Raw genomic sequence first — 57,671 nt, 5'->3', positions numbered from 1 at the left:
AATCGGATCACATTATTTGTGATCCATTTGAAAAAATCATCACTCCAGAAAGTCAACATATAAACAATTCCGAGAATTGATGGGATAGACAGTAAAATTTTAGTCAGTTTTGTCATTTACTATTAATTCTTAAGGAGTTTCTTTTTTGAAGGTTTCAAGTTTTTGAGATGTTCTATATACATTTCTTGTTCCAAGTACTAAAGTTTTATCTAAAGTCTGTAAATCAAAAATTTGACGAAGTCAAAATTGTGGTGTCGGGAATACTATTTTTTCCAAATACCGAATTCAGTCCGGATTGTGTTTAAAATCTCGCACATATAGATGAGTTCGTCAATATCTGGGTAATACTTAAAATATCCATCAGGATTGGCAAATTCAAATTCGTTTGCCTTATTCGAATTTTTGACCTGAACTTTATATCCCTCTCCATCCATAATCGCAACTCTTTTATTGGTTAATTGGTATTCCTCAATTTCTTTACATCGAAACATGCTTTTTATTTTTTCAACATTCCCGCGAGTTACTAATTTCCATCGTATTTCGTTTAAACTTGGCAGGTCTAAAATATGACTCCTATTCAGGCTTTGAAAAACAAATTCCATGTCATTTATTGATTTCAGTTTTTGTTTTTTCGTTCGTACTTCATCTGTTTCATCAACTTTTGCGTAATGCTCATAAAATTCTGCGGTCCAGTGATCTGATTCATTTTGGTACATTCTAAAAAGAGAGGAATAATTACTTATTCCACCACCTTGATAAATTCTAACTTCATTTTGGTATGTTAGTGAGTCAGCTAGATAAAGATCAGAATTAATTTCAGAAAGATTTTGAGCAAATAAATTAATACTTAATAGTGGGATTAATAAAAATATTGTGTTTTTCATCGATTGCATTAGTTTACTCGAAACTATGATTATTAAGTCAATTATGTAGTGAAGAATGAGTAAGTAATTCATTTGAGTTAGTTAACTATTCTTTTTTATAGTAAAGTACAATGTACTGTTTAAAAGCTTAGAAATTATTGAGATTCGATGAAGACAAACGTTGCAGATCGAGACTTAAATTGGCAATAGTTTTTTTAATCCATAGAATTAGGGTCAAAACCATACATAAATTGACTCAGTTGTCCATTCGAACTTTCTAGTCCGACAATGGCCATTAACTCTTCAAAATATAAACAAACTCTTTCTCTGTCTTCGGTATCCAATTCCATATATACGTCCGCAAACCTTGAAAGTCCGATTTTAATTTTCTCTTGGTATTTTTTATCAGTTGGATTTTCAGATTCTGCGACACTTTTAAAGTCAGATGCAACACGGTTGATTTTCTGGGTAAAAATTGGTCGCATTTTCTCATCAGCAACTCCAGGATAATAATTTTCAGCATAGAACTTTTTCTTTGCGATAAACTCCGCAAATTTTTCATTCGCATTTTCAGGTGTTTTCATTTCAGTTGCATTTTGTCCGCAAGCAGATAATAAGAATAGAACTGATATTTTAATGTATTTCGTCATTTCTCAAATTGGTTCCGACAATCAAATAAGGGATTAATATCTTTACAGTTACCACAAATCTAAACGTTTTTAAATCAAAACAAAGTTGTACTTGTGAAACCATAGTTAAGCAAAGCTTATGGCACCAGGAAGTAAAGAAATTGAACAATCGAAGAGGTTAAAGGTTGGTGAGCAGCATAAATTTATTCTGTCTGATTTCAGTAATTATTCACATTTTCTCCTACCGTGATAAACATTAATACAGCCAAATTTATCTCGTATATCAATATAGTCAATGACCTCAAAAGATTTAATGTCAATAGTGTCCAAAATTCTTTCTCCGTCTTGGTTGTAGTAAATGTTTCGATCATAGTAATAGACATATTTGCTATCAGATGAAATCCCTGCACTACCTTTATAAATTTTTAGATTTTCATATTCTTGTGTAGGTACTTTTGCGCTCTTGATATAGTAGTTACACCCATCAGTTGTCCATCTTTCCCAAGCCTTTTCTGAATGATCATTATACACGAATTTAAAATTCTTAACAGAACAAACATTTAGCGATTCGGTTGTGTAAAAGATATTTTGAAAATCTTTTGAATAGTACGAATCAATAATTTCGAATTCTTTAGACGTTGATTTTTCAATTGGTTTGCCATAATAGTATGCTTGGATATTATCAATTGAATAACCATTCTTGAGGAGTTTGAATGAGTCTGGGTTAGCTCCTTCGATTTTTTCTCCTTTATAAAATACATAATGCTCGTCCTTACCATATAGATTATCTTTCAATTCACGGAAAGAGTTTATGTCTGCATCTTCTACTTCAAACTCACTATTACCCCTAGCTTCGTTCCAATTTAAGTAATATACCCCGTCTTCTCTTACTTCGTAGCCTCTCGAGCAACTAAATAGAGAAAAAATTAATATTAATTTTATTATAATAGTTTGGCTTTTCATCTTTTAAATTATAAATAATAAGTCTTTAATATGCTATAAGAGTTGCAAATCTTATCGTTTTTTAATGATTAGTTTACAGTCGGCAACCCTTGGATTTGCAAAGCTCTTAACACACTGAAGTTAGAAAGTTGAAGATTCTAAGAAGACAAACTTTGCGGAGCAGGGGTGACGATAGTTATTTTTTCAATTGTCTATTTTTAAAGACTGCAAAAACAAATACAATTAAAACATGGGTCAATAAGCAAATAGCTAACCTGAATAGAAATCCTAAACCATATTCATCGTGATCCCAAATTGATTTTCCACATACTAGGAGCCCAACATAAGCTATTACTAGAATACCGTTTATGATGAAAAAATTATTGAATTTATCCCAACCTAAAAGCAGATAAATACTTACAATCCAAATTATAATTGGGATAAAAATGATTATTAATATTTCCATGTTAGACAGTCTTATTTATCTTAGCAATATATGAGAAAACATTTCTTAATTCGCTTTCTTTTGTAGTTCAAAAATTTCAAGCAAAGAGCATAAACTTTCAGCTTCCCAAGTATATTTTGAAAAGTCTCGATTATATCTATGTAGTAGTTTTTCAATATTTGGTTGAGTTGTTAATCCTTTGATTTCTTTCTCCAATACAAGAATAAACTCATTCAAATCATTGACAGAATTTTTCCAATCTCCCCAATCATTTGCTGCTTCAAGAATTTTATTCGCAATCTTTTTGTCAGTTTCATTTTTAAATCGATTTTCTTCGATCAAGTCAAATAATTTATCGAAAGTAAGTAAAGGAATTTCATTCATATGTATCGGAGTAGGTTTCTGATTTTCGTTTTTTCAACTATAGTCAAAAACAAAATAATTGATATTTGCCTTTGTATTTACCACAAATCTAAACGTTTTTTAATCAATGTGGAGTTAGACTCGCAGATCCCTACTTATTTAATGCTCTTAACACACTAAAGTCACCAAATCGAAGATTCTAGGAAGACAAACTTGCTGAACAACGTTATTCTTCAAATTCAGGAGACTTTGCAGAGCGCGGGAGAGTTTTTTTTATAATCACGTTTAAGCGTTCTGTTCCGCTTGCTGTTCTTTGCCTGTTATATCCTGCAAAATCGTCTTGGCATGTACCCTGGAGTTTTCGATAAACCAAATGTGGGTATCCATACCACCACAAATTACCCCAGCCAGGTATAGGTTCTCTACATTGGTTTCCATACTTGCTTCATCGTATTGCGGATATCGCTTGGCATCATCTGAGAGCTGAACCCCAATTTTTTCTAAAAAGCTAAAGTTAGGTTTGTAGCCTGTTAAGGCCAGTACATAATCATTGTCTAATCGCATCATTTCTCCATTGGTATTGATCTCAATGTGTTTAGCGGTGATGGCGGTAACCTCGGTGTTATAGTAGGCTTTGATACTGCCTTCTTTGATGCGGTTTTCAATATCGGGTTTTACCCAGTATTTAACCCGTTTGCCGATTTCTGGGCCGCGTACCAGTAAAGTAACTTCAGCGCCTTTGCGATAGCATTCCAGCGCGGCATCTACAGCACTATTGCTAGCGCCAATAACAGCCAGTTTCTGCTTTGCATAAAAATGCGGATTATCGTAATAGTGGGATACTTTAGGTAAATCTTCTCCTGGTACGTCTATCGTATTAGGGATGTCATAAAATCCCGTGGCAATGATCACATAGCGCCCCTGATACGTATCCTTGGAGGATTGTACGGTAAAGGTATCGCCTTCTTTGTGAATGCGTTCTACCTTTTCAAACAAGTTAATGTTGAGGTCATTGCTGGTTACAATTCTGCGATAATACTCTAGCGCTTCGTCTCGTTTAGGCTTAGCTTCTTTACTGATAAAAGGGATGTCATCAATCTCTAACTTCTCAGAAGAAGAAAAGAACTGCATGTTTACCGGATAATTGAATAGCGAATTGACGATTGGTCCTTTTTCTAAAATAACATAGGATATATTATTTTTTTGTGCTTCTAATCCGCACGCAATACCAATGGGTCCTCCTCCTACAATGATCAGGTCTACTTGCATATTAGGCTACGATACTTTTGAGGTCTTTAATGGTCTCGGTAGGGTTTTCGCTTTTAAAGACAAAGCTACCGGCTACCAATACGTCAGCACCGGCGTCTACCAATTGTTTGGCGTTTTTACTGGTCACTCCTCCGTCGATTTCGATTAAGGTTTTGGCGCCTTTGCGATTGATAATTTCTTTAAGCTGTTGTACCTTGTTATACGTATTTTCGATAAACGATTGCCCTCCAAAGCCAGGGTTAACACTCATGAGGCATACCAAATCGATATCATTTATGGTGTCTTCTAACAGGCTTACATTGGTATGTGGGTTGATGGCTACTCCTGCTTGCATACCTTCGGCTTTAATGGCCTGTAGCGTTCTGTGCAGGTGTGTACAGGCTTCATAATGTACGGTAAGAATATTACTGCCTAAATCGGCAAAGGTTTTGATATAGCGATCTGGATCTACGATCATCAAATGAACATCAATGGTTTTTTTAGCGTGTTTTACAATATCTCGTAATACGGGCATACCAAACGAAATGTTGGGTACAAAAACACCATCCATGATATCTATATGAAACCAGTCGGCTTCACTAGCGTTTATCATTTCAATATCTCGTTGAAGATTGGCAAAATCAGCGGCCAGCACTGATGGGGCAATACGTTTTGGAGTCATAACTTTTGTATTTGCACAAAATTATAATCTTTATTTAATTTTCAATAATGATTAGGGTTAAAAGACCACTAATATTTTCCGATAAACTTCTGTGCGATATAGGCGATGCTACCAAAACTCTGGGGGTTGTTCAATTTTTCTTTTTCTAAAAAAGAATCGAGCTTTTCTCGATCTTTTTTGGTTGAGATAACGGTAAAGGAACATTCATAATCGTCAAAAGAGCTGTTATAAATGGGTTTATTGAGTATGGTAATAATATCGTAATGCCGGGTGTCTTGTTGGATGCGTTCAAATAGCGAATGAATGGTGGTTGTTTCGCCTTCAATGATTTGAAAAAAATTACCTTCAGCATGAATCAATACGCCGGTGATCCCTAATTTTTTGTTGGTATTGGTCACAAAGCTAAACAGCTGCTGTAACTCTTTTTGAGTCAAGAAGGGATTTACGGTACTGACGTAACAGATCACTGTTTTCATAAGGTTGGTTTTAAGAGATTACTTTCCTTAGACTACAGATTAGGGTAAGGTGTTAGGTGATAACACTTTATAAAAATACGGAATTTTGGGCAGAGATTAGGGTTTAGGTCAAAATAGTTCATGAAAAAACCTCCGGTAATCAGCCGGAGGTTATTCATCAATCAAAAAACGAACAGTTATGTTATGAAACTGTTTGTAGTCGCAATTTAGGAAATATTATCCTAAATATGTCTTTAATATTTTACTTCTAGACGTATGTTTTAATCTTCTAATTGCTTTTTCTTTAATCTGGCGTACACGCTCACGTGTTAGATCAAAGGTTTCGCCAATTTCTTCAAGCGTCATTGGGTGTTGATCTCCTAGTCCAAAATATAGACGGATTACATCAGCCTCTCTTGGTGTTAAGGTTTCTAATGCTCTTTCGATCTCCGTTCTTAACGACTCGTGTAATAGTGTTCTGTCTGGATTTGGAGATTCTCCTGAGTTCAATACATCATATAGGTTAGAATCTTCACCTTCTACTAATGGTGCATCCATACTTACGTGACGCCCAGAGTTTTTCATCGACTCTTTTACGTCATTGATGGTCATATCCAATTCATTAGCAATTTCTTCAGCACTTGGCGGACGCTCGTGTGACTGCTCTAAGAATGCAAATGTCTTATTGATCTTATTGATCGATCCAATTTTGTTCAATGGTAAACGTACAATACGCGATTGCTCAGCCAATGCTTGTAAGATCGATTGTCTAATCCACCATACGGCATAGGATATAAATTTAAAACCTCTGGTTTCATCAAAACGTTTTGCGGCTTTAATTAGACCTAAATTTCCTTCATTAATAAGATCAGGTAAAGTTAATCCCTGATTTTGATATTGTTTGGCTACAGACACCACAAATCGTAGGTTCGCTTTCGTCAATTTTTCAAGCGCACGCTCGTCTCCTGCCTTTATTCGCTGTGCTAATTCTACCTCTTCATCTGCGGTAATTAAATCTACTTTACCGATTTCTTGCAAATACTTGTCCAGCGATGCAGTTTCACGATTCGTTACCTGCTTCGTAATTTTAAGTTGTCTCATCTATTGTCTCCTCGAAATTTAATACGTGTATACTAGGGCCTTTATTCATTATACGTATGCAAACCAAAAAATGTTACAAAAACATCAAATTATTTTTATTTTTTTTCATTTTTCAGGAAAAACAGCTTTAAGCTGTTTATTTTGAAGAGGTTATATGGGATAAAAAAAGCCCTGATCAACAGGGCTTTTGTATGGATGTAGAAAAGAATTACTTTTCTCTTTTGTCATTATTTGATCTTGGTTTTCGATCTCCACGAGGTTTATCACCTTTAGCGTTATCACCTTCAGGACGCGGTGGTCTTTGCAATAAGGCTTTTCTTGATACCTTTTCTTTTCTGGTTTTAGGATCAATACCAAAGTATTTAACGTCGATAACGTCACCAATATTTACTACATCTGTAACATTATTCGTGCGTTCCCAAGCCAACTCAGAAATGTGTAACAATACTTCATTACCTGGAGCATCTACATATTCTACTACAGCACCAAAGTCTAATACTTTGATCACTTTTACTTCGTATATGCTACCTACTTGTGGTTTAAAGGTAATGGCATCAATCTTAGCTAATACCTTATCAATTCCTTCTTGACTAGTACCTAAGATTTCTACATTACCTTCTTCTGTAACCGGATCCTCATTAATAACAATGGTAGTTCCGGTTTCTTTTTGTAGTTCCTGGATCACTTTACCACCAGGTCCAATCAATGCACCAATAAACTCTCCTGGGATCGTTCTGGTCACCATTTTTGGAGCGTGTGGTTTTACATCTGGGTTTGGTGTAGCAATAGTGTCAGTAAGTTTTTCTAGGATATGTAAACGTCCATCAGCAGCTTGCTTCAAGGCATTTACTAATATTTCATAGGAAAGACCTTTTACTTTGATATCCATCTGACAAGCAGTAATACCATCTGCCGTACCGGTTACCTTAAAGTCCATATCCCCTAAGTGATCTTCGTCTCCTAAGATATCTGATAACACTGCATATTTACCAGTTTCGCCGTCAGAAATTAATCCCATAGCAATACCCGAAACTGGTTTTTTCAATTGTACACCGGCATCCATTAGGGCCATGGTACCAGAACATACTGTAGCCATAGAAGAAGAACCGTTAGATTCTAATACCTCGGATACAACACGTACGGTATATGGACAATCCGCTGGGATCATTCCTTTTAGTGCCCGCTGTGCTAAGTTACCGTGTCCAATTTCTCTACGTGATGTACCACGAATCGGTCGTGCTTCTCCAGTAGAGAAAGGAGGGAAATTATAATGTAAATAAAATGTTTCTTCACCTTCATAAGATGGCATGTCTATTTGGTTGGCCTCTCTTGAGGTTCCTAGAGTTACCGTAGCCAGGGCTTGTGTTTCCCCTCGGGTAAAGATAGACGATCCGTGGGTAGAAGGTAGGTAATCTACCTCACACCATATCGGTCTGATTTCTGTAGTTTTTCGACCATCTAAACGTAGTCCTTCATTAAGGGTTAAGTCTCGTACCGCAGCTTTTTCGGCTTTAGCATAGTACTTTCCTATTAAATCTCCGAAATCTTCTATTTCTTCTTCAGAAAAACTAGCGATTATTTCTTCTTTGATTTCAGAAAAGGCTAAACCTCTTTCTTTTTTAGAAGATCCTGCTTTAGCCACAGCATATACTTTATCATATGCCATTTCGTGAATTTTCTTAGCCAATTCTTCATCTTCTCTTTCTGGCTCATACTCACGCGTTTCTTTCTTTCCGAAAGCTTCCGCTAATTTGATTTGCGCTTCACACTGTACTTTTATCGCTTCGTGTGCAAATTTGATGGCTTCTACCATTTCTTCTTCAGAAATTTCGTCCATCTCACCTTCAACCATCATTACCGAATCCGCAGAGGCTCCGATAACCATATCGATGTCAGATTCTTCTAACTGTGCTCGGGTAGGGTTGATGATAAATTTACCATCGATTCGACCTACTCTAACTTCTGATATCGCACACTCAAAAGGAAAATCTGATAATTGTATTGCTGCAGAAGCAGCTAAACCAGCCATTGCATCAGGCATCACATCTTCGTCATGAGACATCAATTGAATCATTACCTGTGTTTCTGCGTGGTAATCTTTTGGAAATAATGGGCGAAGTACGCGGTCTACTAAACGCATTGTAAGGATTTCTCCATCACTTGGTCTTGCTTCGCGTTTAAAAAATCCACCAGGATAACGACCTGATGCTGCAAATTTTTCACGGTAATCTACCGTTAAAGGAAGAAAATCCACATCACTTTGTTTGTAGTTAGATACTACAGTACATAGCAACATACATTTTCCTGATTGTACAACCACAGACCCGTGAGCTTGTTTCGCTAACTTACCTGTTTCTAATGTAATTTCTCTTCCATCACCGAGATCGATGACTTCTTTATAAACTTTTGGAATCATAATTTTGATTGTTCCGTCTGTATTAAGACTTATTAAACATTGGTAATCGTCTTTCTCGGACGCTCGAGGTTGTGTTGTTGTGGTTTAACCAATGAAAAACTAAGGCATTATTTTAAATCAAATATAGACATTTTAAAATTGTCTATAAACAAAAAAGAGGCGCGCAGGCCTCTTTTTATTACTTTCTTAATCCTAATTCTTTTACAATCGCACGATATCTCATAATATCTTTCTTCTTTAGGTAGTCTAGTAAGTTTCTACGTTTACCTACTAAGCTTACTAATGAACGCTCTGTATTATAATCCTTACGGTTGTTTTTTAAATGCTCCGTAAGGTGCGATATTCTGTAGGTGAATAAAGCGATTTGTCCTTCAGCAGAACCGGTATCGTTTTTACCTTTACCGTGCTTTTCAAAAATTTCTTCTTTCTTCTCTTTTGTTAAATACATTCCAATATTATTTAAATGATTTTTATGTATGGATAACGCTTTGCTATCAGCCTGCAAATATAGGCTTTTTTAACTTAGAACATATAGATTTTTTAAAAAAATCAATTCCTAATTAAACCTTTTTAAAATGCTGATGTCTAAGAGGGTGTAACGTTAAAACTTTATAGTATGAATACCAACATTTTTAAAATTTTCGGATTAGTAGTATCATTTTTATTTGTCATTGCCTGTACTAATGAGGAGGCTACAGAACAGTTAGATGAAAGTACGTTTATCACAGAGGAAGCTGAATTGTCAGCCAAGGTCGATAACGCCACCGAAGTAATCAGTGATACTTTTTTGCAGGTGTTTGAAAACGAAGAAGCTCCTGTGAGAATTCCAGGGCATCGATTTTTGCCAGATTGTGCAACAGTAACAGTTTCCATGACCAACACTACTAAGAACGTAACCGTAGATTTCGGTTCAGAGGGATGTGTTCTTGATAATGGAAACGTATTGAAAGGGAAACTTATCATGGCGTATGCCATAGATACTGAAGCTCGTACCTTAGTGATCGAGTATAGTTTGGAAAATTTCTATGTTAATGAAACTCAATTCGAAGGATCACGATCTGTAACGCGTCAAAAAGAAAATGAAAATGGTAATCCACAATATGCGATGGCTATGGATTTGACAATCACCTTTGCGGATGGTACAACCGCTACCAGATCAGGTACTAAGACCAGAGAATGGATTGAAGGTTCGTTTAATGGTAACTGGGGAGATAATGTATTTTTAATCAATGGATCCTGGTCTACTACCTTCAGAAATGGAAATACCCATAGTACTACTATTGTAACTCCATTACGAAGAGAAGCAAGTTGTCGTTTTATCGTTAGTGGTGCTGTTGAATTAGTGCGATCCAGATTTACTGGGACATTGGATTATGGCGATGGTGCTTGTGATAACCTGGCTACTTTTGAGAATGGAGCAGGGGATATCAGAGAGATAAGATTGTAAATAACGAATCAGATATCAAAAAAAGCACCCATTTTTTGGGTGCTTTTTTTATTTAGTTACTAGACAGTGGTCTATTTAATATTAAATCTAAATATAAATTCACTTTTTGCTTTAAGTTTTGTCTTGGGGTTATAAAGTCTAAGAAACCGTGTTCTAGTAGAAATTCGGCGGTTTGGAAACCATCGGGTAACTCCTTACCAGTAGTATCACGTACGACTCGTGGTCCGGCGAAACCGATTAAAGCGCCAGGTTCAGCAATATTAATATCTCCAAGCATCGCAAAGGAAGCTGTTGTACCTCCGGTAGTTGGATCTGTACAAAGGGATATATAAGGGATTTTAGCATCGGCTAATCGTGCTAGCTTAGCAGAAGTTTTAGCCAATTGCATTAACGATAAAGCGGCTTCCATCATTCTTGCTCCACCAGACTTAGAAATTACCATTAAAGGTATTTTATGTTCGTAAGCGTAATCTGCAGCGCGAGCTATTTTTTCGCCTACAACACTACCCATAGAACCACCGATAAAGGCAAAATCCATACAGGCAATCACCAATTCATTGCCGTTTGATTTACCAACAGCAGTTCTTACTGCATCTTTGAGGTTGGTTTTATCCTGAGCGTCTTTTAAGCGATCCGTATATTTCTTTTTGTCTTCGAATTTAAGCGGGTCTTTTGAGGTAAGGTTTTTATCTAACTCTTTGTACTTATTGTCATCAAAAAGGATTTCAAAATACTCCTTACTTCCGATTCTTACGTGATATCCATCTTCTGGACTAACATAGAAGTTTTTTTCTAGTTGTTCTGCGTCTACAATTTTACCGGTTGGGGATTTGTACCACAGTCCTTTAGGAACATCTTTTTTATCTTCTGTAGCGGTTTGTATACCTTTTTGTGTTCTCTTAAACCAAGCCATATAGTTAATATTAAAAAGGCTAAAGCGTATTCATTGCTTTAGCCTGGTTTTTCTGTATTTATAACGTATTTACATTATTAAGGTCTTCAAAGGCCTTTTTTAGTCTTTCTTTAAAGGTAATCTCACCTTTGCGCAACCACACTCTAGGGTCGTAGTATTTTTTGTTAGGTTCTTCTGCTCCGTTAGGGTTACCAATTTGGGTTTTAAGATAGTCGATATTCTCCGTCATATAATCTCTAATTCCCTCATTAAACGCAAACTGAAGATCTGTATCGATATTCATTTTGATAACTCCATATCCAATAGCTTCTCTGATTTCTTCTAAAGAAGATCCGCTACCTCCGTGAAATACAAAATCGATATGATTTTCTTCCACACCATACTTTTTACTTACGTACTCTTGTGAGTTCTTCAGGATTTTAGGTGTCAATTTTACGTTACCCGGTTTGTATACCCCGTGTACGTTACCAAAAGCGGCTGCAACCGTGAATTTATCACTTACTTTACTCAGCTCTTCATAAGCATAAGCCACCTCTTCAGGCTGGGTGTATAATTTAGAGTCATCCACATCAGTATTATCGACACCGTCTTCTTCACCACCGGTGATTCCTAATTCTATTTCCAAGGTCATGCCCATTTTACTCATACGCTCTAAGTATTTTTTGCAGATCTCAATGTTTTCCTCAATAGGTTCTTCAGAAAGATCTATCATATGCGAGCTGTAAAGCGGTTTTCCGGTTTCTTTATAAAATGCTTCACCAGCATCTAATAAGCCATCGATCCAAGGTAATAGTTTTTTAGCACAATGATCTGTGTGCAAAATTACAGGTACTCCATAGGCTTCAGCTAAGGTATGGATATGACGTGCCCCAGCAACACCGCCTGCTATGGCTGCTTTTTGGTTTTCATTAGATAATCCTTTACCCGCATTGAATTGGGCACCTCCATTTGAAAACTGAATAATTACAGGTGAATTGACTTCTGCAGCAGTTTCAAGCACAGCATTTATAGAACTTGATCCGATTACATTTACTGCCGGAAGCGCAAAAGAATTAGCTTTGGCATATTTGAAAATTTCTTGTACTTCATCTCCTGTTGCTACCCCTGGTTTGATGTTGTGATTCATCTTTTTGGTTTTTATGGTTATATAAACATTGCTTAGTTACAATAAAGCAAATGAATTAAGATTTTCTTTATTTTAAAAATAAATAAGACTTAAAACATTATAAAGTTTTGGTTAACAAGCTTACAAAAATAGTAAATTTAAAGCGAATCAAATTTATATTCATTTGAAAATGAAGCTTGGTCTTCTATGTGATTGAAAATGAAATATTAGAAAGGATAGTTGATTCCAAAATTATACACTGCCTCTGAGAAATTATAGCCTTTAAACCATCTTTGATCCTCATCGTTTGCAGGATTAAAGGTTTTAAAAGCAACATCGAGTCGGATGACAAAGAAGTCAAAGTCATAACGCACACCAAAACCCGTACCCACTGCTATCTCTTGTAAGTCTTTGACGCCAGAAAATACGGCTTCTTCTTCTTCCACATTATCCAGTACATTCCAGATATTGCCGGCATCAATAAATAAGGCTCCTTTCAAAGCACCTAAGATATCAAATCGATACTCTGTATTAAAGGCTAATTTTAAATTTGCTTCGTTAAATTCATTTCTACCCTGGGTGCTTCCAGGTCCAAGATCATAGGCTAACCAAGCTCTGTTGTCATTGGGACCGCCGGCAAAGAAACTTCGAGCAAATGGGATACTATTAGCGTTGCCATAAGGAATCGCAATACCTCCGAAGGAGCGAAATGCAATAATATTCTTGCTGCCAATTTCCCAATGTTTGATGTAATCCAGTTCTAATTTAGCGTATTGAGAAAATTCTACGCCAAAAACTTCAAATCTATCATTGGAGTTTTTCTTTAATCCAATGGTATTGGAAATTGTACTCAGTACGTTACCCGCCAATTCTATCTTACCACGGAATCGCGAAAAATTTTCATCGTATAAATTTTCGCGGTTGTTTTTGATATAGGTATAACTTGTTGCAAATATCAAGTTGTCTTCGGTTAATCGGTTTTTACGCTCATTAATATTTCGAATATCTCTGAGCTGTAGTGGAGTCAATTCTGAATTTGGATTACTCCCTAAGGACTGTTCAATAAATCCGTTGGCTCCTCCTGGGATACTGAGGTCTCCACTTTCCTGGTCTAGCAGAGGAGAGGAAGGGTCTAATACTTCATTTGCAATACTATTTAATTGGTTGAAGGAGTTTCTATAAATTCTAAAATAGTTCCCTGTATTTAAATTACGCACATATTGTACATTTAATAGGTCAAATTGATTGGTTTTGAATTTATTAGGTTTCCATATATAGTTAAATATACCTGAAGCATTTTGTTTGTCTAATCCAATATTTTGTTGTGAGTTTATACCAAAAATAAGATTAGTAGTGGGCGTCATATATTTGGGAATGATCCTATTGGTATTAAAAGGAAATACGATTTTAGGAAAGGTAAGCCTAAGATCGGCACCGATCTCTGAGATATTAAAAAAACGTTCTTCACTCTCTGCAGCATCTTGAGAAGAACCGATACTTCCCCGACCAGAGATTTCTAATATTTCTGCTCCTCTAAATACATTTCGGATTAAAAATGAGCCACCAAATCCGATCCCTATATCTTGAATGGTAGATGTAGACACATCAAATTCGAAATTGGTGCTATATTTTTTTCTTGGGGTAAGTAGGATGTTAGCGATTAAGCTTTTACCCGAGGCATCGGTAGTGTCAATTTCGTATTCAATGTTAGGGTATTTAAAAGCCCTAAGGTTACTAATTTGGTTGTAAGTTCTTGTTCGGTCAATGTCCCTAAAGATTTGGCCAGGAGAGATCAATACCGAATTCGTTATCGCTTTTCGGGTATATCGCATTTCATCGAAGGCGTATATTTCGTACCCTCTATAAAGTAAGGTGTCTTTTGCTACTTTATCTCGATTTTGAAATGAATAATCTGTAAATATCTTTACTTTACTGATATTATGCACCTTAAAAGGGGCTGAAGTAGTTTGCCCATTTTGCTCTATTTGACGGTCATTGATAATAAGGTTCATATTCACCTTATGATCCGTATTTACTGTATCGGCGTCAAATTTGATATACTCTTTTTCGAAGTGATAAATACCTGAATTTCTAAATAGCCCAGTAAGGCGATCGCGCTCCGCTTCAATATCAAGTGTTTTGTATTGTTTTCCTTTTACTATCAAAGAGTTTTTTTGATGTATAGCGTATAGAGAATCTAAGGGAGTGGATTGAATTTTTGTTTTAAGTGAATCTATAAAATAGGGTAGCCGTGGCGTAACATAATAGTTTGTTATCGATTTTTTATGTTTTAAGGTATCGATGCTGTAGTTCGCACTTACATTAAACCAACCATTATTCCAATAATACGCATTTAAGCGATTCACTGATTTTTTAATCCTGGATTCTTGCTGAATTGCTGGTGCTTCCCCAGTTTTTTTTATCCATTCATTGATGCCGTCCAACCCGGTAGCTAATCGGTTTACTTGTTTTTTTGAGAAAAAGTTGACCATTCTTTTTTTTCGCTTTGGCTTTTTGTTTAACCAGGCGTAGAATGATGAATCTTTATCCTTTGAAGCTAAGTTATAAATATGAAGTCGTATGGGGATTCCAAGAACTCTAGCATTAGGTTGTTGGTATAGTTGATTGTATAGCTTTGGATTTTTGGTTTTAGAACTATCTACAAAGATCTGATTTTCTTTAAGTAGTAACTCATCCTCCCCAACTCTCTTTACGGTATTACAAGCGCTAAAAAAAATTGTAGATACCGCAATTAATAATATTTTTGTGCAAAGTTGTTTCAATCCCTATACATTATGGGTTCAAAAATACATTATTTGTATGGTTAGCAAAAACCAAAAGAAATTAATAAATTCTTTACATCAAAAAAAGTACCGAAAGCAACATCACTTATTTATTGCAGAAGGGATCAAAGTAATCAATGAGTTTATTGATGCGGGTTTTGTGCTTCATAGGTTATTTACCACGGAAGATCACTTATTTTCGGTAGACAACACCCAGTGTTATGAGGTGACTGAAGCCGAATTGAAACAACTGAGTCAATTAAAGACACCTCAGAAAGCTTTAGCTCTTTTTGAAATTCCTAAAGAGAAAGATGAAAATTATAATGGACTTGTCTTAGCGTTAGATGATGTGAGTGATCCGGGAAACTTAGGAACCATTATAAGATTATGTGATTGGTTTGGTGTTACAGAGCTTATTTGCTCCAAGCAAACTGTTGATTGTTATAATCCTAAAGTGGTTCAGGCTACAATGGGATCCTTGTCCAGAGTAAATATACGGTACTTAGATTTGAAGCAATTCCTAGAAGAACAGCAGCATAGTCACACCATTTATGGTACTTTTATGGACGGCGATCCAATTTATACGGCAAGCAAATCTTGTGTAAAGAGTATTATTGTTATGGGCAATGAAGCTAATGGGATTTCTCCAACAATTGAACAACTGGTAACTCACAAAATTGCGATCCCCAGATTTGGGCAATTGCAATTAACTGAAAGCCTTAATGTGGCAACGGCAACCTCGATCGTACTCAATGAATTTAGAAGGGCTGACTTTACTACTGAAACGTAAAGTTGATGAATACCCCTCTTGTCGCCATTTTATCGATTCCACCAGTCCAGGGACTATTGGGATCATTATCTCTTACTAATTCGTCAGTCATCGCAAAAATACCTCTAATAGAAGGCGTAAATTTAAAATAGTACAGATAAAAATCTACACCAAAACCAATTTCATAATAGGAAGTACTTGTGGTCATTCTAAACTCTCCAGCAAAATTGTCATCAGGATTTTCTTCGTTACTTGATAAATTGAATGAGGTGGATACTCCCCCGACAATAAAGGGTTTAAAATTATTGAGCCGTTTTGTAGATATTTTTAGCAACAGAGGTAGGTGGACATACGTTGATCGCACTTCTCTAAAAGTCTCAGATTGATCTATGAAATCGGGTCCAGAAAACGTTAAATCGCGTTGGGTAAAGGTAACCATCGGTTCAAGTCTTAGGTCTAGATAATCATTAATGCGCATATTGCCTAGCAGCCCTACGCTAAATCCTACAGATGTATTTACCTGTACATCCTGGTCGAGATAAGGTTCTTGTCCTTCAGGTTCATTATTGTAGTCAAAATTAAAATCATAACTATTGAACCCCAGGATATACCCCCAGCTGAATCGAGGTTTATCAAAATTTTGAAGGTTTTGAACACGTTCTTTAGAAAAGAGTTGTGCATTGGTCTGTTGCAGACCAAGAGTTATAAGGATTAGTAGAAAAACTTTTTTTATCACTTCTATTAATTTTATCTAGATCAGTTTGCTATATCTATTGTTTTGTAGCTTTATATATCGTGGCCACTCCAAATGTTTGAGGTTTATCCTCTACATTGATAAACCCAATTTCTTTTAAAATATTGTTGAAGGCTTCTCCATATGGAAACGCTGCAGCACTTTCACTAAGGTAAGCATATGCAGATTTATCTTTTGAAAAAAGCTTTCCGATTAGGGGTAAAATTCTTTTGGAGTATAAATTATAGCCTTGTTTATAAGGTGTTTTTGTGGGTATAGAGGTTTCTAATACCACAAAAACGCCACCTGGCTTTAATACTCGAAAAATTTCGGAAAGACCAGTTTCCAGATTTTCAAAATTTCTTACCCCAAAGGCAACCGTAATGGCATCAAAATAGTTGTCATCATAAGGGAGATTTTCACTATCCCCAGTGACCATTTTTATTCTATTTGATAAGCCCTTATCCGTTATTTTGTGTTTACCTACCTCCAACATACCGGTAGAGATGTCTAATCCAATAATCTCCGTAGCTCCCGTTTTGGCCATACTAATAGCCAAATCTCCTGTTCCGGTAGCTACATCCAAAATCTTTTCAGGATTAATGCTGTCTACAATCTTTACTACCTTTTTTCTCCATTTAATGTCTATCCCAAAAGAGATCACTCTATTAAGCCCATCATAGTTCTTAGAGATAGTGTCGAACATCTCAGTTACTTGTTCTTTTTTAGAACGCTCATTGTCTTTATAAGGGGTTATTTTCTTAGACATGCTCTTTGGAATTTTACGCAAATATACATTTTTGATCAGGATAGAAATAATTCAAATCTAGATAAGTATATAAAAAACGGATTTTACTAGTTATTGAATTTACATTATCTTTGTAGTTCTTTATGTCCAAAAGGGAAATTTATTATACATAGGATTACTTTGGATTTGATTTAGAATACATGGAAAACAATAGGAATAACAAATGAAAATCATAATAGCCGGAGCTGGTGAAGTGGGGTTTCATTTGGCTAAGTTACTTTCTTTTGAATCACAGGATATAACCTTAATAGATACGGATAAAGAATGCTTGAATTACGCAGATACACATTTGGATATTCGTGTAATTCGAGGTGATTCGACCTCTATTTCGATTTTAAAAGATGCCCGAGTAGAAAATACAGATATGGTAATCGGAGTAACCTCTAGCGAGACTACGAATATTGCGGTATGTGTGCTCGCTAAACAATTAGGAGCTAAACGAACAATCGCCAGAATTTCGAATACAGAATTTATTGAAAACAAGGAAACTGTACGATTCGATGAGTTAGGGATCGATGAGTTGATTTCACCAGAGGCCCTAGCCTCAAATGAAATTGAATTATTGCTGAACCAGGCTGCGTTTCATGACAGTTACCAGTTTGACGATGGTTTATTGACCATGGTTGGAACAACATTGTCGGATGAAGCGCTCTTTGTCGGTAAGTCCGTTATTGAAGCAGCTAAGATATTCCCCGAATTACATTTTATGCCGATCGCTATTCAGCGTGCCGGTACACAATATACCATAATACCAAGAGGTGATACCACTTTCAAAGAAGGAGATCAGGTCTATTTTGTTACCACAAAAGGTGGGGTAGAAGAGCTATTAAAATTAACCGGTAAGGTAAAAGCTCAGATTAAACGCGTAATGATTCTTGGAGGAAGCAAAATTGGTTTTAAAACTTCTTGTGATCTTTGTGACCATAAGTTTAAAGTAAAATTGATCGAAAAAGATAAGGATAAAGCATTTGATTTGGCTGATAACCTGCCTAATGCAATGATTATTAATGGAGATGGTAGAAATGTGGAGCTGTTGGAAGAAGAGGGGATCAATGATATGGACGCGTTTATTGCGGTGACAGGTAATTCTGAAACCAATATCATGTCTTGTTTGGTTGCTAAATCTAAAGGTGTTAAAAAGACGATAGCTTTAGTAGAAAATATGGATTATTTTCAGCTTTCACATTCTATTGGGATTGATACACTGATTAATAAAAAATTACTTGCTGCTAATAATATATTTAGATTTGTTAGAAAGGGAGAGGTTGTGGCGATGACCAAATTAAACAATATGAATGCCGAATTATTGGAATTTATAGTTAAACCAAACTCTGAAGTAAGTGAAAATTTAATAAAAGACCTTGATTTTCCTAGATCCGCAATCATCGCTGGTGTGATCCGGGATGGAGAGGGGATGATACCTTTAGGTAACTTTTTTATTAAAGCAGGGGACCGTGTTGTGGTTTGCTGTTTGCCCAAATCTATCAAAAAAATTGAACGATTGTTCCTGTAAATGACCAGACTTAACTACAAAATTATATCTCATATCATGGGCCTCCTTTTACTATGTAATGGAGGGTTTATGCTTATAGCCACAATAGTAAGTTTTGCGTATCAGGATGGAGTTACGCTAGATATTATGATGGCTTCACTCGCTACCATGTTTATAGGTATAATTTTGATGTATATTACCAGAGAACACCAAAAAGAAATTAATAAGCGAGAGGGGTATATCGTAGTAACCTTTGGATGGATATTTATGTCACTAAGTGGTACACTACCTTATATCTTTTCGGAATCCATACCAACTTTTACGGATGCCTTTTTTGAAACCATGTCGGGGTATACGACCACTGGCTCTTCAATTTTAACAGATATTGAGATTATCCCCAAAGGCGTGTTATTTTGGCGGAGTTTAACACATTGGATTGGTGGTATGGGTATTATTGTGCTCGCGGTGGCTATCTTACCGCTATTAGGAATAGGAGGGATGCAATTATTTGCAGCAGAAGCACCGGGTCCAAATGCGGATAAACTACACCCACGAATTACCGATACAGCTAAACGTTTATGGTTGATCTATATTGGGTATACAGCAGCAGAGACAGTTTTGTTACAATTAGCAGGAATGAGCTTTTTTGATGCGATTAATCACGCCCTAAGTACTTTATCCACAGGTGGGTTTTCAACAAAAAATGCAAGTTTGGCACATTGGAATGATAATCCAATAATCCAATACATTGTTATACTTTTTATGTTTTTAGCTGGAATGAATTTTGTTCTCAGTTATTTCGGGTTTAAAGGAAAAGTACAAAAGATCATCAAGGATGAAGAGTTTAAGCTCTATGCTACATTTACCATTTTATTTACGATAATTGCTACCCTGATCATATTTTTTCAGGCAGATGTATCAGCCTCTTCTATCGACCATCCTATGGTTTGGGGACCTTTTGAGAGTGCGTTTCGACATGCGCTTTTTCAGGTATTGGCTGTAGTAACTACTACAGGATTTGTATCTGCGGACTTTACGATGTGGACTCCATTTTTAACCGTTTTCTTTTTTGGTCTAATGTTTCTAGGAGGATCTGCGGGTTCGACCTCAGGGGGAATGAAAGTAGTACGACATTTGATTACTATTCGTAATGGAATCTTAGAATTTAAAAGGACTTTACATCCAAGAGCAGTCTTGCCTGTACGCTATAATAAGAAAGCCATACCTAAGGAAATCGTATTTAACATACTAGCATTTTTTGTGCTGTATATGTTAGCTTTTATTATTGGGTCTGTCTTTTTGGGAGTTCTAGGATTAGATTTTGAGACGGCTATTGGTGGTGCGGCATCTTCTTTAGGTAATGTAGGTCCGGCATTTGGTAGTCTGAGTCCTGTAAATAATTTTGCCCTATTGCCAGATTTAGGAAAATGGTGGTGTTGTTTTTTGATGCTTATCGGGCGATTGGAGTTATTTACCGTTTTGATATTACTAACGCCTTTCTTTTGGCGTAGTCAATAATTACTCTATAAAAATCAGTTTACTGTAAAATACAAAAAAACAAAAGAGGTTTGCTGATGAAGCAAACCTCTTTTGTAATAAGAAATAGTATCGTTATATAATTACGAAACCGCTTCTTTTATTCTTCGTAAAGCTTCTTGTATGTCCTTAGCGCTTGCTGCATACGATATACGGATGCAATTAGGGTCTCCAAAAGCGTCTCCCGTAACTGTAGCTACGTTTGCTTTTTCTAATAAATACATCGAAAAGTCGGTTGCATTTTTAATCGTTGTTCCTTGTAAGGTTTTACCGAAATAGTAAGAAATATTAGGAAAAACATAAAAGGCACCTTCGGGTTCGTTGCATTTGAATCCAGGGATGTCCGATAATAAATCAAGTATTAATTTTCTTCGTGTTTTAAATTGATCTACCATGTATCCTATTTTAGATACAGGAGCTTCTAAAGCCGTAATCACAGCGCGCTGTGCAATACAATTAGCACCACTGGTTACCTGACCTTGAATTTTGTTGCATGCTCTGGCTATGGCAACAGGAGCGCCTATGTATCCAATTCGCCATCCGGTCATCGCAAAAGCTTTTGCTACACCATTAACCGTTACCGTTCTATCGTACATATCTTCAAATTGCGCCATAGAAGCGTGTTTTCCTGCATAGTTGATGTGTTCATATATCTCATCGCTTACTACGATAATTTCTGGGTATTTTTGTAGCACATCTGCAAGAGCTCTTAGTTCTTCTTTACTATAAATGGATCCACTAGGGTTACAAGGAGAGCTATACCATATCATTTTGGTTTTTGGTGTAATAGCCGCCTCTAATTGCTCTGGTGTCATTTTAAAGTCAGTGGCTAATGAAGTTTGTACTTCTACAGGAACACCACCTGCCAATTTAACGATGTCGCTATAGCTAACCCAGTAGGGGCAGGGAAGAATTACTTCATCCCCCGGATTAATATACACCTGAGCGATATTATAAAGCGATTGTTTTGCTCCCGTTGAAACTACAATCTGTTGTCTGTCGTAGCTGAGGTTATTATCACGTTTAAATTTTGTAATTATCGCATCTTTAAGCTCCACATACCCGTCTACCGGAGTATACGAGTTATAATTGTCATTGATGGCCTGTATAGCTGCTTCTTTAATAAAGTCTGGCGTATTAAAATCAGGTTCTCCTAGACTTAATCCAATAATATCTTTTCCTTCCGCTCGTAGTTCTCTTGCTTTAGCTGCCATAGCTAAAGTCGCAGAAGCCTCGAGCTTATTAACTCTATCTGATAGCTGTGCGCTCATCTGTTGCTTTCTGTTTTTTTATTGTGATAATTAATGTGAACTGTACTACTACTGTAATGAAGGTTTCATCCCCATCTGTTTAAGATGTTTAAAGTGAGCCATGATAGCCTTTCGGGTAGTTTTGTATTCGTTGTAAGGAAGATTGAATTCCTTTGCAGTCTGTTTTACGATTTTAGAAATCTTGGTATAATGAACATGACTAATATTAGGGAAAATATGATGTTCCACTTGATGATTTAATCCGCCAGTAAACCAATTGACTATTCTATTTTTTGTAGAAAAATTAACGGTAGTGAATAATTGGTGAATTGCCCAACTGTTTTTCATGTTTCCAGTTTGATCCGGTATCGGCATATCTGCCTCTTCAACCATATGTGCCAATTGAAAAACAATGCTTAAAATAAGACCAGCTACATAATGCATAACAAAAAAGCCAATAAGGATTTTCCACCACGCGATCGACATGATCAACATCGGTATAACTATCCACATAACGACGTAAATCAATTTAGTAATTACCACAGTGCTCCATTGTTTAACTGGACTAGGAAGTTTACCGTAAGATAACTTTCGAGCTAAATAGTTTTTAGTCTGTTTAAAATCTGTAGTTAGCGCCCAATTGAATGTAAGCAAACCATATAAAAAGACCGAGTAATAATGTTGAAATTTATGAAAACGTCTCCATTTGGCGTGTTTAGTAAATCGAATTACGCGTCCGGCATCCATATCTTCATCATGTCCGTGGATATTCGTATAGGTGTGGTGTAAAACATTATGTTGTACCTGCCAATTGTATACATTACCAGCAAGGATGTACATACTGCTTCCCATTATTTTGTTGAGCCATTTTTTTGAAGAGTAAGAGCCGTGATTTGCGTCGTGCATTACATTCATACCTACACCAGCCATACCTATACCCATAACTACCGTTAGTAGCAGCATCCACCATTGAGAAATATCCAATGTAAGAATTAGGAAATAAGGGGTAAGAAATAAGGAAAACATTACAATAGTTTTCAGGTGTAATTTCCAATTACCGGTTCTTTTAATATTATTTTCTTTAAAATATTCATTAACTCTTTTGTTTAAAGTTCTAAAGAACTTTGCAGAATCACCTCTGCTAAAACGTATATTTGTATTCATAATAGTAAGCGTTTATGATCAAACGTATAGATCATACTTATATTGGGTAAAGTTAGGCATTTAAATTTTTTTTACCTTCTTAAACGGTGTCAAATTATAACCTTTATTTTTGCAGCAAAATCATAATTGATGAAATTGATTGAAAAATACTTCCCGGACCTTACGGAACTTCAACTATCCCAGTTCTCTCAGTTGGGTACTTTATACCGAGATTGGAATGCTAAAATTAATGTGGTTTCTCGCAAGGATATTGATTCTTTATATGAGCGCCATATTTTGCATTCTCTGGGCATAGCCAAGGTTCAGGGGTTTACTCCGGGGAGTAAAGTGTTGGATGTAGGGACAGGAGGTGGTTTTCCTGGTGTACCCTTGGCCATTTTATTTCCTGAAACGGATTTTTACCTGATCGATGTTATTCAAAAGAAAATTAAAGTAGTTAACGAAGTAGTTGCTGCTTTGGAACTTCAAAACGTAAAGGCTGAACAACGTAGAGCAGGTACCTTTGAGGATCGATTTGATTTTATCGTAAGTCGTGCCGTGACGAATATGCCGGATTTTGTGAAATGGGTTAAGAAAAATGTGACTAAAAAGTCAACTCATAACTTGTCCAATGGAATTTTGTATTTAAAAGGCGGAGATTTAACTGAGGAATTAGCATTGTTTCCAAAAGCAACTCAGTATGAATTGTCTGATTATTTTGAGGAAGAATTTTTTGAAACTAAAAAGGTTGTCCACTTACCGCTGAAGTATAAATTATAGGCAACATCTTTATTTGAAAATTAAGTCGACGTCTATTGGGTTTTTGTATTACGAGAGTTGTTCGAGCATGTTATTAAAACATTTATGATGTAAAGTCGGATTCTTTATATTGAAGCGGGAGAGAAATTTTTACAAAGGCTCCTTTTTTATTGTTATTTCCATTCTCCATTATGCCATCGTGTATGTTTATGATTTGATTTGCCAAATATAGTCCTAGCCCTGGATCATCGTCAATGTGGTTTTTATTATTAAAGGTTACATTGTCATTGATGGTAAAGTCTTTGGCAAAGCCCACTCCTTCGTCCTTTATTTTAATCATTAAATAAGATGTATCGTTTTCTACCAGGACTGCTATCGTGCCCTTTTCGGGTGAAAACTTTATGGCATTATGAAGAATGTGATAAAGCGATTTGCTTATATATTTAGAATCTACAGTTATGGCCTCAACAGTGGTGTCAAAGTGTGTTTTAAAATCGACTTGTTTTTCATTTTTTTCAAAGTCAATTTTACGTACTACCTCATTAATAAGCTCTTTTACTTTTACTTGTTCAAAGTTTAATATATCCTTTTGATACACATTGATGAGGCTTATGTCGAGCGCTTTCTTGGAAAAATCATCCAATCGCCTCGTGGATTGATCCAGTATATCAAGTAAGGATGCAGCCTCTTCTGACAATAGAGAATCCTTTAGGAGGCTTAAACTTCCGATAATACCATTTAGCGGTGTTCGTATTTCGTGGCTAATGATTTTCAAAAATTGAGATTTAGACTTATCGAGTTCAATTAGCTTTTTATTTGCGATTTCCAATTCTCTAGTGCGCGCTATAACTTTTTCTTCAAGCGATTTATTTGCTTCATCCAATTGCGCTTTGCTTTGCTTTAATTCATTTAGGGTATCTTGAAGTTTTGCCAATGTGTTTTCTAAATCTGTTTTAGAGGTTTCCAGCTCTTGCTGGTACGTTTTTATCTCGGATATATCTCTAAGCAGGGCAAATATTTGACGCTGTCCTTGTATCTTCATAGTACACATAGAAACCAAAACAGGCAACGTTCTATGGTTTAAAAGGATTTGGGTTTCAAAAGATGAAGTGAGTATGGTCGGTTCTTCTTTTTTATTCCTATTTTTAATTTTAAACGGGTTCTTAGTGTCATTTTCACTTTTGGTGGTATAACCAAAGTAGGATTGTCCTAAAAGTTCTTTTTTTGATTTTTTATCCAATAAGTGCACGGCTACCTCATTGCAATCTTTAATTAATCCTTTGTCGTCATCATCTATTACCAAAAGAGCATCGGGTAATGAAGCAAAAAGCGCTTTGTATTGCGTCTTACTTTGCTTCAATTCTTCCATTGCTGTAATGATATCTTCATTTTGTTGGGCAATGATTTGTTTTTGCTGTTGTGTTACTCGATAACGGTTATATACAAATCCAAGGAAAATTAATGTTAACGCTAATAGGCCATATAGCGCTATCTGTAAAATTTTAGACTTCTCTAACTGCGCATCACGTATTTGAATGGAGGTGTCTTTGATCAATTTTTCTTTTTCAAAAGCAAGGCTATCCGCTAATGCTTTTTTTTCATATGCAGACTTGTACTCTTGTCTAATGACTTCTCGTTGATTTTTATCGCTGTCAATACTGTCTTTATTAGCCTGGTAAAGCTCTAACATTTTCAGTGCTTTTTCAGGTCTTCCGATAGCTCTATAACTTTGATATAAAGCATAGGCAGCTTCCTTAGTTTCTACAATATTAGTTATTTGTTGTGCTTGGTTAAGTGCTCGTTCGCTATACATTATGGCTTTACTGTAATCACCAAGACTATTGTAATTTTCGCCAATATCTTTTAAAATCTTAGTTATTTTTCCTTTTTCACCAATCTCTTTCATTTGCGCAAGACTCTGCTCATAATACTCTTTAGCCTTTTCATAATCAGCTTGATCATGATAGACATTTCCGATATTGTTTAGTGCGGTTGCAGTTCCTTCCTTTTCTCCAATTTCTTTACTTAATGTTAAACTCCGAAACAGATAATCAAAAGCTTTTTTATAATTATTCAGCTCCTTGTAAAGAAGTCCAATATTATTCAATGAGGCGATAATACCTTTTTTATCCCCCATTTTTTCCTTGATGATTAAGCTTTGTTTGTGGTACTCAAGAGCATTTTTATAATCTCCCTGATTTACATAAATAAGAGCGATATTATTCAATGTACTGGACATTGCTCTATAATCTCCTATTTCTTCAACCAAAGAGAGACCGCGTCTGTAATAGTCAATAGCATTAACATAATTACCTTGCTCAAAATAATTAACGCCCATATTGATAAAGCTATAGGCCATTCCTTTTTTATTACCAACTTCTTTTTTAAGTGCCAAACTACGGTTATGGTAATCTAGTGCCTTATCATATTCACCACGTTTATAATAGATAACGCCTATGTTATTTAATGAAGCAGAAATTCCTTTTTTATCATTAAGTTGTTCTCTTATGGATAGACTTTTATTGTAATACCTTAATGCTTTGTCAAAGTCTCCCTGGTCTTTAAAATTATTTCCAATTCCATTAAGTGTGTTCGCTATCCCTGTTTGGTTTTCTATTTTCTCATGAAGTTGTAAGGATCGTAAATAGTATTCGTTGGCTAAATCATATTTACCTTGATACATCAAAGATATGCCTTGAGTATTACTAGCTTCTGCCATTTGACCCAAGAGACCTTTACTTTTTGCAAAATCATATTGTTGTTGGGCAAAATAAAAAGCACTATCGGGTTGAGAATAGAGATAGCTCTCTTTGATCATGTAGTCTATAGCATTAAGGCGAATTGTGTCTTGACGGGATGGATTGTACCAAATACGTTTTAGGGAATCAATATTGACCTGACCATAGCTAAGCAGACAATTACAAAAATAAATTACAAGATATGTAATTATGTTTTTCATTAACCAATTAGGATTTACACGAAAATTATCTCCCTTTTTTACTACAAGATGGGTAAAACAGCTTATCCAGTACAGTTTTAAACAATCCGGCTTAATTTATTCTTAGCTATGAGGTTCGCTTATATTTTAGCTGAGATTATTTAAAAAATAAAAAACTCTAATCCTTAATGTGCTAAATAAACTTCATCTCCATAGCATTGCAGAATATCTACCATTAACTATCAGTAAATAAATTAGAAGGTAATTTTTTTCTCACTTTATCAAATATAGTCATTTTAAGAGACTTTGTGTTGATAAAGATAGTAGACCGCTGAGTCGTATAAAAGGATGTATATATTTTTGGAAGGTTTACTGTTCTTAAACGTTATCAATTGATTATTTGATTTTTATAATATCTTAATGATAATTTTTAGAGTGAAGTTAGCCAATGAACATTGAATTGGTATTGATGAAATTAAAGCACTAGTAGTATTGAAGCATAAAAAAAGCCCTTTTAAAAAGGGCTTTTTTACTTGGATTGTTTTAGATCTACTCTCCTAAAAAAGGGTAGCGGTAGTCAACCGGGGAAACAAAGGTTTCTTTGATTAATCTTGGTGATACCCATCTTAAAAGGTTTAAATAGGACCCTGCTTTATCATTAGTACCGGATGCTCTAGCCCCTCCAAAAGGTTGCTGACCTACAACTGCACCGGTAGGTTTATCATTGATATAGAAGTTACCCGCACTATTTTGCAAAGCTTGAGTCGCTTCTTCTGCGGCATAGCGATCACCAGAAAAAACAGCCCCTGTTAATCCATACTCGCTAGTAGTGTCAACCAACTCCAGTGTTTCTTTCCACTTTGCGTCATCATAAAGGTAAATTGTAATTACCGGACCAAAAAGTTCAGTACACATAGTAGTGTATTTTGGGTTGTCTGTAAGGATAACAGTTGGTTCTATAAAATACCCTTTAGATTTATCATAGCCTCCACCTGCTACAATTTCTGCATCCTTATCTGCTTTTGCCTGATCAATATATTTGGCTAATTTATCAAAAGATCCTTCGTGGATGACTGCCGTAATAAAATTACTCATATCCTCTGGAGAACCCATTTTGAAGGATTTTAAATCTTCTTTCACAAACTTTTCGATTTCTTTCCAAAGACTTTTAGGGATGTAAGCTCTAGATGCAGCACTACATTTTTGTCCCTGGAACTCAAAAGCACCTCTTGATATGGCCGTAGCTACTTGTTTAGGGTTAGAGGTAGGATGTGCAATGATAAAATCTTTTCCACCGGTCTCTCCCACAATTCTTGGGTAGGTCTTATAGGTATGGATATTAGCACCAATTTTTGCCCAAATGTCTTTGAAAACGTTTGTGCTTCCTGTAAAATGTATTCCGGCAAAATCAGGACTTGCCAAAATGGTGTCCGTAATCATTACAGGATCTCCGTAGACTACATTTATTACTCCATCAGGTACACCTGCTTCTTTAAAAACATCTACGATTACTTTAGCCGAATAAATTTGGCTATCACTAGGTTTCCAAACAGCTACGTTACCCATTAATGCTGCGCTGGCAGGTAAATTTCCTGCAATGGCAGTAAAATTAAAAGGAGTAATAGCATATACGAATCCTTCCAATGGTCTGTACTCTACACGATTCCAAGCATCAGAAGTAGAATAAGGTTGGTCTTCGTAGATCTGTGCCATATACTCTACATTGAAACGTAAGAAATCTACTAATTCACATGCAGAGTCAATTTCTGCTTGATAGATATTTTTAGATTGCGCTAGCATCGTAGCAGCATTGATTTTTGATCGGTATGGCCCGGCAATAAGCTCCGCAGCTTTCAAAAATACTGCTGCTCTATGCTCCCAGGATAAGTTTGCCCATTTTTTTCGGGCTTCTAGCGCTGTATCAATTGCTTGTTGCACATGTTTTTGTTCTGCTTTATGGTATGTTCCTAGAATATGTTGGTGTTCGTGTGGTGGTGACATCGTAGCGGTATCACCGGTCTTAATTTCTTCACCATTAATATATAGAGGGATGTCTACTGTAGAATTATAAAGTTCTTTATAAGCTGCTAACACCTCTTCGCGTTCAGGAGTACCTGGCGCATATGTTTTTACAGGTTCGTTAATTGCTGTAGGAACTTGAAAAAAACCTTTTCCCATAATCTGTTTAAAATTTTAAAAATTAATATGTTATGTATGTAAACCTTTGCAGGTGAACAAATATAGAAAATTAATAAGGGAACCAATAGGGATTAACAATTCGATTTAAAGTGAATATTTTTTTGTAAGTTCCATCCCTTTTGAACGACCGATATGCGATGTGTACAGTTACGTTAATACCAACGAATCATCAGGATTTTATTTTAACATCTAATAGGGATGAAGCTCCTGTTAGACAAACTATTCCTCCTCGGATTTATGACGAAGATGGAGTGAAAATGCTTTATCCCAAAGACGCTCTTGCAGGAGGGACATGGATTGGTATAAGTGAGCACGATTCTTTAATTTGTTTACTTAACGGAGGTTTTGTAAATCATAGGAGAAAGCCTGGCTACAAAAAAAGTAGAGGTATTGTAGTAAAAGATCTTTTAAAGAAGCCAGATTTACATTTAGGTCTACAATCTTATGATTTTACGGGCATTGAACCATTTACTATTATTGCAGTAAGTTGGAAGAGTGCACTTTCTTTCTATGAACTGGTATGGGATGGGAGTAAAGCTCATTTTAAAAAACTAGATGCATCGACAACTCATATCTGGTCTTCATCAAGTTTGTATGACCAACAGATGAAAGCTCAAAGAAAAACCTGGTTTGAACAGTTTTTAAATAAGAATCAAGTCTCTAATACTTCGCTTTTGCAATTTCATAAAACTGCTGGAGTAGGGGATAAGCACATTGATCTGATCATGAATAGAGGGTTTGTAGCGACCACAAGTATAACTCAAATTAAAAAATCTGGAGAGCAAGTGTCAATGAATTATGAAGATTTACAAACAAATACGAGTTCTACGAGCTTATTTACTTCTGTTGTTTCATAAATGATGATATGGATGCTATGAACTATACAGGAAAGATAATACCCTTGGCTTTTCCGGATACCTTTGTACGTCATTCTACAGAGAAATCATTAAAAATACTCCCTTATCTGGGTATTGGAACTAAAGACTATGTAAAAGCAGGCCACGCAGCATTAGTATTGATTGCCAATAAAACGGGTAAAGCGGAGTATTACGATTTTGGAAGGTATATAACTCCCTACGGATACGGCAGGCTAAGGAGTGAATTGACAGATGCCGAATTGCAAATTCCTATTAAGGCCGAAATAGATAGAACAGGTGATTTAGTGAATACAGAAGAATTATTGGTATGGTTACAACAGAACCCGGATAAAACTCACGGAACTGGCAGGATGCTAGCTTCGGTTTGTAATTGTATAGACTATGAATCTGCTAAAAAGTATTTGAATGACCTACAGCAACAAGGAAGTATTCCTTACAAGGCTTTTGGCTTGTCAGGTAGTAATTGCTCTAGGATGGTAACTGAAACGCTTTTGAATAGTACTGACCATCAAAAAATTGTAAAAGGGCTAAGGAAGATAAAAAAGTTTACGCCTAGCACCCTAGGAAATGTTGAAAAAGCCGCGATTGATTCTCCAATTTATGAGATAGATAAGGGTCAGCTTAGAGTTTACGAAGGTTCTGTATTGCGGGAGAATTTAACGAACTATTTTTATCGATACCGTGATAATAATTCAGTAACAAGCACATTTAATTTTCCTACACATTGGCATTATTTAGAGGGAATTGGGAGTGGTGCTTATTTTGAACTTCAAAAAACGGATCAACCTGATCAATATGTTATGTGCAGATATAATGATTATGGTAGGTTGGATTTCAAAGGTATTTTTGTCAACTTAACGCAATTTGATATTTCAAATCCATATAGTTTTGTTTATGACTCCAATTGCCATTATTTTCATATAATGCAGAAGGGTGAAAAGATAAGGTTTAACCGTGTTAAAACCTTAATTTAGTGCAAAAGGAGCATTGAGTTTAAAAGATGGGATGAGAACTTTGAATTTCCTTGTGGAAGTAAAGTTGATCATATAATAATATCCTTTCATTGCACCAAATGGAGACGTTAAGAGGCATCCACTATTGTAAGTGTGAGTTTCTCCAGGCTTAAGTACGGGTTTTTTACCAATGACACCATCACCTTCTACTGTTTCAAGCTCATTTAATGCATCTTGTATTTCCCAAAACCTAGACGTTAGTTGTACCGCATCTTTACTTTGGTTTTCAATAGTTACACGATATCCAAATGCAAAATGCACCCTATAATTTTTGTAGAACGTACCCTCAAAGGTGGTGTCCACCGAAATTTTAATGCCTTTTGTAATTTGTTCAACCATGACTAAAACAATAATATAGAGCTGACTAGTGTAACAACAACCCCGATACCAGCTAATATAAAAAATAATAGGTTTAGAATCAGAAATTTAACAATAGTTTTAAATCGCCCTTGCCCATAAAATTTGCGCAATGCTTTATAAAGATAAAACAAAAATAAGAGTGCTGTAATTCCCGTAACTGCTTCAATATGTAATATTTCGTCAACCAACAGGGCAATGCCAAAGAGAATAAAAAATATAGTTTGAGTATGGAATGTAAATACCAGGTGCTCCATATAAGTGAAAGACCTTCTTATATACAACAACCAAATAGCCAAAGCTAGGAGCGGTAAGAAAAAGAAGATGATAAACGGGAGTTTGTTGAAAATGAATTCAACTAAATCTGTGGGATCGTCGGATAGTTTTTCTGCTTTAACACCTCGCTTATAAAGATACTTGGTAAACCAAGTTTTCTTATGATTTAGACTATCTAACGCTTCATCGGGCAATCTGATGCCAGTATCTTCATGAAAATTTTGATACATCGTAAATCTATTGATAAACGAAGAAAATGATGACATCGTATCGAGTTCGGCTTCTGTATATAAGGTGCGTTCGTCTTGCTGAATACTATCGTTTTGAGTTAGTAGGGAATCAATATTTATATTTCGTTCGGACTCAATTCTTTCTAATCGTTCTGGGTCAATTTCTTTAATTTTTTTAAGTGTTTCTTCAGCGACCTTATCATTATTTCTTGAGCCAACTCGGCTAGACATCCCTTCAAAATCTAAAAAGAAGCCATACAAAATGAAAAATATAATCGAAACACTTAAATAAAATCTGAAAGGATTAGCATATTTGGCCCGCTGTCCCTGGATATAATCTTTTGATATTTTACCTGGCTTAAACAGTAAAGCAACTATAGTGTGTCTAAGTCGAGAATCGTATGAAAAAATACTGGCAAAAAATTCATTAAATAGATCTTTTAAAGTAAGGCGTTTTGTAGTATTCGCTTGACCACAATTATGACAATACTTATCGAGTAAATCTAATGGTACTCCACAGTTTAAACACTCATTTCCTCTATACTTCTTAAGAAAACGTCCTTTTTCGTTCATTGTTAATTGCTCCTTGTTTGGTTAGGGTTGTTTTAAGATAAAAATAATAAAGTTAAATGGTATTTAAGCGGTTAATCTTTAATTAGTAATATTTGCCGAATTTGCGATTCCTATCCCGATTACCCTGTCGTAGCGTGTCGCTGGGGCGCGATAGTACGTTATAATGGTGTACTCGTTTTCTGTTTCATCAAAATTACCACTGATAAACCCTTGGTCTATTGACCCATCTGGCCTTTGAAGTACATATCTATAATTATAAAATCCTTGTTTAAAAAGACGAGTTAAAAAATATTTGCCAGACTTTTTGTCGTAGGTCAATTTGGTAGAGTCATCTAAGGTATAATTGTTAAAGTTACCGTAGATGTGTATTGTGCCATCACCAATATTCTCATAACACTCTAGTGCAAAATGCATCCAAACGTAATCAGCTTCTACATTACTATTGTCAGCTCTTAGATTACGGACTACAAAATTACCATTGATGTCTGGGTTATAGGTATATCTCCGATTTGCCCTTACGATATCAGTAAGTAAGTAATGATGGTAAATTTCTTGTAAATCTACACTCTGTATTCCTGCTGTAGCCGATCGTATTTCTTTATTGTCAAAAAACAGAAATTCATTTCCGCCATAAAAGCTCGACTCTTGATCGTATTTGTAAATTAAAGTGTTGGTTATTGTATACTGCGGTTTCAATCCGGTGATGGCAGTATTTATATCATTGTTTTGAATGATCATTGTTTCTACTGTTCTTTCAGGATCTCTGAGGATTAAATTAGGCGAGGATACTTCAAATTGAACAGACTGTTTTGTATTGATAAAGTTGAGGTCCCTGCTTCTTTTTACTACTGCTCTTGTGGTAGTGATGTTTTCATAAACAATAAATTTACGCGAAAAAACAGCTTCATTATAACTGTCATAGACAGTGATCATATAATTACCACTTACCTTTAATGCTCTCGAATCTTGATTAGGGATGGTTAGGGTGTAATGGCTATACATTTGTAAGGTGTTGAATGAATTTTCATATTGATAGATGCGTACATCATCAAAACCATCTAGAAATTCATTTTTATATAACATCGATGGTGTCCAATCAAAATTGTAGTGTGATATTTTGTAATAATAATCTTTTTCGTTACCATGTATGTCATCAAAGGTAAGGGTTAAAGGTTTTCCTAATGCAATAATCGGCGTGCCCGAAAATTCGCTATCGCCAACAAACTGTATGGTTTTGATGTAATCCGGTGGCGGAATCTCTTCGGCTACCTCTTTAGCAAATAGAAGGGTAGTACAGCATAGTGCTAGTAAGAATAGCCCAGGGAATTTTGTGTTCATAGTATTAAAATATGGGTAAATATACACAAAATACGTGCCTTATCTAAGTCAGAATGATTTAAGCAAGTTATTTATTTAGAATGATTATAAATAAAATTCTTCACTAAAAAGCTGCTTTCACATCGAATTTTTAATTAGTAAATTTGCACGATTTTTTTAGTTAATTAATTAGACAATCAATATGTCAAAAGACATTCGAATTAAAAGAGGCTTAGACATTAAGCTGGTGGGTGAAGCTGAGAAAAAGACTTCTACTGCTACAAAAAGTAATGTTTACGCAATTAGGCCTGATGACTTTCACGGTATCATACCTAGAGTTATTGCAAAAGAAGGCGCAGAGGTAAAAGCCGGACAACCACTCTTTCATTCCAAAGCTAATGAGAAATTAGTAGTTCCTTCACCAGTTAGTGGTGAGGTTGTGGAAATAGTTAGAGGAGCCAAACGAAAAATTTTGTTGATTAAGATCCTAGCGGATAAAGAACAACAATATCACGACTTTGGCACTAAGGAAGTTGCTTCGTTAGAGCGAGATGAATTAAAGAATCATCTTTTGGCATCAGGATGCTGGCCTTTTATCAAACAACGGCCATACGATATTGTAGCGCAACCAGATACTACGCCAAAAGCTATTTTTATTTCTGGTTATGCAACTGCTCCACTGGCGGCAGATTTGGATTATGTATTGGCAGGCAAGGAAAAGGAGTTGCAAACAGCTATTGATGCGTTGGCAAAGCTTACAGATGGAGCTGTACATGTTTCTGTTGGTAAAAAGAGCAATTCGCCATTAGCATCATTAAATAACATTACCTTACATACGGTGTCAGGACCACATCCTGCGGGTAATGTAAGTGCACAGATTGCTAAAATCGATCCAATCAATAAAGGAGAGACGGTATGGGTTGTAAACCCACAAGAACTTATCATTATTGGAGAGTTATTATTAACGGGTAAATTCAATGCTGAGCGTACCGTGGCTTTAGCGGGTTCTTGTGTAAAAAATCCACAATATTACACTTCCAAAATCGGAGCGCAAGTATCATCCATCGTTTATGATTCAGGATTAAAAGATAATGATGTAAGGGTTATAAGCGGAGATGTTCTAACTGGTTTAGATGTTAAACCTGATGGTCATTTAGGATACTACCATAATACGATTTCTGTTATTCCTGAAGGAGATGATTATGAATTCTTTGGTTGGAATAAACCTGTGTTTAATAAGATATCTTCTTCCAGGGCTTTAACCTTCTCTTGGTTATTTCCTAATAAGAAATATGATCTGGATACCAATACGAATGGGGAGCATAGAGCCTTTGTAGTAACTGGTAATTATGAAGAAGTATTTCCTTTTGAGATTTATCCATTGCAATTATTAAAAGCTTGCCTGGTACAAGACCTCGATGCTATGGAACAATTAGGAATGTATGAAATTGCCCCAGAGGACTTTGCGCTTACGGAATTTGTATGTGTTTCTAAACAACCTCATCAAAAGATTATTAGAGACGGATTAGACTTAATGATTAAAGAAATTGGTTAATGCTATGGGAATAAAGAAAAAATTACATGAATTAAAGCTGAAGTATAAAGACAAAAAGATGGCCCCTGCATTTAATGCATTCCATACGTTTTTATATACGCCAAATGAAGTTACCCATTCTGGAGCTCATATTAGAGCGGTGGATGATTTGAAAAGAACAATGAATACGGTGATTATATCTTTAATACCGTGTTTAATTTTCGGGATATTTAATGCAGGGTATCAGCATTATGCTGCAATCAATGGTTTTCCTGAGGATTTTTCATTGTTTAGAGACTTTATCAACTGGCAAAATTTTCAGTTAGGAGCTATTACGGTTTTACCACTAGTAATTGTGTCTTACGTAGTAGGTTTAACGGTTGAGTTTATTTTTGCAGTGATCAAAGGACACGAAGTTGAGGAAGGTTATCTGGTAACCGGAATGTTAGTACCTTTAATCGTCCCTATTGATATTCCATTATGGATGTTATCTGTGGCGGTTGTTTTTGGTGTTGTTATTGGTAAAGAGGTTTTTGGAGGTACAGGAATGAATATTCTTAATCCAGCATTGACAATTAGAGCCTTTTTATTCTTTGCCTATCCTACTTGGATGTCTGGAGATAAAGTATGGGTGCACGAAGCAGTGGAAAGAGCTGGGACACCTGATGCGATTTCTGGGGAAACCATTTTAGGAGGTTTAGCGCAAAACAAAGATATTTTAGTACAGACTGCAGCTAAGGGTCAAGAGGTAGCTTACACATTCTCAGAAGCGTTTTATGGTTTTATTCCTGGTTCTGTAGGAGAAACCTCTAAGCTGCTCATTCTTATTGGAGCTGCATTTTTGATTTTTACAAAGATTGCTAGTTGGAGAATTATTTTGAGTGGTTTTGCTGGAGCAGCTGTAATGGGATTGATCTTTAATGGAATTGTAGATGCAGGATGGATTGAAGAAACCAGCAAGTTTTATGGATTGATGAGTACTCCGTTTTGGCAGCATTTAATTATTGGTAGTATAGCCTTTGGTGTAGTGTTTATGGCTACGGATCCCGTATCTGGCTCACAAACTAATAAAGGAAAATGGATCTACGGATTTTTAATTGGATTTATCTCTATTATGATTAGAGTTTTCAATCCTGCTTATCCAGAGGGTGTTTTCTTAGCGATTCTGTTAATGAACGTGTTTGCACCAACCATAGATCATTACGTTGTTCAAGCCAATGTAAAGAAAAGAATGAAACGTTTAAAGGTTAAAACTGCTTAAGAGATGGCTTTAAATACAGATAAAAATAGTTATACAATAATATTCTCCGTTTTGATGGTAGCAGTGGTAGGTTCTTTATTAGCCTTTACTGCTAAAACTTTAGAAAAGAATATTAAAGCGAATAAAAGAACAGAAAAGCAACAAAATATTTTGTTTGCTATGGGAGTAACCGATCAGGATGACCCTAATGAGTTCGTTCCTGCTGAGAAGGCGGATGAATTATTCAATCAATATGTAGGCGAGAATCAGTATATTGTTATGGGCAGTACAGCTGAGAAAACCACTAAAGCATTTGAGATTGACGTAAAGAAAGAGAACGATAAAATAAAGAATGATCCTACGTATGAGCGAAAAATGCCATTATTTGTAGGTGAAAAGGAAGGAAAAAAATATTACATCGTTCCGATGCGAGGAAATGGATTATGGGATGCCATCTGGGGATATATTTCACTTGGATCTGATTTTAAATACATTTCAGGAGCATTTTTTGACCATAAAGGTGAAACACCAGGTTTAGGAGCTAATATTACCGAAGCTTACTTTGAACAAGACTTTATAGGAGAAAGCATTTTAGATGAAAATGGTAACTATGTTGGTGTTGAGGTAAAAAAAGGTAATGCTGACCCAAAAAACGAACGTAAAGAAGATAATGCCGTAGATGCTTTAGCTGGGGCAACCATTACAGGTAATGGTGTTACAGCGATGGTGAAGAAAGGTATTAAAATGTATATGCCCTATTTTGAATCTATAAAATAATACGCTATGGCAGAAGTACAAGAAAAAGTAGAAGAAAAAGTAAAAGAGCCTAGAGAGCCTTTATTTTCTAAGAAAAACAGAAAACTGATCACGGATCCGTTAACGGATAATAACCCAATTACCATTCAGGTTTTAGGAATTTGCTCAGCACTTGCAATTACAGCACAATTAAAGCCTTCTATTGTGATGGCAATATCGGTTGTATTTGTATTAGGAGTAGGTAACGTGGTTATCTCTTTAATGCGAAATATAATTCCTTCTAAGATTAGAATTATCGTACAATTGGTAGTGGTAGCAGCCTTAGTGATTATTGTAGATCAGGTGTTAAAAGCATTCGCATACGAACTAAGTAAGCAGCTGTCGGTATTCATTGGTTTGATTATTACCAACTGTATTATTATGGGACGTTTTGAGGCGTTCGCTTTAGGAAACGGTCCTTGGAAATCATTTTTGGACGGTATAGGTAATGCTGCAGGATATGGTGTTATTTTGATCATCGTAGCATTCTTTAGAGAACTTTTAGGTTCAGGAACGTTATTTGGAGCAAAGGTGTTAGGAGATCCAATTGAAAAAACGGGATTATACGCCTATGGATATGAAAATAATGGTTTTATGGTATTAGCCCCAATGGCGTTAATTACTGTAGGTATTATTATCTGGATCCAAAGAAGTAGAAACAAAGAATTAATTGAAGATAACTAATCGGTTAAATCCAAATTGATCTTTAACGTGAGTTAAGGATGATCAAATAAAGAAATTATGGGATATATTGAATTATTATTAAAATCGATCTTCATAGATAATATGGTATTTGCATTCTTCTTAGGAATGTGCTCTTATCTAGCTGTATCGAAGAAGGTATCTACCGCGGTTGGTTTAGGAGCTGCCGTGATATTCGTATTAGCGATTACGGTGCCAATTAACTTTTTGTTGGATAAGTATGTGTTACAAGAAGGCGCATTATACTGGTTAGGAGAAGGATATGAAGATTACAACTTAAGTTTCCTAACCTTTATTCTTTTTATCGCCACTATCGCTACCATGGTACAATTGGTAGAGATTGTTGTAGAAAAATTCTCTCCATCGTTATATAACTCTTTAGGTATTTTCCTTCCATTAATCGCTGTAAACTGTGCAATTCTTGGAGGTTCGTTATTTATGCAACAAAAAGAGTTTGCTAACATAGCTGAAGCGGGTGTGTATGGAATCGGTTCTGGAATAGGATGGTTTTTAGCTATTCTTGCCATTGCAGCTATTCGCGAAAAAATTAGATATTCTGCCGTGCCAGCACCACTACGTGGACTTGGTATTACTTTTATCCTTACCGGTCTTATGGCTATAGGATTTATGAGTTTTGGAGGTATGCTAACAGGAGGTGATGAAGAAGAGAAAAAAGAACAGCAAAGCGTACAGGTAGAAGTTAAAGAAAAAGCTACTAAAGAAGTAGCAGAAAATACTAACGTTTCAATACTTAAATAATATGATATTTTTAGCATCAACTATTGGTACCGTTATCATAACGATAGTAGCATTTTTGGCGTTAACGCTTGTTTTAGTAGGTATTTTATTATTTGCTAAAGATAAATTGCTACCATCTGGTCCGGTTAAGATAACGATCAATGGAGAAAAAGAAATAGAAGTACCTTCTGGTGGATCCTTATTATCTACTTTAGGTAGCCAAAAGATATTCTTACCATCTGCTTGTGGTGGAGGGGGAACTTGTATTCAGTGCGAGTGCCACGTATTAGAAGGTGGTGGTGAAGCACTTCCTACCGAAACACCACATTTTTCTAGAAAGGAATTACAGCACGGTGCACGATTAGCGTGTCAGGTAAAAGTAAAGCAGGACATGAACATTGAGATACCAGAAGAGGTCTTTGGTATCAAAAAATGGGAAGCTGAGGTTGTTCGTAATTACAACGTAGCTTCGTTTATTAAAGAATTTGTGGTACGTATCCCAGAAGATATGAATTACAAAGCCGGGGGATATATTCAGATTGAAATTCCACCGTGTGAGATAAAATATTCTGATATTGATATCACAGCGCACCCAGAGGAACACGAAACTCCTGATAAGTTTCAAATGGAGTGGGACAAGTTTAATCTTTGGCCACTAGTAATGAAAAATACAGAAACTGTGGAAAGAGCGTACTCTATGGCCTCTTACCCAGCAGAAGGAAGAGATATTATGCTTAATGTACGTATTGCTACGCCGCCGTGGGATCGTAACAAAAATGGATGGATGGATGTAAATCCGGGGATAGCTTCTTCTTATATTTTTGCACAAAAGCCAGGTGATAAAGTAACGATCTCAGGACCTTATGGTGAATTCTTTATCAATGAATCTGATGCAGAGATGTTATACGTAGGTGGTGGAGCTGGTATGGCACCAATGCGATCGCATTTATATCATCTTTTCAAGACCTTAAAAACAGGTCGTAAAGTTACCTATTGGTATGGTGGACGTTCTAAAAGAGAATTGTTTTATTTAGATCATTTCCAACAATTAGAGAAAGATTTCGATAATTTTAATTTTTATATAGCATTATCTGAACCCTTAGAAGAAGATAACTGGAAGGTAAAGAAAGACCTTGATGATAAAGAAGGAGACGGTTTTGTAGGATTTGTTCATAATTGTGTGATAGATAATTATTTGAGCAAACACGATGCTCCTGAGGATATAGAACTATATTTCTGTGGACCACCATTAATGAACAAAGCAGTTCAGAAAATGGGAGAGGATTTTGGAATCCCAGATGAGAATATACGATTTGACGATTTTGGAGGGTAATCTAAGATTGATTCAAAAAAAGAATAAAGACCGATACAAAACACGTATCGGTCTTTTGTTTGTATTATATCCTGTATAAAATACCAAAGAAAAAACGATCTAAACTTAGGGATACTCTAAGTCCGTTCTTTTTAGAAGTTAAAATTTCATTATTGTTCAAGTTTTCTGTTTTTGATTTAGAAGTGCTGTAAGCTATATTTCCAATGGTCGAGGATATGGCAAATTTTTTGCTTAAAAATAAGTTGATTCCTGGTCTCAAACTAAAAACGATATCCTCGCTATTTTCCTTATAGTTTGAACTAAGGATGTTATCATTGAAGTATAGCTTTTTTCCATAAAACTTATAAAAACTTGTTGCTATCTCTGTGAAAAAGGATAACTTATGTGTTGGATTTACATAGTATTTACCTGTAAGCCCTATGGTAAAACCATCTCCTTTTCTTTTATACTCACGATTGTTACCTTCGTACTTGGAATAAAAAATAACCTGTTCTTAGCCCAAGGGCTATATTTTTGTTAATGAAGTAACTAACTTCTGGATTCAAGGATAAGTCATTGGATTTATTTTCATACTGGTTTAATTCACCATCATTAAGATATTCTGAATTAGCATTGCTAGTATGATAATTAATCGATCCTGAAATAATAAAATCCCCTTTCTGAAAACCGAATGCTTCATCTTCTTGTGCATATAACACAACGATTGTGCAAAATAGAGTAAGTGTAAAAATAAATTTTTTCATACGTTTTAATTTTTAAAATTAATACGTTCTAATACCAGTATTTGGTGGAAGGGAAAGTCAGCGAAACACTCTTGTTTGTAAATGAAATCACAAATTCATTATTTAGGCATGTTTTTTGGCATCTTCTGCAACAACGGTTTCGTTGCAACGTATTTGTTTAAATTGCCTTTATGAAAAGTCGCATTGTTGTTTTAGGATTGTTGATTGTGTTAGGGTGTAAAAGAAAAGGTTCTGATACTAATTATGCACAGGTAGGTACCCGGGAGCAGGTGTTAATAGAGACACCATCCTTACTAAATCCAGCGGGGAATACGATTATGACCCGTGTACTTCCACCGTCAGGTTACCACAGAGTGCAGCCTTCGGATTCTTCGTTTCAGCAGTATCTGCAGCACTACCCATTAAAAAACTTTGGAGCTAAAATATATACCTATAAAAATGAACTTTTTGCAGCACAAGATTGGCATGTCGGTGTTTTAGAAATTGATGTACCACCGAATGGATTACAGCAATGTGCCGATGCTTTGATACGTATTCGAGCTGAATATCTGTGGAATGAAGGTAGAAAGGATGAAATTGGTTTTGAGTTCACATCAGGTCATTATTGTAAATGGTTAGATTATGCTTCGGGTTTTCGTCCAAAAATCTCTGGCAATAAGGTAAGTTTTCATAAAACAAAGCCAGTAGACCATTCTAAACGCAATTTCTATCGGTATCTCAATTTAGTATATACGTACGCAGGTACACTTTCTTTATACAATGAACTCGAAAAAATTGAGCTAGTTGATCTCAAAATAGGGGATATGTTAGTTGACCCCGGTACTCCTGGACATATTAATATGATCGTAGATCAGGCTAAAGATTCAACAGGAAATTACTTATATGTTATGGCACAAGGCTATACTCCTGCGCAGAGCGTGTGTTTGCTTAAAAACACTTCCAATAAAGAAATGTCTCCCTGGTATTCCTTTTCAGAACAGCAGTCGGTCATAACTCCTAGCTATTATTTTGATAAACCTGTGTTTATACGGTTTAAATAATTTCATAAATAATATCTTTGTACTATGACAAGGATACTTAACAAACAGGAACTACATAACCTTGCGATGAATATAGTAGGGGAGGAATTAGAAAAAAAAGGCTTTGAATTTATTGCCATTAATAGCCAGATCGGTAAGCATCCTCAGTTTGTTTGTATTGATAAAAGTAACCAGCGTTATTTTGTGTTGGTCAAAGCTGTTGGATATCCCGATAACCCTAATAATTATGATGTCATCTGGATGGAAAGTTTTAAAAAACATGCTGCACAACATAATGCCAAGATTTTTTATGCAGGTGTTGGTTTACGAAATGCTGAAGATCCTAACAAACCCATACTATTTAATCAAGAATATGTATTAGAATATGCAGGGCTACAAACGATAACGCTCTCTCTTAACTAACTATAACCAATGAAGAAAATAAGTTTTCTACTAAGTATTTTATGTATTACGCTGAGTTGTCAAAATAAACAAAAAGATGACACCTTTCAATTAAATTACACCAAAGGAGAAGCTTTTGGTACGGGATATACCATTCAATTCGTAGCCAAAGAAAAACTTGATTTAAAAGCCTCATACGATAGTATAGTCGATGTAATTAACAACTCGATGTCTACGTACATTAATACATCGGATATATCAAAAATAAATAAAGGAGATACTACAGTAGTGGTCGACACTCATTTTAAGAAGGTTTTTGAGGCATCAAAACGAATTCATAAGCAAACCAAAGGAGCTTTTGATCCTACTATCGGCGTTTTGGTAAATGCTTGGGATTTTGGCCCTGAAGGGAAAATAGTTGCTTTAGACAGTACAAGAATAACTGAATTATTGAATACAGTTGGTTTAGATAAGGTGATCCTAGCAGAGAATAAGATCTTTAAAGAAGATCCAAAAACGTTTTTGGATTTTAATGCCTTGGCTAAGGGATATGCAGTGGATGTTATGGCTAATTTTTTAGAAAATAAAGGCTATGAACATTTCTTAGTTGAAATTGGTGGCGAAATACGTGTTAAAGGTAAAAACGAAGTAAAAGACAAACCATGGAAGATAGGAGTGGAGGATCCTAATTTTGATGGTTCTCAATCGTACAGTAAAGTCATCTCTTTAACAGATAATGCCATGGCCACTTCCGGTAGTTATCGCAAATTTAAGCAAGATGAAGAAGGGAATAGATATGCCCATATTATTAATACCAAAACAGGTTATCCTCATAAATCTAATTTACTTAGTGTATCCGTAATTACGGCTACTTGTATGGAGGCTGATGCCTATGCTACTGCATTGATGACTATGGGGCTAAAGGATGCCAAAGACTTCTTATTACTTCATCCTGAACTTAAGGTATACCTTATTTATGAAGATGATAATCAGGAGCTTCAAACCGAATCATTTAATGGGTTTCCGGAAAATTAGATAGGCTTATAACAAACAGGAATAATTTCGCCTTGTGCTAAAGCGTATTTGGACACTTCTTCAGGACTTAAGGTAGCTGTATAGTCTACTTCTTCTACTTGAAACCCAATGGAACGCAATTTGTTGAAGTAATCTCTACCGTATACTCTTACGTGATCATATTGACCAAATATCTCGGTACGTTTTTTGGGATCGGTAATCGAATCATCTTCAAAAGTCGTAGCTCTGGATAAATCTTGAGGGATTTGTAGTATGGCCATTCCACCTGGTTTTAGTATCCGGTACAGCTCGCGCATAGCGGCAGTATCATCCGGTATGTGCTCCAATACATGATTACATAAAATAATGTCAAAGCTGTTTTCTTTGAAAGGCAAATCACAAATATCTGCTTTTATATCAGCTAAGGGAGAGTTTAGGTCTGTGGTGGTATAGTCTAAATGTTTTAATTTTTTAAATCGCTTAAAAAATGCCTGTTCAGGAGCAAAGTGCAATACTTTCGCTGGCTTGGAAAAAAAACTAGTTTCCTTTTTAAGATATAACCAAAGTAGCCGGTGCCTTTCTAATGAAAAGGTAGATGGAGATAATACATTGTCACGTTGCTTAACATAACCGTAGGGTAAAAACTTTGAAAAACTTTTACCATCAATAGGATCTGTAAATTTTGACCCTTTAAGGAATAAGGGTAGTAAGGGTTTAATTACATAGCTAGCACTTATCAATAGCGGTCTAGGAACTTTATTCAGAAAAAATTTTATGAGGCGCTTCATTCGTAAGTTTATACTAAAAGCGGTTTTTGTCTAAATTGATCTTCTTCATCAGATTCGATACCCAAAGCTTTATGCACATATTTGAAGGTAGACAGTATTTCAGGTTTTCCGTCTACTAAGGCAACATCGTGTTCAAAATGCGCACTTGGCTTGCCATCTGCGGTTACTATAGTCCAACCGTCTTTTAGTTGTTTCACCCTATGGGTTCCTAGGTTAATCATAGGTTCAATTGCAACAGTCATACCTTCGATAAATTTTTTACCACGACCTCTTTTGCCATAGTTAGGCATTTCTGGGTCTTCGTGTAGTTTTTTACCTAAACCGTGACCTACGAGTTCTCTTACTACGCCATATCCCTCAGCTTCCGTATATTGCTGAATAGCGTATCCTACGTCTCCAACTCGGTTTCCTATTTTAAACTGCTCTATACCCTTATATAATGATTCTTTTGTGATTCTTAGTAGCTTTTCTACTTCTGGACTTACTTCTCCAATGGTAAAAGTGTAGGCGTGATCTCCATAAAAATCATTAAGAATAGCGCCACAATCCACTGCCACGATATCGCCTTCTTCTAAAGGTTTGTCTGTGGGTAGTCCGTGAACAACGGCCTCATTGACACTGGTCAGTAAGGTAGAAGGGCAACCGTATAAGCCTAAAAAACCTGGGATAGCTCCGTTATCTCGTATAAACTCCTCAGCAAGTTTGTCTAACTGAAGTGTGGTAACTCCAGGTTTTAACTCTCCTGCGATCATGCCTAATGTTTTAGAAACAATTAAGGCACTCTCTCTCATTAATTCAATCTCTTCTCTGGTTTTAACTATGATCATAAGTAGAATGGCTCTAATTTACAAGACGGCAAATTTACAAAGAATTACTAAACTATATACTTTTATTAATCTTCGTATGAATGTTTGTAATCTTTACCCGATAAAATAGCGAGCATGTCTTTTTCTAAGCTTTCTCTTGCATATTCAACATACCGTCCAATTTCTTCACCATTTTTATAAAAGATGAATGTAGGAACACGTTGAATATCATATCCTTTTTCAAGGCCATCAGGTGTTGTTTTAGTACGATCAACTGTTACAAGATCTAATTTGGTATAATCGAAATCCGCCTGGTCTAATATTTTATAGAAGGTTGGGGTTTCTCGTTTACTGTCTCCACACCAGGTACCCATAAAAGCTTTAATTTTCACATCACCCAGTAAAGGTTTAAGATTGTTTACCACTTCTTCCTCTGGATTATACTCATCATAATTAGGTGTAAACCAAGTTGTAAAGGGTTCTTGGAGAAACGCTTCTCTATTTTGATTACCAACAAGCATATCAGGTTTTTCACTGGTTGAAGTACTTTTTTTAGTAGGCGTGGTTTTATTCGCTTCAGGGGCGGTTGCTGTAGATGTACTTCCACACGCTATTAAGCTTGCGAATATAATGCAAATACCAATTTTTTTCATTTGAGTTTACCGTGTTATAATTTTAATAATGATTGTTGCGTCATGGCTTCTGGGGCTTCAATTCCCATAAGTTCTAAAATTGTTGGGGCAATGTCACCTAGCACCCCATCTGTTATTCGTATAGGTTCGTTGTCTATGATTATAAAGGGAACAGGGTTCGTTGTATGCGCAGTATTTGGTGTTCCATCTGGGTTAATCATCGTTTCGCAATTACCGTGATCTGCAATGAGTAGTGTCGTATACCCATTTTCAAGACCTGTAGTGATGACATCTTTTACACACGCATCAACAGCTTCACAGGCTTTGATAGCTGCTTCCATTACCCCAGTATGACCAACCATATCTCCGTTGGCAAAATTAAGGCAAATAAAATCCACATCACCTTTTTGCAATTCAGGAAGCAATGCATCTCTAAGCTCATAAGCGCTCATTTCGGGTTTAAGGTCATATGTTGCTACCTTCGGTGAGTTTCTTAGGATTCGATGTTCGCCTTTAAAAGGTTCTTCCTGGCCACCTGAAAAAAAGAAAGTAACGTGTGGGTATTTTTCAGTTTCTGCTATTCGGATTTGAGTTTTTCCGGCTTTAGATAAGACTTCCCCTAAAGTCTCTGTGATATTTTCTTTATCGTAGATCACATGGATCCCCTTAAAGGTTTCATCATAATTGGTCATAGTTACATAATGCAAGTCCAATTTATGGGTGTTGTATTCGTGCATGTCCCATTGTGATAACATTTCAGTAAGTTCTCTTCCCCGATCAGTTCTGAAGTTAAAAAACAGTACAACGTCTCCATCTTTAATGGTAGCCACTGGTGATTTGCCATCTTCAGTAATCAATATTGGTTTTATGAATTCATCGGTTATACCGTTTTCATAACTTTTCTCAATGGCTTGTACAGCATTGGAGGTGGTTGCTCCATCTCCATTGACGATTAGGTCATAGGCTAGTTTCACTCGTTCCCAACGTTTATCTCTATCCATGGCGTAATACCTGCCTATGATCGAAGCCAATTTACCAGTTGATAGCTCCATATGCTGTTGTAGATCTTGGATATGTTTTTTACCAGATTTAGGGTCTACATCTCTACCGTCAGTAAATGCGTGTACGAATACGTTTTTTAAGTCAAAAGCGTTCGCTGTATCTAATAAGCCTTTAAGGTGATTGATGTGCGAGTGTACCCCGCCATCACTTACCAAACCTAATAAATGAACATCCTTATTGTTATTTTTAGCATATTCAAAAGCCTCAATTAGTACTTTTTCCTCTTTCAAGAGGTTTTTTTCAACCGCTAAATTAATTTTAGCCAAATCTTGATATACGATTCGGCCTGCACCTAGGTTCATATGGCCTACTTCACTATTTCCCATTTGTCCTTCGGGTAGCCCTACATTTAGCCCATCAGTTCTTAAAGTCGCGTGGGGATATTTTGTATATAAATTATCAATGAAAGTAGTGTTTGCCTGATCTATCGCAGAGACTTTGGGATCGGGTGACATACCCCAACCATCAAGAATCATTAAAATAACTTTTTTGTTCATGTGGTTTTTAGCTTACAGTTTTTGGTTGGTTACTTAATTTTAATGCAAAATACGATTTCGGTAGGGGTAGAACAAATAGTTTCGATAAAATAGCTACCTTTTGCGAAGGTGATCAATAAGTTAATAACGAGGTCTAAACTTGGTCTAATTTGCTGTATACATTTTAATCGCTTCTTTAATTTTTTCTATTCTGTTCTCGGGATCCGGATGGGTGCTCTGAAATTCTGGAGTTCGGTTGGGACCGGCTGCTTGCTTAAGTACCTGCATAACTTCAATCATTTCATAAGGATTATAGCCAGCGTTGATCATAAATAAAACTCCAAGCTTATCACTTTCAAGTTCATCCTCACGGCCATTACCCAAAAGTATGTTTTGACCAATTGAACTGACTAAGTTACCAGCATCTGCTCTCACGGAGGCTCCCGTGGCAACTGTACTCCAAAACTCGTGTTCTGCAATGCGCTCTGCGGAATGACGCCCCAGTACGTGACCTATTTCGTGACCTAAAACCCCGGCGATTTGATCTTCGTTGGTAAGTTTGGAGTGTAGCGCATAGGTGATAAAAATCTGTCCTCCTGGTAATGCAAAGGCATTTATTGTATTAGCATCTGCTAGTAAATGAAAATCATATTGGTACGGGCTTTCTCTGGCCATACTGTTGTTTACCAGTTTTTTTCCTATCATATCAATATAATTTTGCAACTTTTGATCCGGATGTAATCCGCCGTGTTGTTCCATCATAGTAGGAGCACTTTGTAAGCCAATGGCAATTTCTTGTTCGCTGGTCATATCGATATTCTGTACGCGATCTGTATAGGGGTTATGGGTTTTATTGGTGCATTTTTTAAAGAATGCAAAAGCGATGATAGCCACACCAATTAGTATCCGTAATTTTAAGCCACTTCTTTTCATCAGTTATTTAGTAGAGCAACTAATTTACATTTTTTTATTTTTAGTTAAGCTTTAGTTATTGGTGAAAAAAAGTCCAAACGGGGAGAAACCGATTGGACTTTACGTAAACTCATTATTTAAATTTAATACTTTAGGTATTTACGCCATTTAGCGATAAAACAGTTGTGTGTAGTAAATATAGCCATTAGCGTCTTTAACTGCTGCGATACCGGTGTGCGTATAATTACCTTCTATGTTTCGTTTGTGTCCGGGACTGCTTAGCCATCCATTGACTACGCCTTCGGCCGTGCCGTATCTACTGGCAACATTTTCAGCCCATCCAGTTGCATTCAGCTGGTCTTGTAATACCTGTGCTCGCTGATCAAAATTATCGTGACTTATAGCTTGTTGGTTGATCATATATTGCGAATGGGATATTGCCAATTCAACGGCAGTGGTATTGGATTGCAGAGGAGTAAGTCCTATACTGTTTCTGTGTTCATTAATTAAATCTAATATTTCTACCGTAATCGCAGTTTCATTAACAACTTGTTGATTCATTAATGATGTGTTATTATCATCTTCGTTGCAAGAGGAGAGCAAAAAAAATTGTATACCGAACAGAAAAAGTTTAAGTGAATAGTTCATATCATATATTTTGGGTTCTATAGATAACTATCTTTTGACTGTATTTAGTATGTGGCTATGTGGTTTTAATTAAAAATGGATTAATGTCTAAAATGTTTTCTGCGATATACTGGTTGATAAACTCCTGGTCAAAATGATTACTACCCACTAGATTTATTTTTTGTAGTTCTTTGGCGACATCGATTTTTTGAAACGCCTGTAGCATAGGTATTGCTAGTGGGGCATAGGAAAAATGCCAGGGTTCGTACTTAAAACCTTTACGGTTAGGAGCATCGGTGTACACTAAATGAAAGCCATAGGAGGCGCCATTGTTTTTCATCCATACCTTTAAGTCATTATATGGACCATTCTTTTCAAAATGTTTTGCCAGTAATGGGTCTTTTGGTAAGGGTTTGGATCCATCTACAATATCTAAATCTGTACCCCAATGGTGTCTTGAGGTACCGGGTATGGTTGAGTATTCAATAATTTTATAGATACTCTCTTTAGGCGATAAGCCCTGACCCGTAAATCGATTGTATTTTCGTGTCCAGATCCTGTTTTGATGTTGGTAATCTCTATAGCTTGATATTACTTTGATACGTATTCCACTTTTTTGAGCATCTGATTTCATCGTTTTAAACGCTTCATAAGCTTCTTTGTGCAATTTAAAAGTATCACCAATTATTTTATTGGATCCTCTTCCTGTCAATTCAGCTAAGCTGAATTCCTGGGATGCTGTAAAAGGGGTAAAGGGAAATAGTGAAGCTCCTATTAGTCCTAGCGTATTTAGCGTAATAAAATCTTTTCGATTCATAACATTTTGATTAACTGACAAGAATTGTCTGTTGAATAAAAAGACAATTGCAAGTATCAAATACTACACATTTATCCATACAACATGCACATAAATAATATCAATTTTAAAATAGTAATGTAAAAATATACAAGTATGCTGCAAGTCACGTCTTAACAACTCAGTGGCAGTGCAGTGTTACGATATTTATCTGACTAACAATAGGAAGACAAATAACGGGATGCCAAGATAGCTCACGCTACCTATTCAATAAGACGAAAGCTCTATAACTATAACGATAATATTCTACCAATAAAGAAAAAAATTATTTTATCTGGCGATAATATGTAATCACAGAAATAAAATAACTAGTCCCTATTCAATAATACCATCTACGATGCCGTAGGCAATTGATTCTTCGGCGTCCATCCAATAGTCCCGGTTAAAATCTTTCATGACTTTTTCAAAATCCTGGCCACAATTTTCTGCGAGTATTTTAGCGCTAAGTTCTTTGGTTTTTAAAATTTCGGTAGCTTGGATTTCGATATTAGAAGCCTGACCTCTTGCGCCACCGCTAGGCTGGTGAATCATTACTTTGGCATGCGGTTGAATGAATCTTTTTCCTTTTTCGCCCACGCTAAGCAGAATAGAGCCCATAGAAGCGGCAAGGCCAGTGCATATGGTAGAAACTGGACTTTTTATAGTTTTAATGGTATCATACATAGAAAATCCAGAAGTTACGTATCCGCCAGGACTGTTAATATATAATTTGATTTCTTCGTGATTAAGCATATCAAGATACATTAAGCGGTCTACAACGTGCTTTGCAGTTTTGTCGTCTACTTGTCCCCAAAGAAAGATACTTCGCTCTTCTAAAAATTTTTTATCTATCAAATCTTGTACTTTACCTGCTTTATCTTTCATACTTATCTTTTAAATTATGTTAAAGGTTTTAGGAATTTGTTGTAAAGGCATAAAAGTATCGATTATTTATCAAAATTTTGGTTAAAAAAATATGTTAAAAAATGTTAAATTAAAAGTTAAAGAAAAGTTAATAGGTTTTTAAACTGCTTTTTACAGCCCAGTAAAACCCAGTAAATTAGGATGAAATGCAAATAAAATCGATAAAATGCAATTATTGTCTTATGCGTGCATAGTAAAATACGGTTTAACCTTACATATGCAAGGTTGTTTATGTGTAATTTAGTACCAGAATAATGATCGAAACCCCACTTTTATTATTCTATCTTAATAAAGAAACGTTCATTAACATAGTAGCATAAATAAGTAATTCTCACTTTACTTCTCATATTTCACCCAAAGCTTAAGTAGCTATTCTTAAATGAATATATACAACGCTAATTGACATTTTAACTACCAAGTGTAGGTGTTGACAATTTTACATCAAATGTTAAAGTAAATAAACAAGAACAAACCTAATCAATATGAGAACTATATTTTTACTTTTATCCGTTTTACTTTTATCTTCTTGCGTAGCAGAGGATGATTATCAGCCTTTATCGATCGAACCCGTTTTTAGCGATAAGTTGGATGTTGAACTGACTATAGATATAGTGTATATTAAAAATCCAAACAGCAATGATGTGGCGGGCAAATTCAACGAACAGAGTTTGATTGCTGATCTTAATGGAAAATATTTTCATAGACATCAAATTGGATTTACTTTAGGTAATGTATCTGTATTGGAAAATGAGGAGTTATCTGATTTTACGGATAATAGAGACGAGGAGCAAGAAACGTTCTTAAACGAAACCGAAACCTTATATACTCCGGGTCGTATTACGGTATTTGTTATAAAAAGAGCGAATATATATGGTATTGCGGGTATGGGATACGGTCAACGTGTATTAATTACTGACGAACATGTATTTGAAAGTACTACAGCACACGAAATAGGGCACACTTTAGGATTAGGTCATACTATGGAAGAGGGTAACTTGATGTGCACCATAAAGCCACACTTACGAAAAAGCTTTACCACCAATCAGGTACACGTAATGAAACAAAAAATTAAAAGTATTAATAAATTAAATGATTAATTCTCTTGTGTTTAGTTATCGGTTTATGTAAAGATATCCGGAGCGGTCTTTTTCCCCTTTAAGTTTTAAAACATAGAAATAAGTACCTACAGGTAACATTTCACCCTTAGCGACTGTTGCTCTACCATCGGATATACCAATAAATGCCTCGGAAGTTCCCTGTACTTCGTGATAGTTCTCTCTGCTATATACAAGTACTCCCCAGCGGTTATATATGGAAAGCTCATTTTCTGGGTATCTTGCTAAACCTTGAATAGTAAAAGAGTCATTAAGACCATCTCCATTAGGAGATACTGCAGTAAAAATTTCTAAATCTGCATCCAAGATATTATCAGAAGTTCCAAACGTAATTACCGTATAATTATCAGGTACAAAAATATCAGAAGTAATTTCACCATTATTTAAATCACCAGAAAAAGATGTATTTCCTAAATTAACCCATTGTCTTAAATTATCATCCCAACCAACGACTCTTAAATCTTCTAAATCATCAACTAAAGTTGGTATGTTACTATTATCATCCCATGTTAAGGTAACATTAATTGCTGAAGATCCATTTACATCCCAAAATTCAAACTGACTTACACCAAATAATAAGGCACCAAAACGTGAGGTGTCAAAACTAGTAGAAAAATGAGTAGGTCTATTAGGATCTTCAAAGAAGTAAGCAGCTTTAACCGGTGTAAATGCTGATTCAATTCCAATTTTTACGGGACGTAATCTAAAGTCGTCTCCAACAGGGAATGTAAAATCTAATACTCCTGTATATGTAGCGTAACCATCTACGAATTTATCATCATCACTACCCAAATGTGGTGTGTCTTCTATATAATGAAGATCAATATCATGATTTTGTCTTGGAGTTATCACACGACCTCTTCCAAATTCTTTAAAATTTGTAATTCCAACTCCTACTTCTAAATATAGGTCATTTTCTACGTGAACCGCTAAATCGTGGAAGTTTGGCTCATTAGTACCGGATATAGTTAATCTATCTTGGCTATATAGTCCTGCAAAACCGACATTTTGATCAAGTGTGCCATCGTTTATAATGTCAGCGTGGAATCCTACTTGGGCATTGTCGTGTAATTGTATATTTCCGAAATTGTGAAATGCTTGCTGTGCAATCACAGCAAAAGGGAATACAAATAAAAAAAGGGGTAATAATTTCTTCATACGTTTTGGGGCTTAACTACGGCTTAACCGTAATTCTCTGAGGGTAAATGTATTAAATAAAAAGCTATTACAATTATAAATGCTATTAAACTTTCTGACTTTTCTATAAAGAGAATCTATGCATCGTTGAAATACACAAATTCAGTCGAATTCTTATCTTTTTTCTTACGTTTAAGGCTGTAAAAATATCACTATTTTAGATTTTATTAACGCTATTAACATAATTTTAAGAGTTAAAATTTATTGATTTTACCGATTTTAGGGACTGATTGTAAGTTGTTTAGCGCACTCATTTGCTTTTACCAACAATTGTTGTAGGGAATACTACAAATAATAACATAAAAAAGCTGGTGAGTTCAGTCACCAGCTTTTTTTAACTTTCGTATCTAATCCTTTACTATAATTAGTTCTCGGGTCGTACTCTATACGTTATTTTTCTATTGGTAATCACTGTAGCAGCCCCGATAGCGTGGGTATTAGCAAATTCTGAGGTAGAATTAGCTATAGTTGCCGTTGCAGTCACCGTATCTCCTACAGAAAGCGTAGAAGGAGGTATGGTAATACTAAAATTAAAGCGATTCGTATTGTCTGTGTTTCCATCCGCATCATTATAGTTAGAAACGGTATTGTCGGTGTCATCTGTACTACCCTCAACCACAGTACCTAAGAAGATTTGTCCTTCGCCGTAATCTTGGGTTAGCCCTAATTGATTGTCTCCTACAGTTGCGGTACCCTGACTAATATCGGTTAAAAAGATTTCTATGGTAGCACCAGGTCTTGACCAACCTGTAAGTTTTAAGGTGTTACCGGAAACAGTGACAGCTTCAAATACAGGGAAATTCAATCTGCCATTAGGTCCATTGTCTCCATCTCCGGTATCGTTCAACGTCACTCCATCATTAGCTAAATCAATTCCAAGGGCAGCTGTGGTAGTTCCATTACCATAAATGGAGTTTTGGGATAGCAGGTTACCACTTTTATTATTTCCTTCTAAAACTATACCTGCTCCAGCATTAGCATATATGATGTTGTTTGTTATAGCAGTGTTATTTTCTGTTAATCGTATGCCGCTTAGTGCAGAACATCCTCCATTGGTATTAGCTCCTGATCCCGTAATGGAGTTTTCATCAATCGTTACATAACCTACTTCATCAAATATACCAGTAGCTTCTGAATTTTCAATAAGGTTTTGCTGAATAACGATACCAGATCCATTCGATAGATATACATTATACTCACAAGCTCTATATCCGTTATTGATAAAATGATTATTTTGTATGGTCGTACTGGTGCCACCGTCAACAATAACTCCATAGTCCGAGTTAGAGGCAATGTAATTGCTATCTATGGTAATACTACCGTCGGTCACTTCGATTCCTTGATCGATATAGGTGGTGGATGGAACGGCTCCTACATTACCTGTAGCATCAACACCTATTAAATTTTCTATGATAAGATTATTTGTACCATCATTTTGCTGTATACCAGTGCGATTAGCGGCATATAATGCAATACCTCTAATAACAGTATTGGATCCTTCTAACTGCAGCACATCCCCACGTTCACCAAATAGTTGAATTTCTGGTAAATTATAGGAGGGTAAGGTTGTTCCGCCAACCCCTACACTTGATCCGCCTTGGCCAATCGTACCGCTATTCGTATCGCCGCTATAGGCGGTTTGGGTTCTTCCGTCGATATGGGTACCGTCAGCAGTGATTACAGAAAGTTCATCTCCGTTAGGTTGATTGATGGCTAAATAGCCACTTGCGTTATAATTAGGATCCGTAGTTCTTCCAAGAGGGTCACTACTGGTTGGGATCATAAAGATAGATACGTCTTCACCTGCGGCAGGGTCAAAAATACTATTCGCTTCAATATCCAGACCGGTTTGGTCTAAGTTGTTGGCATTGACGATAAATTGCTCTAAAGACCCTTGACCAGATGCGTTAGTGTTTACGATAGTATTGAAGTTAAATCCGAAGTCAATACCTACTGCACCATCATTGGTTATCGTAATGGGAGATACGCTTTGCGCTCCAGTAAAGGTTCCAGTGCCCACGTCTGCCGCGGATGGCGTAGCACCACCAACTTCATCAGTTATTGCGGTTACACTTCCCCCAACATATGCTGCTCTAAAGGTTTGTACTCCTATACAATTGGAGCACGAAGCACCACCACCACGGGTAGATGTTACGGTTCCATTCACCACTCGAACATTGTAATCTCCATTAGGCATACCTCCGAATAAATATTGACCTGCTGTATCGGTAGTTGTTGTTTCTATAAGAGTATTGGTATTATCATATAATTCTACGGTCACTCCGGCTATAGGAATTCCTGCAGAAGTAGAAAGGTCTCTTCCGGATCCACCTGGATAATTAATATCTTCAAAAACGGTACCTGTAATTAAATTTCCGGGAACTTTAAGTAAAACAGAATTAAGGATCACTAAATCTTGACCTACCCCAACATTAGTGGTTAAGGAGTTGTCTCCTGTACTGATAAAAGGAGCTACATCATAGGTGTCAAAATCTAAACCGTATACATTGCTATTATTTATCGTCGGAGTAGCGGTGTTATTAAAAATGGTAGAGTTAAAGGGATTGATAGTCGATGAACCATCGTTGTTTCCATCCCCAGCTAAGGAAAAAGTTCCTGAACCGGTGGTAACGGTTAGTGATTCACTATTATTCAATCCTTCATCACCCTCCCAGGAGAGTACAGAAGTTTTCGCTCCGGCTGCACCAATAGCAAAAAAGCCATCTAAGGTATAGGAAGTAGTAACTCCCGATGAAGCAGTACCTGCCTGTGGGTCAAATCCTTGATACATACGGATACTAGCGGCGGGTAGGGAAGGATCCGAGTAAAAAATCATCAAACTCCATCCGCCTAAAACCGTAGAGGTGGTACAATAATCATTGATGTTATTGGTATTATCAATGTTTAGATCACTAAAGTCAAAAACATTGGAAGTAGGATCTGATATTGCATTTATAATATCTGTTACATCGCTACCCATACCAAAAAAAGTCAATCCTCCACCAACGGTAACCGTCGCTTCATTTATCCAGTTTGCAACCACACTTTGTCCTTCAAAGGTTACTGCATTATCTGGGTTTGCACCAGAATGTGACCATAATAAATAGGCTTTTTCTATGGTAGCCGTATTGGGAATGGCGGCAGTTAGACTAGCGGATGAAGTAGTCGTAATCGCACACGGATTGGTGGAACTAGTTCTTAATGTTCCTCCTGCGGTGGTATAATCTATATAACCATTGAACTGTTCAAAAAGCGTTAAAGGCTCGTTTACCGGAATCGGGGTATCACCAGGGTCATCATTAATAGTAACAATTCCTTGGTTATCAGCTATAGTTGTGCTACTTCCCGATAGGTTCGAAAGATTTACAAAAAAGGTTTCATCACTTTCTAAAAAGGTGTCATTTATAATTGGAATCGTTATAGTTCTTGTTTCTGAGGGTGTACCAGTAAAATTAAGTGTTCCGTTAGTGGTGGTGTAATCGGCCGCTGCGAAAGCTGTATTGTCTGCTGTCGTAAAATCTACGCTAAATGGAGTTGTAGATACTCCGTTGTAAGTTACGGTTAGATTGGCACTTCCGTCACTTTCATTAACCGAAATATCATTAATGGTTATAATCGAATTGTTACAAGAAATAGCAGCTTCCCATCCCGAACCAGTAACCGATCCATCTGAAGCAAACTGAAAGGTTAAACATCCTGATGGGTCACTAGAAATAATTCGACCAGGAATATTTCCATTATCATAGCGATCTATTAATGTTGAAGTGTCGTTACCTTGATAAATGGATAGCCCATCATAAAAAGTCTCTACATCAAAAGACGTAAAGTTAAGGTCTATATAGGTTCCTGGAGTATCCGGACAAATGGTATACGTAATGGATTCGTTGTTTTGATAATTACCAGATTCAAAACCCGTATCCAGGAATGCTCCTCCACAGGTGGTAGCCGTGACCCCATCATTAATCACATAATCAGTTGTCGCAGAAAAAGTGATATTATCTAAGTACACTGTTTCTGGGTTATTCCAAGTACCAGATCCTGTTACAATCTGTATACTTGAATTTGTTGATATGTATTCTGGGCTTAATATATAGCTTATAGAGCCAGTACCAGCACCTGTGGATGCTATTGTTTCATAACTACTGGTATTATTGTTCCAAAGTTGTATGTCCAAGATTTCATCCCCATTTGTTCTTGCATAATCTAAAGTTAACACTACATAATTATACGCAGAAAGATTGAGTCCCCTGCTAATGGAACGATCATTTAAACCTCTAAAGCGCAGCCAATTCTGATCAATTCTAATATTACCTCCATTTGGGTTTGTAGTTTCATTAATTTCTACCCAATTGGAAGAAAAAGTTTGAGTTCCGTTATTATTACTATAAGAAACCGTATTGAAATTATCTCTAAAAGTGTCCTGGCTATACCCACTCATAGCGCAAAGCGCTATGAGTAGCATAGTACCCAGAATATGTTTTGTGTTTTTTATCATATCGCCCAATTTATCTAACTACAAATACTACATTAATAAGTGAATTGTAATCCGCTGGAGTGGCGATGATATCATAGGTCATAACTCCACTGGCATCAATACTTACGTTAGCAAATACAGTTGGATCATAATAGGTTACATAATAATACAATTCATTGGCTGCATAAGTGGGTATCGCTCCTGGAGCACCTGCACTAGATGCGGACGTTGCTGCATTAGCTAATGAGAATTGATTTAGATATTCGTTATACAAATTGACTGACCTGTTCGTACCCGTTGTCGACGCATCAATAGCTATGGATGGCGGATAGAAAATTCTTGCCGCTTTAGAGGTGATAGGAGCAACAGCTTCTAAGGCTTGTTGAACGTTCGTTTCTACCACACTGTCTCCATCAACATCAAGGGTAATCGTATCATTTTCGTCAATCACAGTATCTCCATTGGTATCTGTACTACCAGTAACCAAAACTTCTGAGGTGTTTTGTTCGTCGGTGTTATCCAGATAAGCTGATAAATCTACCGTAAGCGGAGCAACTGCATCGTTTTCTAAGGATATAGATAACTGATTAGTTGTGTTGTCTAAAGCAAACTGGTCTACGGTCTGATCATCTGTATTGTC

The 57,671-nt window shown here is 36.1% G+C and carries 52 protein-coding genes and 1 pseudogene (1 of these 53 cut by a window edge); 17 read left to right on the top strand and 36 right to left on the bottom strand.

The genetic code is table 11. The features are described from left to right. The 11 genes from EV197_RS15080 to rpsO all read right to left on the bottom strand — a co-directional run. Positions 1-116, bottom strand: the 5' end (the start) of a protein-coding gene (locus EV197_RS15080) for a hypothetical protein (protein ID WP_130287630.1). Its footprint begins 220 nt before the window's first position; the window shows 116 of its 336 coding nt (coding positions 1-116); its start codon is at positions 114-116; its stop codon lies beyond the left edge, outside the window. A gap of 147 nt (positions 117-263) precedes the next feature. Then, on the bottom strand, positions 264-884 hold the full coding sequence (locus EV197_RS15075) for a hypothetical protein (RefSeq protein WP_130287629.1): 621 nt from the start codon (positions 882-884) through the stop codon (positions 264-266). 194 nt (positions 885-1,078) lie between these two features. Next, entirely contained in the window at positions 1,079-1,447 is a 369-nt protein-coding gene (locus tag EV197_RS15070) for a DUF4844 domain-containing protein (RefSeq protein ID WP_242610751.1), read from the bottom strand. A 270-nt stretch (positions 1,448-1,717) separates the two neighbouring features. Further along, entirely contained in the window at positions 1,718-2,455 is a 738-nt protein-coding gene (locus EV197_RS15065) for a DKNYY domain-containing protein (protein ID WP_130287627.1), read from the bottom strand. Between the two features lie 490 nt (positions 2,456-2,945). Next, on the bottom strand, positions 2,946-3,263 hold the full coding sequence (locus EV197_RS15060; protein WP_130287626.1) for a hypothetical protein: 318 nt from the start codon (positions 3,261-3,263) through the stop codon (positions 2,946-2,948). Positions 3,264-3,527: 264 nt separating this feature from the next. Then, on the bottom strand, positions 3,528-4,511 hold the full coding sequence (locus EV197_RS15055) for a YpdA family putative bacillithiol disulfide reductase (RefSeq protein ID WP_130287625.1): 984 nt from the start codon (positions 4,509-4,511) through the stop codon (positions 3,528-3,530). Position 4,512: 1 nt separating this feature from the next. Beyond that, the gene (gene rpe, locus EV197_RS15050; protein WP_130287624.1) at positions 4,513-5,172 is read right to left on the bottom strand and encodes a ribulose-phosphate 3-epimerase; all 660 of its coding nucleotides are present in this window, start codon (positions 5,170-5,172) and stop codon (positions 4,513-4,515) included. A gap of 68 nt (positions 5,173-5,240) precedes the next feature. Next, entirely contained in the window at positions 5,241-5,648 is a 408-nt protein-coding gene (locus EV197_RS15045; RefSeq protein WP_130287623.1) for a BLUF domain-containing protein, read from the bottom strand. A gap of 216 nt (positions 5,649-5,864) precedes the next feature. After that, positions 5,865-6,728: a sigma-70 family RNA polymerase sigma factor gene (locus tag EV197_RS15040; RefSeq protein ID WP_130287622.1), complete on the bottom strand. Its 864-nt coding sequence runs from the start codon at positions 6,726-6,728 to the stop codon at positions 5,865-5,867. A 208-nt stretch (positions 6,729-6,936) separates the two neighbouring features. Next, positions 6,937-9,144, bottom strand: coding sequence for a polyribonucleotide nucleotidyltransferase (locus tag EV197_RS15035; RefSeq protein ID WP_130287621.1), 2,208 nt, complete (start codon positions 9,142-9,144; stop codon positions 6,937-6,939). Positions 9,145-9,322: 178 nt separating this feature from the next. Beyond that, entirely contained in the window at positions 9,323-9,592 is a 270-nt protein-coding gene (rpsO, locus tag EV197_RS15030; RefSeq protein ID WP_130287620.1) for a 30S ribosomal protein S15, read from the bottom strand. Positions 9,593-9,760: 168 nt separating this feature from the next. Between rpsO and EV197_RS15025 the strand changes: the two genes are divergently transcribed. Next, positions 9,761-10,591, top strand: coding sequence for a hypothetical protein (locus tag EV197_RS15025; protein WP_130287619.1), 831 nt, complete (start codon positions 9,761-9,763; stop codon positions 10,589-10,591). 52 nt (positions 10,592-10,643) lie between these two features. Here the strand turns inward: EV197_RS15025 and accD are convergent, their stop codons facing one another. From accD to tamL, 3 genes are all read right to left on the bottom strand, one after another. Continuing rightward, a complete protein-coding gene (accD, locus tag EV197_RS15020) occupies positions 10,644-11,504 on the bottom strand; it encodes an acetyl-CoA carboxylase, carboxyltransferase subunit beta (protein ID WP_130287618.1) in 861 nt (286 codons plus the stop codon). 58 nt (positions 11,505-11,562) lie between these two features. Then, a complete protein-coding gene (fbaA, locus tag EV197_RS15015) occupies positions 11,563-12,630 on the bottom strand; it encodes a class II fructose-bisphosphate aldolase (RefSeq protein WP_130287617.1) in 1,068 nt (355 codons plus the stop codon). 206 nt (positions 12,631-12,836) lie between these two features. After that, positions 12,837-15,392, bottom strand: coding sequence for a translocation and assembly module lipoprotein TamL (tamL, locus tag EV197_RS15010; RefSeq protein ID WP_130287616.1), 2,556 nt, complete (start codon positions 15,390-15,392; stop codon positions 12,837-12,839). A gap of 37 nt (positions 15,393-15,429) precedes the next feature. On the opposite strand from tamL, the gene EV197_RS15005 reads away from it, so the two are divergent. Then, positions 15,430-16,182: a TrmH family RNA methyltransferase gene (locus tag EV197_RS15005; protein ID WP_130287615.1), complete on the top strand. Its 753-nt coding sequence runs from the start codon at positions 15,430-15,432 to the stop codon at positions 16,180-16,182. Here the strand turns inward: EV197_RS15005 and porT are convergent. Together porT and ubiE are read right to left on the bottom strand one after the other, a co-directional pair. Continuing rightward, positions 16,169-16,894 carry a type IX secretion/gliding motility protein PorT/SprT gene (gene porT, locus EV197_RS15000; protein ID WP_130287662.1) on the bottom strand — a complete coding sequence of 242 codons (726 nt, stop codon included), beginning with the start codon at positions 16,892-16,894 and terminating at the stop codon, positions 16,169-16,171. The genes EV197_RS15005 and porT overlap by 14 nt on opposite strands. A gap of 37 nt (positions 16,895-16,931) precedes the next feature. Then, on the bottom strand, positions 16,932-17,663 hold the full coding sequence (gene ubiE / locus EV197_RS14995) for a bifunctional demethylmenaquinone methyltransferase/2-methoxy-6-polyprenyl-1,4-benzoquinol methylase UbiE (RefSeq protein WP_130287614.1): 732 nt from the start codon (positions 17,661-17,663) through the stop codon (positions 16,932-16,934). 202 nt (positions 17,664-17,865) lie between these two features. Here ubiE and trkA point away from each other — a divergent pair, with 202 nt between their 5' ends. Next, positions 17,866-19,215 carry a Trk system potassium transporter TrkA gene (trkA, locus tag EV197_RS14990; protein ID WP_130287613.1) on the top strand — a complete coding sequence of 450 codons (1,350 nt, stop codon included), beginning with the start codon at positions 17,866-17,868 and terminating at the stop codon, positions 19,213-19,215. Next, positions 19,216-20,712, top strand: coding sequence for a TrkH family potassium uptake protein (locus EV197_RS14985; RefSeq protein ID WP_130287612.1), 1,497 nt, complete (start codon positions 19,216-19,218; stop codon positions 20,710-20,712). A gap of 101 nt (positions 20,713-20,813) precedes the next feature. Here the strand turns inward: EV197_RS14985 and EV197_RS14980 are convergent, their stop codons facing one another. Together EV197_RS14980 and EV197_RS14975 are read right to left on the bottom strand one after the other, a co-directional pair. After that, positions 20,814-22,001, bottom strand: a complete 1,188-nt coding sequence (locus EV197_RS14980; protein WP_130287611.1) for a pyridoxal phosphate-dependent aminotransferase — start codon at positions 21,999-22,001, stop codon at positions 20,814-20,816. A gap of 48 nt (positions 22,002-22,049) precedes the next feature. Next, complete coding sequence (locus EV197_RS14975; protein WP_130287610.1) at positions 22,050-23,144, bottom strand: fatty acid desaturase family protein; 1,095 nt, start codon at positions 23,142-23,144, stop codon at positions 22,050-22,052. 129 nt (positions 23,145-23,273) lie between these two features. Between EV197_RS14975 and rsmG the strand changes: the two genes are divergently transcribed. Next, positions 23,274-23,903, top strand: a complete 630-nt coding sequence (gene rsmG, locus EV197_RS14970; protein WP_130287609.1) for a 16S rRNA (guanine(527)-N(7))-methyltransferase RsmG — start codon at positions 23,274-23,276, stop codon at positions 23,901-23,903. A gap of 82 nt (positions 23,904-23,985) precedes the next feature. Here rsmG and EV197_RS14965 read toward each other — a convergent pair whose 3' ends face one another. Together EV197_RS14965 and pruA are read right to left on the bottom strand one after the other, a co-directional pair. Continuing rightward, positions 23,986-26,841, bottom strand: coding sequence for a tetratricopeptide repeat protein (locus EV197_RS14965; RefSeq protein ID WP_130287608.1), 2,856 nt, complete (start codon positions 26,839-26,841; stop codon positions 23,986-23,988). 528 nt (positions 26,842-27,369) lie between these two features. Beyond that, positions 27,370-28,998 carry an L-glutamate gamma-semialdehyde dehydrogenase gene (gene pruA / locus EV197_RS14960; RefSeq protein WP_130287607.1) on the bottom strand — a complete coding sequence of 543 codons (1,629 nt, stop codon included), beginning with the start codon at positions 28,996-28,998 and terminating at the stop codon, positions 27,370-27,372. Between the two features lie 158 nt (positions 28,999-29,156). Between pruA and EV197_RS14955 the strand changes: the two genes are divergently transcribed. Both EV197_RS14955 and EV197_RS14950 read left to right on the top strand, forming a co-directional pair. Continuing rightward, a complete protein-coding gene (locus EV197_RS14955) occupies positions 29,157-29,876 on the top strand; it encodes an NRDE family protein (RefSeq protein WP_130287661.1) in 720 nt (239 codons plus the stop codon). Between the two features lie 17 nt (positions 29,877-29,893). After that, on the top strand, positions 29,894-30,871 hold the full coding sequence (locus tag EV197_RS14950; RefSeq protein WP_130287606.1) for a DUF6695 family protein: 978 nt from the start codon (positions 29,894-29,896) through the stop codon (positions 30,869-30,871). Here EV197_RS14950 and apaG read toward each other — a convergent pair. The 3 genes from apaG to EV197_RS14935 all read right to left on the bottom strand — a co-directional run bounded on the left by apaG (position 30,863) and on the right by EV197_RS14935 (position 33,684). Beyond that, the gene (gene apaG / locus EV197_RS14945) at positions 30,863-31,249 is read right to left on the bottom strand and encodes a Co2+/Mg2+ efflux protein ApaG (protein WP_130287605.1); all 387 of its coding nucleotides are present in this window, start codon (positions 31,247-31,249) and stop codon (positions 30,863-30,865) included. The two genes, EV197_RS14950 and apaG, sit on opposite strands and share 9 nt — an antisense overlap. Positions 31,250-31,251: 2 nt before the next feature. Further along, positions 31,252-32,346, bottom strand: coding sequence for a DUF3667 domain-containing protein (locus tag EV197_RS14940; RefSeq protein WP_130287604.1), 1,095 nt, complete (start codon positions 32,344-32,346; stop codon positions 31,252-31,254). A gap of 78 nt (positions 32,347-32,424) precedes the next feature. Further along, the gene (locus EV197_RS14935; protein WP_130287603.1) at positions 32,425-33,684 is read right to left on the bottom strand and encodes a type IX secretion system plug protein; all 1,260 of its coding nucleotides are present in this window, start codon (positions 33,682-33,684) and stop codon (positions 32,425-32,427) included. A 181-nt stretch (positions 33,685-33,865) separates the two neighbouring features. On the opposite strand from EV197_RS14935, the gene EV197_RS14930 reads away from it, so the two are divergent. From EV197_RS14930 to nqrF, 6 genes are read left to right on the top strand one after another with little or no spacing between them, the layout of a single operon-like run. After that, complete coding sequence (locus EV197_RS14930; protein WP_130287602.1) at positions 33,866-35,218, top strand: Na(+)-translocating NADH-quinone reductase subunit A; 1,353 nt, start codon at positions 33,866-33,868, stop codon at positions 35,216-35,218. 4 nt (positions 35,219-35,222) lie between these two features. Next, positions 35,223-36,458, top strand: a complete 1,236-nt coding sequence (locus EV197_RS14925; protein WP_130287601.1) for an NADH:ubiquinone reductase (Na(+)-transporting) subunit B — start codon at positions 35,223-35,225, stop codon at positions 36,456-36,458. A gap of 3 nt (positions 36,459-36,461) precedes the next feature. Continuing rightward, a complete protein-coding gene (locus tag EV197_RS14920) occupies positions 36,462-37,214 on the top strand; it encodes a Na(+)-translocating NADH-quinone reductase subunit C (RefSeq protein WP_130287600.1) in 753 nt (250 codons plus the stop codon). A gap of 6 nt (positions 37,215-37,220) precedes the next feature. Then, positions 37,221-37,916 (top strand): NADH:ubiquinone reductase (Na(+)-transporting) subunit D, encoded by a 696-nt coding sequence (locus tag EV197_RS14915; protein ID WP_130287599.1) that lies wholly within the window; start codon positions 37,221-37,223, stop codon positions 37,914-37,916. Between the two features lie 57 nt (positions 37,917-37,973). Further along, on the top strand, positions 37,974-38,693 hold the full coding sequence (gene nqrE / locus EV197_RS14910; RefSeq protein WP_130287598.1) for an NADH:ubiquinone reductase (Na(+)-transporting) subunit E: 720 nt from the start codon (positions 37,974-37,976) through the stop codon (positions 38,691-38,693). Position 38,694: 1 nt separating this feature from the next. After that, entirely contained in the window at positions 38,695-40,005 is a 1,311-nt protein-coding gene (gene nqrF / locus EV197_RS14905) for an NADH:ubiquinone reductase (Na(+)-transporting) subunit F (protein WP_130287597.1), read from the top strand. Between the two features lie 64 nt (positions 40,006-40,069). On the opposite strand, the gene EV197_RS17300 is transcribed toward nqrF, so the two are convergent. After that, positions 40,070-40,489, bottom strand: coding sequence for an omptin family outer membrane protease (locus EV197_RS17300; RefSeq protein ID WP_130287660.1), 420 nt, complete (start codon positions 40,487-40,489; stop codon positions 40,070-40,072). After that, the gene (locus tag EV197_RS14895; RefSeq protein ID WP_130287596.1) at positions 40,464-40,748 is read right to left on the bottom strand and encodes a hypothetical protein; all 285 of its coding nucleotides are present in this window, start codon (positions 40,746-40,748) and stop codon (positions 40,464-40,466) included. The genes EV197_RS17300 and EV197_RS14895 overlap by 26 nt, the downstream gene beginning before the upstream one ends. 170 nt (positions 40,749-40,918) lie before the next feature. Between EV197_RS14895 and EV197_RS14890 the strand changes: the two genes are divergently transcribed. From EV197_RS14890 to EV197_RS14880, 3 genes are read left to right on the top strand one after another with little or no spacing between them, the layout of a single operon-like run. After that, on the top strand, positions 40,919-41,788 hold the full coding sequence (locus EV197_RS14890) for a DUF4846 domain-containing protein (protein ID WP_130287595.1): 870 nt from the start codon (positions 40,919-40,921) through the stop codon (positions 41,786-41,788). 24 nt (positions 41,789-41,812) lie between these two features. After that, entirely contained in the window at positions 41,813-42,190 is a 378-nt protein-coding gene (locus EV197_RS14885) for a Na(+)-translocating NADH-quinone reductase subunit F (protein WP_130287594.1), read from the top strand. A 9-nt stretch (positions 42,191-42,199) separates the two neighbouring features. Continuing rightward, positions 42,200-43,204: an FAD:protein FMN transferase gene (locus tag EV197_RS14880; protein WP_130287593.1), complete on the top strand. Its 1,005-nt coding sequence runs from the start codon at positions 42,200-42,202 to the stop codon at positions 43,202-43,204. Here EV197_RS14880 and EV197_RS14875 read toward each other — a convergent pair. The 8 genes from EV197_RS14875 to EV197_RS14840 all read right to left on the bottom strand — a co-directional run bounded on the left by EV197_RS14875 (position 43,201) and on the right by EV197_RS14840 (position 50,206). Continuing rightward, on the bottom strand, positions 43,201-43,971 hold the full coding sequence (locus EV197_RS14875; RefSeq protein ID WP_130287592.1) for a class I SAM-dependent methyltransferase: 771 nt from the start codon (positions 43,969-43,971) through the stop codon (positions 43,201-43,203). The genes EV197_RS14880 and EV197_RS14875 overlap by 4 nt on opposite strands. Before the next feature lie 8 nt (positions 43,972-43,979). Further along, entirely contained in the window at positions 43,980-44,798 is an 819-nt protein-coding gene (gene map, locus EV197_RS14870; protein ID WP_130287591.1) for a type I methionyl aminopeptidase, read from the bottom strand. Positions 44,799-44,863: 65 nt separating this feature from the next. Beyond that, complete coding sequence (locus tag EV197_RS14865) at positions 44,864-45,430, bottom strand: thioredoxin family protein (RefSeq protein ID WP_130287590.1); 567 nt, start codon at positions 45,428-45,430, stop codon at positions 44,864-44,866. 14 nt (positions 45,431-45,444) lie between these two features. Then, positions 45,445-46,968 carry a 2,3-bisphosphoglycerate-independent phosphoglycerate mutase gene (gene gpmI, locus EV197_RS14860; RefSeq protein WP_130287589.1) on the bottom strand — a complete coding sequence of 508 codons (1,524 nt, stop codon included), beginning with the start codon at positions 46,966-46,968 and terminating at the stop codon, positions 45,445-45,447. Between the two features lie 144 nt (positions 46,969-47,112). Beyond that, on the bottom strand, positions 47,113-47,880 hold the full coding sequence (locus EV197_RS14855; RefSeq protein ID WP_130287588.1) for a M48 family metalloprotease: 768 nt from the start codon (positions 47,878-47,880) through the stop codon (positions 47,113-47,115). A gap of 147 nt (positions 47,881-48,027) precedes the next feature. Further along, complete coding sequence (locus EV197_RS14850) at positions 48,028-48,507, bottom strand: CAP domain-containing protein (RefSeq protein WP_130287587.1); 480 nt, start codon at positions 48,505-48,507, stop codon at positions 48,028-48,030. A gap of 55 nt (positions 48,508-48,562) precedes the next feature. Further along, positions 48,563-49,303: a M15 family metallopeptidase gene (locus EV197_RS14845; RefSeq protein WP_130287586.1), complete on the bottom strand. Its 741-nt coding sequence runs from the start codon at positions 49,301-49,303 to the stop codon at positions 48,563-48,565. A 354-nt stretch (positions 49,304-49,657) separates the two neighbouring features. Next, positions 49,658-50,206 carry a ClpP family protease gene (locus EV197_RS14840; RefSeq protein WP_130287585.1) on the bottom strand — a complete coding sequence of 183 codons (549 nt, stop codon included), beginning with the start codon at positions 50,204-50,206 and terminating at the stop codon, positions 49,658-49,660. Positions 50,207-50,727: 521 nt separating this feature from the next. Between EV197_RS14840 and EV197_RS14835 the strand changes: the two genes are divergently transcribed. Continuing rightward, positions 50,728-51,342, top strand: coding sequence for a matrixin family metalloprotease (locus tag EV197_RS14835; RefSeq protein WP_130287584.1), 615 nt, complete (start codon positions 50,728-50,730; stop codon positions 51,340-51,342). A gap of 15 nt (positions 51,343-51,357) precedes the next feature. On the opposite strand, the gene EV197_RS14830 is transcribed toward EV197_RS14835, so the two are convergent. The 3 genes and pseudogenes from EV197_RS14830 to EV197_RS14820 form a co-directional block, all read right to left on the bottom strand. Further along, a complete protein-coding gene (locus EV197_RS14830) occupies positions 51,358-52,518 on the bottom strand; it encodes a T9SS type B sorting domain-containing protein (RefSeq protein ID WP_130287583.1) in 1,161 nt (386 codons plus the stop codon). 403 nt (positions 52,519-52,921) lie between these two features. Next, the gene (locus tag EV197_RS14825) at positions 52,922-57,052 is read right to left on the bottom strand and encodes a beta strand repeat-containing protein (RefSeq protein ID WP_242610750.1); all 4,131 of its coding nucleotides are present in this window, start codon (positions 57,050-57,052) and stop codon (positions 52,922-52,924) included. A gap of 10 nt (positions 57,053-57,062) precedes the next feature. After that, positions 57,063-57,671, bottom strand: a pseudogene (locus tag EV197_RS14820) (hypothetical protein); the annotation flags it as partial.

Source organism: Aquimarina brevivitae (genome assembly GCF_004216895.1).
Taxonomy (GTDB): domain Bacteria; phylum Bacteroidota; class Bacteroidia; order Flavobacteriales; family Flavobacteriaceae; genus Aquimarina; species Aquimarina brevivitae.
This window is presented reverse-complemented; position numbering and strand designations above follow the sequence as displayed.

Coding starts and splice junctions, on each gene's coding strand:
- EV197_RS15075 (WP_130287629.1), bottom strand. CDS start 884: ATGAAAAACACAATATTTTTATTAATCCCACTATTAAGTATTAATTTA.
- EV197_RS15070 (WP_242610751.1), bottom strand. CDS start 1,447: ATGAAAACACCTGAAAATGCGAATGAAAAATTTGCGGAGTTTATCGCA.
- EV197_RS15065 (WP_130287627.1), bottom strand. CDS start 2,455: ATGAAAAGCCAAACTATTATAATAAAATTAATATTAATTTTTTCTCTA.
- EV197_RS15060 (WP_130287626.1), bottom strand. CDS start 3,263: ATGAATGAAATTCCTTTACTTACTTTCGATAAATTATTTGACTTGATC.
- EV197_RS15055 (WP_130287625.1), bottom strand. CDS start 4,511: ATGCAAGTAGACCTGATCATTGTAGGAGGAGGACCCATTGGTATTGCG.
- rpe (WP_130287624.1), bottom strand. CDS start 5,172: ATGACTCCAAAACGTATTGCCCCATCAGTGCTGGCCGCTGATTTTGCC.
- EV197_RS15045 (WP_130287623.1), bottom strand. CDS start 5,648: ATGAAAACAGTGATCTGTTACGTCAGTACCGTAAATCCCTTCTTGACT.
- EV197_RS15040 (WP_130287622.1), bottom strand. CDS start 6,728: ATGAGACAACTTAAAATTACGAAGCAGGTAACGAATCGTGAAACTGCA.
- EV197_RS15035 (WP_130287621.1), bottom strand. CDS start 9,144: ATGATTCCAAAAGTTTATAAAGAAGTCATCGATCTCGGTGATGGAAGA.
- rpsO (WP_130287620.1), bottom strand. CDS start 9,592: ATGTATTTAACAAAAGAGAAGAAAGAAGAAATTTTTGAAAAGCACGGT.
- EV197_RS15025 (WP_130287619.1), top strand. CDS start 9,761: ATGAATACCAACATTTTTAAAATTTTCGGATTAGTAGTATCATTTTTA.
- accD (WP_130287618.1), bottom strand. CDS start 11,504: ATGGCTTGGTTTAAGAGAACACAAAAAGGTATACAAACCGCTACAGAA.
- fbaA (WP_130287617.1), bottom strand. CDS start 12,630: ATGAATCACAACATCAAACCAGGGGTAGCAACAGGAGATGAAGTACAA.
- EV197_RS15005 (WP_130287615.1), top strand. CDS start 15,430: ATGGTTAGCAAAAACCAAAAGAAATTAATAAATTCTTTACATCAAAAA.
- ubiE (WP_130287614.1), bottom strand. CDS start 17,663: ATGTCTAAGAAAATAACCCCTTATAAAGACAATGAGCGTTCTAAAAAA.
- trkA (WP_130287613.1), top strand. CDS start 17,866: ATGAAAATCATAATAGCCGGAGCTGGTGAAGTGGGGTTTCATTTGGCT.
- EV197_RS14985 (WP_130287612.1), top strand. CDS start 19,216: ATGACCAGACTTAACTACAAAATTATATCTCATATCATGGGCCTCCTT.
- EV197_RS14980 (WP_130287611.1), bottom strand. CDS start 22,001: ATGAGCGCACAGCTATCAGATAGAGTTAATAAGCTCGAGGCTTCTGCG.
- EV197_RS14975 (WP_130287610.1), bottom strand. CDS start 23,144: ATGAATACAAATATACGTTTTAGCAGAGGTGATTCTGCAAAGTTCTTT.
- rsmG (WP_130287609.1), top strand. CDS start 23,274: ATGAAATTGATTGAAAAATACTTCCCGGACCTTACGGAACTTCAACTA.
- EV197_RS14965 (WP_130287608.1), bottom strand. CDS start 26,841: ATGAAAAACATAATTACATATCTTGTAATTTATTTTTGTAATTGTCTG.
- pruA (WP_130287607.1), bottom strand. CDS start 28,998: ATGGGAAAAGGTTTTTTTCAAGTTCCTACAGCAATTAACGAACCTGTA.
- EV197_RS14955 (WP_130287661.1), top strand. CDS start 29,157: ATGTGTACAGTTACGTTAATACCAACGAATCATCAGGATTTTATTTTA.
- EV197_RS14950 (WP_130287606.1), top strand. CDS start 29,894: ATGAACTATACAGGAAAGATAATACCCTTGGCTTTTCCGGATACCTTT.
- apaG (WP_130287605.1), bottom strand. CDS start 31,249: ATGGTTGAACAAATTACAAAAGGCATTAAAATTTCGGTGGACACCACC.
- EV197_RS14940 (WP_130287604.1), bottom strand. CDS start 32,346: ATGAACGAAAAAGGACGTTTTCTTAAGAAGTATAGAGGAAATGAGTGT.
- EV197_RS14935 (WP_130287603.1), bottom strand. CDS start 33,684: ATGAACACAAAATTCCCTGGGCTATTCTTACTAGCACTATGCTGTACT.
- EV197_RS14930 (WP_130287602.1), top strand. CDS start 33,866: ATGTCAAAAGACATTCGAATTAAAAGAGGCTTAGACATTAAGCTGGTG.
- EV197_RS14925 (WP_130287601.1), top strand. CDS start 35,223: ATGGGAATAAAGAAAAAATTACATGAATTAAAGCTGAAGTATAAAGAC.
- EV197_RS14920 (WP_130287600.1), top strand. CDS start 36,462: ATGGCTTTAAATACAGATAAAAATAGTTATACAATAATATTCTCCGTT.
- EV197_RS14915 (WP_130287599.1), top strand. CDS start 37,221: ATGGCAGAAGTACAAGAAAAAGTAGAAGAAAAAGTAAAAGAGCCTAGA.
- nqrE (WP_130287598.1), top strand. CDS start 37,974: ATGGGATATATTGAATTATTATTAAAATCGATCTTCATAGATAATATG.
- nqrF (WP_130287597.1), top strand. CDS start 38,695: ATGATATTTTTAGCATCAACTATTGGTACCGTTATCATAACGATAGTA.
- EV197_RS14895 (WP_130287596.1), bottom strand. CDS start 40,748: ATGAAAAAATTTATTTTTACACTTACTCTATTTTGCACAATCGTTGTG.
- EV197_RS14890 (WP_130287595.1), top strand. CDS start 40,919: ATGAAAAGTCGCATTGTTGTTTTAGGATTGTTGATTGTGTTAGGGTGT.
- EV197_RS14885 (WP_130287594.1), top strand. CDS start 41,813: ATGACAAGGATACTTAACAAACAGGAACTACATAACCTTGCGATGAAT.
- EV197_RS14880 (WP_130287593.1), top strand. CDS start 42,200: ATGAAGAAAATAAGTTTTCTACTAAGTATTTTATGTATTACGCTGAGT.
- EV197_RS14875 (WP_130287592.1), bottom strand. CDS start 43,971: ATGAAGCGCCTCATAAAATTTTTTCTGAATAAAGTTCCTAGACCGCTA.
- map (WP_130287591.1), bottom strand. CDS start 44,798: ATGATCATAGTTAAAACCAGAGAAGAGATTGAATTAATGAGAGAGAGT.
- EV197_RS14865 (WP_130287590.1), bottom strand. CDS start 45,430: ATGAAAAAAATTGGTATTTGCATTATATTCGCAAGCTTAATAGCGTGT.
- gpmI (WP_130287589.1), bottom strand. CDS start 46,968: ATGAACAAAAAAGTTATTTTAATGATTCTTGATGGTTGGGGTATGTCA.
- EV197_RS14855 (WP_130287588.1), bottom strand. CDS start 47,880: ATGAAAAGAAGTGGCTTAAAATTACGGATACTAATTGGTGTGGCTATC.
- EV197_RS14850 (WP_130287587.1), bottom strand. CDS start 48,507: ATGAACTATTCACTTAAACTTTTTCTGTTCGGTATACAATTTTTTTTG.
- EV197_RS14845 (WP_130287586.1), bottom strand. CDS start 49,303: ATGAATCGAAAAGATTTTATTACGCTAAATACGCTAGGACTAATAGGA.
- EV197_RS14840 (WP_130287585.1), bottom strand. CDS start 50,206: ATGAAAGATAAAGCAGGTAAAGTACAAGATTTGATAGATAAAAAATTT.
- EV197_RS14835 (WP_130287584.1), top strand. CDS start 50,728: ATGAGAACTATATTTTTACTTTTATCCGTTTTACTTTTATCTTCTTGC.
- EV197_RS14830 (WP_130287583.1), bottom strand. CDS start 52,518: ATGAAGAAATTATTACCCCTTTTTTTATTTGTATTCCCTTTTGCTGTG.
- EV197_RS14825 (WP_242610750.1), bottom strand. CDS start 57,052: ATGATAAAAAACACAAAACATATTCTGGGTACTATGCTACTCATAGCG.